Origin of the sequence: Fulvimarina endophytica (genome assembly GCF_003403015.1) — a bacterium.
Classification (GTDB): Bacteria; Pseudomonadota; Alphaproteobacteria; order Rhizobiales; family Rhizobiaceae; genus Fulvimarina; species Fulvimarina endophytica.
Genome location: NZ_QURL01000003.1, coordinates 111,211 through 168,881, shown reverse-complemented (window position 1 = coordinate 168,881; position 57,671 = coordinate 111,211). Strand labels below are relative to the sequence as shown.

Below are 57,671 nucleotides of genomic sequence, written 5' to 3'. Positions count from 1 at the left end.
GAAAACGCGCCGGACACAAGGTCACGCGCATCTGAGCGGAGCATGGACCGGGGTTCCCTGCGCCGCGCCGGTTGGCGAACGGGGTTTCGGATCAATATCTCGGAGCAAGTAACGCCGCACGGGTTCGGGCCGGACCTTCGGGGCGCAGCGGATGGAAGGGCGCAGCGGCATGATCACGGGACTGGCGGTCGTTCCACGCGGCGAGTGGAGCGAGGCGGCCGATACGATCACCCTCGGGGCGGATGTGCGCGACCGCCGCCGCATGGCCATGGTCTCCGATGGCGGCATCGCCTTCCTTCTGGATCTCACCGGCACCCGCCGGCTCGGCGTCGGCGATGCGATCCGTCTCGACGACGGGCGGCTCGTGGAGGTGCGCGCCCGCCCCGAGCCGCTGATCGAGATTTCCGGCCGCGACACGGACCATCTCCTCTCCCTCGCCTGGGCGATCGGAAGCCACCATGTGGCGGCCGAATTTTCCGGCGGGCATATCCGCATCCGCGAGGCGGAGGGGCTTCACGAATTCCTGGAAGGGCTCGGCGCCAGGATCGAGCGGGTGGAGGCCGGGTTCGATCCCGAGGCGGATATCCGCCGGGCGCAGCTTCCCCCGAGAGCCGATGGCCTGCCCGCCGGGTTCCCCGACGGGAGCGCGGACGCGGCTCCCTGAGACCCGCATCTGGTTTCACCGCTCCGGGCGCCGAACCGGCATGGGCGGCCGGGCCGTTTTACCGCGAACCGCCGACTTTCGATGTTTCACGTGAAACATCGCCGCGATGTCATCCGCCTTCGCGCGGCCGAAGCGCCCCGTCGGCGCCGGACGGTCATGATGCCGGGAATGGGCATGACGCCCGATCTTCAGATCTCCTGCGGCCCACGATCATCGGACTCGATTCGTCATGCGAATGCAATATGGGCGGGCTACGACTCCCACGATTCTTGGGGTCCCTGTTCACAACTCTGGAGGGGTGGGGACGGGTTTGTCCGCAGGCTCGCGCCCTGTTCGAAAGCTCCGAGTTTTCCCCACCGCCGGACCGGGCGCGGGGAGTCGACAGGCCTTGCGGGAATTTGTGGAGATCGGTGTTCATCCGCTCTCCTTCCCGACATCTTCTCCCCAGCCGTCGATGAGGCCAGACCCTGCGCCAAAGGCCTGGAAAGCCGGGCGGTTCGGGCGCCCGTCCCCGCACTTCTCGACAGGCCCGCCCATCATCGTTACGAACCGTTCCAGAGTTCTTCGCCCATGGGGGAGGAGACAGGCCGCGATGTGGATTCTCGCTATCCACCGAGTCAAAGAAGAATCAAAAGATTCCTTTCAAAGGGATTCTTTAAGGGGAAGGGATCGCAGATGGCGGAACGCAAGCTCATGAAGGTGCTGGACGGCGAAACCGTCTTCCCGCCGCCGGTCTGGCTGATGCGGCAGGCCGGGCGCTACCTGCCGGAATATCGCGAGACGCGGGCAAAGGCCGGCGGCTTTCTGGATCTCTGCTACAATCCCGATTTCGCAGTCGAAGTGACCCTGCAGCCGATCCGAAGGTTCGGCTTCGACGCCTCGATCCTCTTTTCCGATATCCTCGTCATTCCCGATGCGCTCGATCGCGGCGTGCACTTCATCAAGGGCGAGGGACCCAAGATGACGCCGATCCGCGCCGACGAGATTGAGCGTCTCGATCCGAGCCGGGCCGAGACGCATCTCGCACCGGTCATCGCGACGGTCGCGCGGCTGAGGGAGGAGCTTCCCTCGGAAACGACGCTGATCGGCTTCTGCGGGGCGCCCTGGACCGTGGCGACCTATATGATCGCGGGACACGGCACGCCCGATCAGGCGCCGGCCCGCATGTTCGCCTATTGGAACCCGGAAGCGATGACGAAGCTTCTGACGCTGCTCGCCGAGATGAGCGCCGACTATCTGGTGCGCCAGCTGCGCGCCGGCGCCGACTGCGTGCAGATCTTCGACAGCTGGGCCGGCGTTCTCGACGATCAGGCCTTCCGGGACTACGCGGTCGCACCGGTCAAGCTGATCGTCGAGCGGGTGCGGGCGGCGGTGCCGGATGCCAAAATCATCGGCTTTGCCAAGGGCGCGGCCGCGCGCCTTGCCACCTATCGCCAGGAGACCGGCGTCGACGCACTCGGGCTCGACTGGCAGGTGCCGCTCGATTTCGGCCGCACCCTCCAGAAGGACGGCGCCGTCCAGGGCAATCTCGACCCCTTGCGCCTGATCGCCGGCGGCAAGGCGCTGGACGAGGGCGTGGACCGGATCATGGAAGCCCTGTCGAACGGCCCCTTCGTCTTCAATCTCGGCCACGGCATCACGCCCGACGCCCCGATCGAGCACGTGGAACGGCTCCTGAAGCGCATCAGGGGCTGACCCCGAGACCTGAGACTCGAGAACGGACGCCGGAGGAGGCGAGGGGGCGGACACGGCATCCCGCACCGCCGGTCTCTCCCTCTCGCTTCGGTGGGCCCCGGCGCGGGCCGGATCGGCGCGGCCCGATGGCACGGTGCTCCAAGCTGGACGTTGCGGCGGCGAACCGCGATATAGGCGAAAACGGACGGTCCCCGCCGCCCGAAAAGTTCGAAGTCCCGCCTCGCATCGCCCGCGCCGAGGCCCACCGCGTCACGCCAGGAAAGCCGACCCCATGAGCCAGACCAGCCGCACCAAGCCCTCGCCCGCCAAGATGATCGTGCCGGTCGTCGGCCTCCTCGCCATCGTCGCGGTGCTCTGGTTCATTCCGGTGGAGGCTCAGCTCTGGATCAAGTCGCTGCACATCTTCGCGGTGATCTCCTGGATGGCGGTGCTCCTCTATCTGCCGCGCCTCTTCGTCTATCACACCGAGGCCGGGCCGAAGACGCCCCAGTCGGAGACCTTCAAGGTGATGGAGCGCCGGCTCCTGAGGGGCATCGGCACGCCGTCGATGATCGTCACCTGGGCCGCAGGCCTCTGGCTCGCCGCCAAGGTGTTCGAGTTCCAGGGCGCCTGGCTCCACGCCAAGATCGCCTTCGTGGTGGTCCTCACCGCCATGCACATGTTCCTCGCCGCCTCCATGCGCCGCTTCGCGAACGACGCCAACACCCGCTCCTCGCGCTTCTGGCGCATCATGAACGAGGTGCCGGCGGTTCTCCTTGTGATCATCATCGTCCTCGTGGTGGTGAAGCCCTTCTGAGGGCAACGGGATCATGACGAGCGGGGACGGTCTGCCTATACTGTCGCGGCAACCGACCAAGCATGGAGCCCAGCCGATGAAGCGCAGTTTCAGGGTCAAGGCGTTCTGGGACGCCGAAGCCGGCGTCTATGTGAGCGAAAGCGATATCGACGGTCTACATATCGAAGCCGAGACGATCGAGGGTTTCGAGGCCGTCATGGTCGAGAGTGCTCTCGATCTGATTCTCGCCAATCACCTGACACCGGAGGATCTGGCGACGACGCCTCTGCGCGATCTCATTCCGGCGATCTTCTGGGAGAGGCCCGAGGCAAACGTGCCCCGGGCGGCATGAGAGAATGCCGGAGGGTTACTATGCCGAGGTCTCGCGCCTCTTGCGCGAGGCGGGATATCGCTATGAGACCAATGCCAAGGGATCGCATGAGAAATGGCGCGATGAAGAGACCCGCCGCCTCGTTCTCGTGCCGCGAAACTTGAAAAGCAGGCACACCGCCAATGCGATCCTGCGCTCGGCAGGCATCGATCTGAAACTCTGACGGGCCCGGGCGCTTCGGTCCGGACCCCCGTCATCCGCCGGTGCGCGAACCCGGGCGCCCTCCCGGTTTTCGCCTTCGAACGAACAGGACCCGCCATGTCATCCCTGAAATTCGGAACCAGCGGCCTGCGCGGCCTCGTCGCCGATCTCGACGGACCGCCGGCCTATGCCTGGACGCGCGGCTTCGTGAGCCATCTGGAGCGCTCCGACCAGACCGGAACGCGCACCGTGATGATCGGCCGGGACCTGCGCGCCTCGAGCCCGGCCATCGCCGCGCGGGTCGCAGCCGGCGTGAAGGATGCCGGCTGGACGCCGGTCTCCTGCGGCGCGCTGCCGACGCCGGCTCTCGCCATGGCGGCGATGGCGCGAGGAGCGGCCGCTGTGATGGTGACCGGCAGCCATATCCCCGACGACCGCAACGGGCTGAAATTCTATTCGCCCGCCGGCGAGATCGACAAGGCGGACGAGGGCGGCATCCGGCTCGCTCATGACGATCTGGTGCCGCAGGTGCGCGAGGCCTCCCATGCTCTTTCGGAGGGCGAGATCGAGGATATCTCGGCCGAGGCGATCGAGGCCTATGTGGCGCGCTCGGTCGATTTCTTCGGGCCGCAGGCGCTGATGGGCCTTCGGATCGGCGTCTACGAGCAGAGTTCCGTCGCCCGCGATGTTTTGACGGCGATCCTTGCGGGTCTCGGCGCCGAGACCGCCGGGCTCGGGCGCGCCGACCGGTTCATCCCGGTCGATACCGAGGCGCACCGACCCGAGGATATGGAGCTGATCGCGGCCTGGGCCGAGGAATACGGCTTCGACGCGATCGTCTCCACCGATGGCGATGCGGACCGGCCGCTGGTCGCCGACGAGACCGGCGCGATCCTGCGCGGCGACGTTCTCGGAATGCTGACGGCACGGCATCTCGGCCTTCCGACGATCGTCACCCCGGTCACCTCCTCCTCGGCGATCGAGCGGTCCGACTTCGCCCGCAAGGTGGTTCGCACGAAGGTCGGCTCGCCCTTCGTCATCGCCGGCATGGCCGAGGCCTTGCGGGCCGGTCACAAGAGGATCGTCGGCTTCGAGGCGAATGGCGGCGTTCTCCTCGGCTCGGACGTTTCGCGCGATGGCCGTCGTCTCGCCGCGCTCGCGACGCGGGACGCAGCTCTCCCGATTCTCTCGGCGCTCGCCGAGGCGGCGGCGGCGAACGCCCCGCTCTCCTCCGTCACCGCCTCGCTGAATGCGGGCTTTGCGGCGGCCGACCGGCTGAAGGACATTCCGGCCGAGGCGAGCGGGCCGTTCCTTGAAAGGCTCGCCGGCGACGAGGCCTATGCGAGCGAGCTCTTCTCGCCGGTGGGGGCCATCGCCGAGATCGACAGGACGGACGGGGTGCGCACCCTCTTTGAAAACGGTGCCGTGATCCACTACCGGGCCTCGGGTAACGCGCCGGAGCTGCGCTGCTACGTGGAGGCGCCAAGCGCCGAGGAAGCCGCCCAGCGCCTCGCCTGGGGCCTGGAGACGGCAAAGCGGGCCGTCGCCTGATCGCAGGCGATTTCCTGCAGCTTCGGTCCCGAGACGTCGACGAGCGCCTCGGGCCGAAACGGGGACGAGGGTCTTCGGGCCATCCGATGTGTCGGCAGGAGCCACGAGCCTCGGGCCCGATTTGAGAATCGGGGTCTCGCGAAACGAAAACGGGCTCGCCATCGCGAGGATGGGAGCCCGTTCGTTCGAGAGATCGGTAAAACGGCCCTGAGGCCGTCCTTCGATCAGCGATAGAGGCTGATCGCCTGGCCGCCGGTGGTCTGGCCGTCATAGCGGGCTTCGCCCGAGGAGGCGAGGCTCGCGACATTGGTGCCGGTCGAGGTCTTCAGGACGACATTGTTGCCCGAGACGTCCCAGGCCGACACGTCGGCGACGGCGCCGGGGCAGCCGCGCGAGGCCGCGCGATAGCCGCCGCTCCACTTGGTGAGCGAGAGGATGATCTGGCAGTTGCCGCCGGCGGTCGTCACCTTGTAGGCGCCCAGAACCTTGTTGCGCGACAGGCTGCCGCCGCCCGAAGCGGAGGCGGATGCGGAGGCGTTGACGCCGACATTCGGATCGAGCGCGGCGGTCTGCGTACCGCCGTCGGTCTGGCCGTTCATGCTGCCGGCCATGGAGGAATTGTTGGTCGAGGGCGGCGGCGGCGGCGGGGGAGGCGGCAGCTGGCCCGAGGCGACCTGGGGGGTCGGCGAGGCCATCAGCGGCGAAACGCCGACATTGGCGTTCGCATTGGTGTTCGCGTTGAACTGCGGGATCGATTGCGAGCAACCGGCCGCGAGCAGTACGGCTGCGAGGGCGGCGCCCGTTGTCATCAGTCTGGTCATCAGTCGAAGGCTTTCCTGGTCGTTCGTTCGGCTGCTGCCGGGCACCGTTTCAGGGTTCTCATGGTCCCTGCCGGCGGGCTCTCCCGCATCTGCGCCACTCAAGCGGCCAATCCAGAGCGAAGCAAGGGCGAGCGCCGCAAAACCTGTGCCAAACTGCAACGCAGACACTTTATTGCAACAGATCGTCGATCAAACCCCGGGCGATCGCGTCAGGGCCGTCCCGTCGAGCGCCCTCAGGCGCTCTCGCCGGGTCCGATCGCGAGGCGATCGAAATCGCCGCTTTCGGGGTCCATGCCCCAGAGATCGCCGGTGCCGATATCGACCCAGGCCCCGTGAAGCGTGATCTTGCCCGCATCCTCGAGGTCCCGGATCATCGGGAAGGTGCGCAGATTGCCGATCGAGTGGCGGATCGCGGTGCGCTCGAGGGCGGCATGGCGCTCGCGCGAGGTCATGTGGTCGTTGCTGTTGAAGGAGGCGGCAACCGGATCGAGAAGGCTCATCCACTTGCCGATGAAGTCGCCTGGAGAGAGGGGATCTGCGCCCGGCGACAGGGCGGCGTGGATGCCGCCGCATCCGCTGTGGCCGAGGATGAGGATATGCTCGACCTTCAGCGCCTGGACGGCGAATTCGAGGGCGGCGGAGGTGGAGTGGTATTCGCCGTCGGGCTCGTAGGGGGGAACCAGATTGGCGACGTTGCGCACGACGAAGATCTCGCCGGGCGCCGAGTTGAAGATGGTCTCGGGAACCGCCCGTGAATCGCAGCAGGCGATGACCATGGTGGGCGGATGCTGGCCTTCGTCGGCGAGCGTGCGCAGGCGATCGCGATCGCCGGGAAGCCTCTTCTCGACGAAGGTTCGGTAACCGGTCAGAAGATGGTCGGGAAGATGCTGCTTGGTCATGAAGCCATCCAATAGATCGCGCGCGAGACGACGGCAACGCTATTTTGCGCCGTTGCCCTCACCCCTTACCCCTCAGCGCCGGCGCGGCGCGGCGAGCCGGCGCATCTGGACCATGGCCATCGGGGTGACGAGCGCCGCGGCATCGGTCTGGAGCGTCATCTCGTTCGCCCCGCGCTTGGCCGTGCGCGCCAGGATCTCGAAGACCGAGGCGGTGGCGAGCTTCAGTGCCTGGTCCGGCGAAAGCCCTTGAAGCGTGCGGGCGAGAAAGAGCGCCGCCGTCAGGTCGCCGCCGCCATGGGGGCCGTTCTCGATCAGCCGGTGTTCGGCGAGATCGCTGCCGCGCTCGGTGACGAGGAGATTGCCGATGCTGCCCGACAGCATGGCGTAGGCGGAGGTGACGAGGACGGTGGCCGGGCCCAGAACCCGGGCCGCTTCCGTGAGATCGGCATTGGTTTCGAGGACGAGTTCGCTCAGGACCTCGAGTTCGAACCGGTTGGGCGTGGCGATGTCGGCGATGGGCAGAAGCGCCTCGCGCACCGCCTCGACGATCTCCTGCGGCCGGTAGAGCCGGCCATCGTCGCCGAGCACGGGATCGAGGCAGTAGATGAGGTCCGGCCGCGTCTCGCGCAGGCGCTTCACGAGGCGCGCTGCCGCCCGCACCTGCCGCCCGGTCGCGAAATAGCCGGTGATGACCGCGTCGATCTCGCAGGAAAAGGGCGAGGCCGCGAGATCCTCGCACAGGGCCTCGAACGCGTCGTCGTCCGCCACGATGCGCGTCGAGGGACCGTGGCCGGGATGCCAGGGCAGGGTGATGGTGGGCAGCGACCAGACCGTGAAGCCGAGGCTTTCCAGCGCGAAGACGACGGCGCGGTTGCCGACGGCGCCGCGCACCACCTGGCTCGAGATCGCAAGGACGCTCATGGAGCCCGCCACGCCCTCCGCCGCCCCGCCTTCGCCGCGCAAGGTCCCGTCCGGCTTCCTCGCGCCGTCGATACCCGCCGGGATTCTCCTCGAGGGCGGCCGGTTCATGCGGCGAACTCGATGAGGAAGAGGGCGGCGAAGACGAGGAGACCTGCGACGCCCAGAAGGCGCCCGATGCGCATGCCGATCACCTCGATCCGGTCGTCCTGATCGGCGTCTTCGGCCTTGAAGAAGGCCCGGGGGCGCAGGAGCCAGGACTGGACATGGGTTCCCGTCTGCGGATCGGTCTCCTCGCCGATCCGCTTCAGGATGTGGCCGGCCTCGCGTCTGCGTGCCGCGTCTTCGTCTTCGCGGTATGCCATGGCGACAGATGTCTCCCATTAGAGAGCCGCGTGCAAGCCGTCCGCGTGGACTGCGGGCGCGAGCCCGCGACGGCTGGCAGAGCGGCGATCGCAAGGAGCCGGGCGAGGTGTCGCCCGCACGCGGTTCGTCCCTGCGGCGGGAGAAAAGAAGCACCTGCCCGCGCTTTTCACGATTGCAACTTCGGCGCCGTGACCAACTTCGTCCGCAAGGCCGCCCGAAGATCGCGGGCGCATTCGACGCGATCGGTGCTAGGCTCGGCCCCGCATCCGGATGCTTGCGACCCGATCCGCGGGCAGAACGGGCGGCTAGCTGCGACCGGATGGATGCGACGGAAGACGGCAGACCTGATGAGGAATGGGAGAGGCGAGATGGGCAGACCGGATCATTCGACGAAGGCCGAGGTCTTGAAGGCGGTCACCGAGGCGCTCGGCGAGGGTGGGGCTGCCCGAAGTCTTGCGCCGCTGCTTCTCGCACGGCCGCCGGTGGAGGATCTCGCGGCTTTCGAGACCGGGGCTCTCGCCCTTGCCGTGCGGGCCGCGACCGATGCCCTCCACACCCATCGCGGCAGCGAGCCGATCGTGCGAGTCGAGGCGCCGGAGGGCTTCACGCGCGACGGCCAGGGCATGCAGCTCGTCACCGTGGTCAATCCGGACATGCCGTTCCTGTTCGATTCCCTTGCCGGCGAGCTCGCGGCACGCTCCTCGACCACCCACTACATCTCCCATCCGATCCTCGACGTGATCCGCGGGTCGAACGGGGAGGTGACCAGCTTCTCGGCCTCCACCCATGCGACGGCCAGGGACGCGGCGGTGGAGCGCGTCAGCATCATCCAGTTCGCGATCGACCGCTTCGCCGATCTCGATGGCGGCGAGAAGCTCGCCGAGGCGCTGACGCGGATCCTCGGCCATGTGCGCCTCGCCAACAAGGATTTCGCCGCCATGCGCGAGCGGGCCGATCAGGTGATCGCCTCCCTGCGCGAGGTTGAGCGCAAGGCCGACGAGACGCGCCGGCCCCTGATCTCGGAATCGGCCGAGCTCCTGCAATGGCTGCGCGACGACAACTTCATCTTCCTCGGCAGCCGGCGCTATGACTTCGACGGCGATGCGGAGGGCGAGAGCCTGTCGCGGCGCGAGGACGGCAATCTCGGCATCCTCGCCGATCCCTCGGTCTCCATTCTCGGGCGCCAGGGCGGGCCGACGGCGACGACGCCGGAGATCCGCGCTTTCCTCGACGCGCCCCAGCCGATGATCGTGACCAAGGCGAACGCCAAGACGGATGTGCACCGGCGCGCCTATATGGACTATATCGGGGTCAAGCAGTATGACGAGGCGGGAAACTTAGCCGGCGAAGTCCGGTTCGTGGGCCTCTTCACCTCCACGGCCTACACGCGCTCGATCCTCTCCATTCCTTATCTGCGCCTCAAGGCCGAGACGGTGATCGCCCGCTCGGGCTACCGCTCCGATTCCCATTCGGGCAAGGCGCTGCTCAACGTCCTCGAATCCTATCCGCGCGACGAGATCTTCCAGATCGACGTCGACACGCTGGAGACCTTCGCGGCGACGACCGTCGACCTCAACGAGCGGCCGCGCATCAAGGTCATGCCGCGCCACGACCGGTTCGACCGGTTCGTCTCCATCATGGTCTACGTGCCGCGCGAGCGCTACGATTCGAGGCTTCGCGAGCGCATGGGCGCGCTTCTCGCCGATGCTTATGAGGGCCGCGTCTCGGCCTTCTATCCGGCCTTTCCCGAAGGGCCGCTCGCGCGCATCCACTTCATCATCGGCCGGCGCTCGGAGACGCTGCCCGAGGTCGACACCGCCGATCTCGAGGAGGAGATCCGCCAGATCGCGCGCAATTGGGGCGACACCTTCCACGCCGTTCTCGCCCGCGAGGGCCGCTTCGGCGAATTTTCGGACTATGCGCCGGGGCTTCCCGAAACCTATCGCGACGTGATCACGCCGGAGGAGGCGGTGGCCGATGTCGCGGTGATTGCGGGCCTCGATGCGGGCGCGCCCCTCTTCATGGACTTCTACCGAAGGCCGGGGGACGGAACGGATCTCGTGCGCCTCAAGATCTACCATCTCGGCGAGGCGGTCTCCCTGTCGACGCGCGTTCCGATCCTCGAGAACATGGGTTTTTCCGTCACCTCGGAACGCACCTTCGAACTGCGCCGGCCCGACGGGGCAGGGGTCCATATCCACGACATGGACCTGGAGCGCCGGGCGGGCGGGGAGATCCTGCTGAAGGACGAGGGCAAGTCGCTGGAGGAGACCTTCGCCAGCGTCTGGGCGCGGCGGATCGAGAACGATCCGTTCAACGCCCTCGTCCTCGAAGCCGGTCTCAGCCACCGGCAGGCGAACGTCCTGCGCGCCTATGGCCGCTATCTGCGCCAGGCGGGTCTTACCTATTCGCCGGGCTATCTCGCCCAGACGCTGAACCGGCGCCCCGATTTCGCGACCCGCCTCTTCGAGATGTTCAGCCGGGCCCTCGATCCGAAGACTGAGGGGGCCGGCGAGATCGTCGACGGGGAGGCTGCGGCCGAGGGCGTTCCGGGCATGGACCCGGATCTCTGCCGCCGGGCGGCCGCGCGGGGCGTTGCCGACCTGTTCTCCCAGTTCATCGAGAAGCTGGAGGAGGTCGACGCGATCGACGACGATCGCATCCTGCGCCATTACGCGGCCGCGATCCTCGCCACCCTGCGCACCAACTACTTCGCCGTCGACGGCACCAGCAACGATCTCGACAACAGGCCCGGCGACGTGTTGCCGGCGCTCGCCTTCAAGTTCGACAGCGCCGGCGTCGAGGGCCTGCCCCGGCCGGTGCCCTTCCGCGAGATCTTCGTCTTCGACGCCCGGGTGGAGGGCGTCCATCTGCGCTTCGGCAAGGTGGCGCGCGGCGGTCTGCGCTGGTCCGACCGGGCGCAGGACTATCGCACCGAGGTTCTGGGTCTCGTGAAGGCCCAGCAGGTGAAGAACGCCGTCATCGTGCCGGTCGGCGCTAAAGGCGGCTTCTATCCCAAGCGCCTCCCCGACCCGGCCGCCGATCGCGATGCGTGGTTCGCCGCCGGCAAGTCCGCCTATGTGGTGTTCATCGCCTCGCTCCTGTCGGTCACCGACAACATCGTCGGCTCGGACGTCGTCGCGCCGGAACTCGTCAAGCGCATCGACGGCGACGATCCTTATTTCGTGGTCGCGGCCGACAAGGGCACGGCGACCTTCTCCGACACGGCCAACGCCATCGCCCAGTCGGAGGACTTCTGGCTCGACGACGCGTTCGCCTCGGGCGGCTCGGCCGGCTACGACCACAAGGCCATGGGCATCACCGCGCGCGGGGCCTGGGAGACGGTGAAGCGCCATTTCCGCGAGATGAACCACGACATCCAGTCCGAGCCCTTCACGGTGGCGGGCTGCGGCGACATGTCGGGCGACGTCTTCGGCAACGGCATGCTGCTTTCGCGCAAGACGAGGCTCCTCGCCGCCTTCGACCATCGCGACATCTTCATCGATCCGAATCCCGATCCCGAGACGAGCTTTGCCGAGCGCGAACGCCTGTTCGCCAAGGACCGCTCCTCCTGGGCCGATTACGACGCGGAGAAGATCTCGAAGGGCGGCGGCGTCTTCTCGCGCCGGCACAAGCGCATCTCGCTGTCGCCGGAGGCGCGCGAGGCGATCGGCTTCGACAAGGAGAGCGGAACCCCCGCCGAGATCATCAGCGCGATCCTGAAGAGCCCGGTGGATCTTCTCTGGTTCGGCGGCATCGGCACCTATATCCGCGCCTCGAACGAGAGCAATGCGGATGTGGGCGACCGGGCGAACGACGCGCTGCGCATTCCGGCGGCCGAGATCCGTGCCAAGGTGGTGGGCGAGGGCGCCAATCTCGGCGCGACCCAGCGCGGCCGTATCGAATTCGCCCGGCGCGGCGGCAGGATCAATTCCGACGCGATCGACAATTCGGCCGGCGTCAACACCTCCGACGTGGAGGTGAACATCAAGATCGCCCTGAAGAGCGCCATGGAGGACGGGCGGCTGGAGCGCGAGGCGCGCAACGAACTCCTCGCCTCCATGACCGAGGACGTCTCGCGCCTCGTCCTCGTCAACAATTACGAGCAGTCGCTCGCGATCTCCCTCGACGTGCGCAAGGGCAATGTCATCCTGCCGCTCCAGGCCCGGTTCATGAGCGCGCTGGAGGAGACGGGCGATCTCGACCGGGTGGTGGAGGTGCTGCCGGGCGAGGGGGCGATCGGCGATCTGAAGGGTTCGGGGACAGGTCTCACCCGGCCGGAGGTCGCGGTTCTCCTCGCCTATGCCAAGCTGACGTTGTTCGACCAGCTGGTCGATAGCGACCTGCCGGACGATCCCTATCTCGCAGCCCGGCTGCATGCCTATTTCCCGAAGGCCATGCGCGAGAACTTCGCCCGCGACATCGACGGCCACCGGCTGAAGCGGGAGATCGTGGCGACGGTTCTCGCCAACGACTTCGTCAACCGCTGCGGCCCGACCTTCCTGACCGTGGTGCGCGAGGCGACGGGCGCCTCGCCGTCGGAAATCGTGCGCGCCTATGTGGCCGCCCATGACGGGCTCGAAGCGGAAGGCCTGTTCGAGCGCATCGACGGGCTCGACAATAAGGTCGACGGCACGCTCCAGAACGACCTCTACGAGGCAGTGGCCCATTTCCTGCGCCGCACAACACGCTGGTTCGTGCGCAACGAGAAGTTCACGAGCGGCCTCGAACAGGTCGTCGCCGACTGCCGGGAGGCGCTGGCGGGCCTGAAGCCGAAGCTCGCCGATCTCGCCTCGGACGCCTCGCGCTCGCAGATCGAGGAGACGAAGCGGGGGCTCGCCGAGAAGGGCGCGCCGGAGGACCTCGCACGCGATCTCGCGATCCTGCCGCTCGTCGCGCTCCTGCCGGACATCGCCTCTGTTTCACGTGAAACATCGGCCGATGCGCGGCAGGTCATGGCCACCTATTTCGCCCTTACCGACCGGTTCGAGATCGGCCGGCTGGAGCGGGCGATCTTCACCCTCGAGGCTGAGGACTATTACGAGATCCTCGCCCTCGACCGCTCGGGCAGCCAGATCGCCGAGGCGCGGCGCAAGCTGACGGCCGGCGCGCTGAAGCGGTTCGGGGAGAAGGAAGACCCAGCCGGCGCCTGGATCGAGGAGAACGCCGACAGCGCCCGCCGCATCGGAAAGCAGATTCAGACCCTGACGGGAAGCGGCGAGACCTCGGTTCCGCGCATCACGGTGGCGGCGGGCCTCCTCGCCGATCTCGCGGGATAGGCGAAGGCCGAACGGGTCGAAGGAGAGGGCCGCGACACGAAGACCGGACCCGGTTCATGGATCGGGTCCGATAGCGTTCGGTGAGTGATTGCCGGGAGAGTTCGTGGAGGATCGAAGAGGGGGAACGGCGCGCCGGGGGCGCTGCCGTTCCGAGGGGCCCTCAAGCCCGGTGCTTACTTCTTCTTGCCCTTGTCGTCGTCCTGCGCCTTGGCGAAGCGGGCCGGCGTTCCGGCGGCGGGGGCCGTGGCGGGCTTGGCGGCCTTCTTGTCGGCCTTGGGTTTGCGAACTTCCTTGTTCGAGCGCATTTGGCCTTTGGCCATGGTCCACATCCTTCGGGGGGCGATTTCGAACCGACCGCCGAGCGCTTCGTCCGAAATCGCGTAAAGGACGAAGGCGCATCTCATCCGGCGCTCCGGAGGCGATCATATCACCGGGCAGGACACCGCGCCAGATGAGGCGGGCTTAGCCCTTGCGCCAAAGGGGCCTGCGGGGCGAGAAGACGGGCGAAGGCGAAGAGAGGACGAGGCGTTTGATGCAGCTCGGATCGATCCATGTCCATCCGGTCAAGGGTGGACGTTCGGTGTCGCTGGAGGCCGCGGAGCTTTCACGCGAGGGCCTTCTCGGCGACCGGCGCTGGATGCTGGTCGATGCGGACGGCAAGTTCGTGACCCAGAGGCAGATGCCGGCGCTGGCAAGGCTCGAAGCCGAGATGACCGAGGACGGGCTGATCCTCGTCTTCGGCGAGACGGGCGAGCGCTTCGTGCCCTTTCCGGACGGCTCCGAGCGCCTCACCGCCCGCATCTGGCGCGACGCGGTGGACGTGGCGCTGGCCGATCCCGAGACGCAAGGGGCGATCGCGCGCTGGTTCGGGCGCGATCTCCGGCTCGTCTATCAGGACCGGGTGGAGCGCCTCGCCGATCCCGATTTCGCGCCGGACGAGAGCCCGGTCTCGCTCGCCGACGGCTATCCGATCCTGATCGCGACCACGGCCTCCCTGAGGGACCTCAATTCGCGGCTCGTCTATGACGGTCTCGATCCTGTTCCCATGAGCCGCTTCCGCCCGAACCTCGTGATCGACGAGGCCGAGGCCTGGCGCGAGGACGGGTGGAGCGCGATCCGCATCGGCGGCGTGGTGCTCGATCTCGTCAAGCCCTGCGCCCGCTGCACGGTGACGACCGTCGACCAGATGGACGGGGCTTTTGCCGGCGAGGAGCCGCTGCGCATCCTGCGCGAGACCCGCATGTCGGCCGACCGGAGGGTTCCGGGCGTCCTGTTCGGCTGGAACGCGGTCCCGCGCGGGGAAGGCCGGCTGGATGTCGGCGACCGGGTCGAGGTCCTGGCGACCCATGAGCGGGACATCGTGCGCGGCTGACGCACCGGCGGCCCGCCGGGTGATCCTCGCCGCCGCAACCATCATCGCGGCAACCCGGCCTATCTGATTGCGACGAGCGCGGGCACTCGGCGAGCCGGGTTCCGCCCGCTCCGTGTTCGATCCCGTCACGGCGCTTCAGTAGCCATCAAGCGGCCACCGAGCGGTCATCGAGCGGCCCTGCCGGAGCGTTCGATTCAGGATTTGCAAACCCTGTCGCGCGAATTTATCTCAAGTTCTCACAATATTATCAGTCGTGACGCAGATTTACCATGCGGAACGACTTTCCTTGCCTCGGGCCGGTCCTTGCCGTCAAAAGAATAACCGACCCAAAGACATGTCTCGTCGCGCTCTTCGTCGTCCGGACTTGTCGATTGAACGTAAGGGAACCTTCATGTCGATGTCCGCTGTCTTCGCCAAAGCTCCGTTCGCATCGGGTGCGATCGGCCTCGGCGCCCTTGCGACGCTTGCCGGCCTGTCGCAGATCGCCGCCTCGGCCATGGCCGGCCTGGATGTCTGCGGCGACATCGCCTCGCTTCCTCTCCTTGCCGCTCATCTTGCCGGCGGCGCCCATTGCACCGGTTGTCCCCTCGCGCTTCTCGGCCTGACGGTGATGCTCGCGGGCACGCTCCTCCATCCGGCCTCGAAGTCCGGTTCGCGGACGGGCGCCGCACTTGAGGCCGCTGCCGCCTGATCGCGCCTGCGATCCCTCATCCGCCATCGCCGGGGCGCTCGCGCCCCTGACCATCGCCGACCGCCCCTTTCAGCCGCGTCCGTCATTTCAGAAAGTCCTTGATCATGGCCAATGTCATTCAGTCCACCATCGACCAGGAGCAGATCACCGGCGCCTTCGCGCTCGCGGTCGATGCCCGGTTCGACGATCTGAGCGCGGGCCCCGGCCAGACGCTGTTCGACTTCAACAACGGCAACGGCGTCGACAATATCCGTCTCTCCCAGGTGGGCGACACGAACGCCATCGAATTCGTCATCATGCGCGCCGGCGCCGAGTACCGGGTGGTCGCCGAAAACGCGATCGTGGAGGGCGAGACGGCGACCTGGCGCGTCGGCATCGATCCGACCGGCGTGATGCGCATCGCCAAGAACCAGCAGCTTCTCGTGGAGGGCGCGAAGGGCGACGCCGTGCTTCCGGCGGACGTGGTGCGCGAGAGCCATCTCGTCGGCCAGTCGAGCGATCCGGCGAATGCCGACCTCTCCGGTCTCGTCCTCAACCTGAAGATCGCCAATTACGGCAATGTCACCGAACTCGATCCGGCCTATCAGGGAAGCCCCTGCGCGACGACCGGCGAGGTTCGCTGCTTCTGCGACACCCTGACCGCGACGGGCGAGAAGATCGCCGGGGAGAATTCGGAGACGCGGTTCTCGCCCAAGGATGCCGAGGGCGACGGCGAATGGAGCCAGGTCCAGTCCCTCGGCGTCATCCCGATCCACGCCATGGTGCTGCCGGACGGAAAGGTCCTGAGCTTCGGAAGCAACGAGGCGGGCGCCCAGACCGGCCAGTTCGTCTACAGCCTCTACGACCCCACCACCGGCGTCGACAAGATCCTGCCGAACACGACCGGCGTCGACATCTTCTGCTCCAACATGTCGCTCGATCCGGTGACCGGAAACGTCATCATCCTGGGCGGCGATGCGCGCGGCGAGGGCGGGTGGGTCAACACCGCCGTCAACGACGTCGTGATCTTCGACTACCAGACCCAGACGCTGCGCAATGCCGAAGCCGGCGACATGCATTTCGACCGGTGGTACGGCTCCTCCGTGACGCTGCCGAACGGTGAGATCTTCATCGTCGGCGGGGCCGGCGGCGGAGACGACATCCCGGAGATTTACAATCCGGTGACCGGGCCCCGCGTCCTGTGGGACGCCAAGGTCGAGATCGACTTCTGGTATCCGAAGATCTTCGTCAGGAGCGATGGCAAGGTCATCGTCATGTCCAAGGAAGGCGGCGTCTTCGCGATCGGCACCGAGGGCACCGGCTCCAGCGAACGGGTCGGACAGGTCGAGTTCGACCTCGGCATCGACAGTGCGGCCATCATGTACCGGGAAGACAAGGTCCTCGTCCTCAAGGAGGACGGCGATCTCTACACCATGGACCTCAACGCCTCCTGGCTGGGCTTCACCAAGGTCGTGGACCTGAACACCCCGCGTCACGATGCCGGCATGGTCATGCTGCCCGACGGCCGCGTCCTCATCGCGGGCGGCTCGGCACGACCCAACGATCTTGCGACCGCCGACGATTCCATCAAGATCTGGGACCCGGAGACCAACGAGATCGAGAGCGGCCCTGGCTCGGCCGTCGCCCATCTCTACCATTCGAGCTATGCGATGCTGCCGAACGGGACGGTCTGGGTCGGCGGCGGCGGCGCGCCCGGCCCGCTCATCAACACCAATGTCGAGTTCTACGCGCCGAGCTATTTCTACGGCGAGGACGGGGAACTCGCCAGGCGGCCCGAGATCACGGATGCGCCGCGCAATATCGAGGCGGCCGCGAGCTTCACGATCACCGTCGACGACACCTCCGACATCGCGCGCATCACGGCCCAGCGCACCGGCGCCTCGACCCATGCGACGAATTCCGACACGCGCTTCCTGGAGCTCGACTTCCGGGTCGTCGACGCGACGACGATCGAGGTCCAGCCCGCCGGCGCGAGCATGCTGCCGGGCTCCTGGATGATGTTCGTCCTCGACGACAAGAACGTCCCCTCCATGGCGGCGATGCTCGGCGTCGACATGGCGCCGGTGGTCGCGACCGATCCGATCCTGCCGGGGGATGCGCGGCTCGAAGTCTACGGCATCGACAAGGATCCGATCGACGGCCCCTTCGACCTGACGGTGGAAGCCCGGTTCGACGATCTGGACGCCGGACCCTGGCAGCGCGTCTTCGACTTCGGCAACGGCGCGGCGCAGGACAACGTCCTCCTGTCGCAGGTCGGCGTCTCCCGCGATATGCAGTTCGAGATCTTCGTCGGCAATGAGGGCCACCGGATCGTCGCGCCGAACGCGCTCGTCGAGGGCGAGACCGCGAAATGGTCGGTCTCCGTCAGCGACAGCGGCTACATGAAGATGTGGAAGAACGACGTTCTCGTCGCCGAAGGCCAGGGCGCCGTGCCGCGCGACGTCGACCGCGTCTCCAATCTCATCGGCCAGTCCAACTGGACCCAGGACACCCCCCTTCACGGCATGGTCCGCTTCCTCGAGACCGTGAACGAGGGCGACCTGCCCGAATACGTCCATATCGGCCTGCCGAAGATCTCGATCGCGGCGACGGGCAATGCGCAGGCCGGCGACGGCGAGAGCGTCGACCTCGTCTTCCGCGTCGCCCTCGACCAGGCCGCGCCGAGCGTCGTGACCGCGAAGATCGCGATCGCCGGCGGCACGGGTCCGTCCGAGCTGATCATTCCGGCGGGCGGGCGCGGGGCCGAGATCGTCGTGAGCGTCGCCGCTGCCGACGTGAAGAGCGCGATGGAGAAGGTCTCCGTCTCCCTCACCGATCTGACCCAGGCCCGGGCCGGCGACACGCTCGAAGCTTCCGCCCTCGTCTTCGGCGAGGAGAGCATCCGGTTCGGCGACAAGATCTATGCGGAGGGTACGCCGGGGCTCGGCTATTTCGAGGCCAAGGCCGAGGCCGAACGGATGGGCGGCAAGCTGGTGGAGATCGGCAGCGCCGAGGAGAACGCCTTCGTCCACAAGACCTTCGGCGGCGAGGACCGGATCTGGCTCGGCCTCAGCGATGCGGTGACCGAGGGCGTTTGGCAGAACGGCTCGGGCAAGGCCGCGGGCTATCTGAACTTCGCACCGGGCGAGCCGAACGATTATGGTGGCAGCGAGGACTTCGCCGAGATGCGGCCGGACGGGTTGTGGAACGATGTGGACGACGCGCCCGCCGCGCGCGGCCGCACCGTGATCGAATTCGCGGTCGCGGACGGGGCCAAGGAGCCGCCGGTGACCCCGCCGGTCTCCCCGCCCGTGACCGAACCGGAGCCGGGACCCGAGCCGACGGCCTATGCGATCGACGGTGTCTTCACCGCGACGGTCGTCGCGCGCTTCGACGATGTCGCCGGCGGCGAGTTCCAGCGCCTGTTCGACTTCGGCAACGGCGTGGGCGCGGACAATGTCTGGATGGGCCAGCTCGGCCGCACCAATGACATTGCCTTCGAGATCTGGAAGGACGGCGTCCCCCATCAGGTGGTGGCGAAGAACGCCATCGTCGAAGGCGAGACCGCCGTCTGGGCGGCCACCGTCGATGCCGGCGGCGTGATGCGGATCTACAAGGACTTCGCTCAGATCGCCATGGGCGAGGGGGTCGTGCCCGCCGATGTCGACCGCACGAGCGAGCTCGTCGGCCGCTCGAACTGGGGTGCCGACACGCCGCTCATCGGCGAGGTGCTGGATATCGACGTCGATGCCGGGCTCCACACCTTCTTCGGCAGCGGAAGCCGCAAGACCGGCGAGTTTTTCTTCGGCTCGCCCAAGGACGAGAGTCTCACCGGGACGGCGGGCCACGACCGCTTCGGCGAGACCAAAGGCGTCGACCGGATCGACGGGCGGGCCGGTTTCGACACCGTCATGGTCTCGGGCTCTCCCGACGACTACCGGGTCAGCGTCGGGACCGATGGAAGCGTCGTCCTGCGCAACGTGACCTCGCCGGCTGCCGAGACCAAGATCATGCTGAATGTGGAAGCGGTCTACTTCTCAGGGCCGAAATTCCAGATGACCATGGACACGGTCCTCTCGGTGGTCTCGCGCGACGGGGGCGGCACGCCCGACCCCGAACCGCCGGTGGCCGGGAACGCCGCGCCGGTGGCCAAGGGTGATGCGCTCTGGTTCTCCCTGAGCGCGGGAGAGGCCGTTACCGGCGAGACCGCCTTCATGCTCTTCAACGACACCGATCCCGACGGCGACCCGCTTCAGGTCGTCTCCGTCTCGGCCTTCAGCGCGCGGGGCGCGGCGGTCAAGCTGCGCGATACCAATGGCGACGGCGTCTTCGATGCCATCGACTACGATCCGACCGTCTCGGCCGAGCTTTCGGCCCTGTCGCGCGGCAGTCAGATCGACGACGTCGTCGAATACACGATCTCGGACGGCAAGGGCGGCACGGCGACGGCCCGCGTCGACCTCACGATCGACGGCGTGGCGGAGCCGGGTGCGGACGTGGCGAACGAGGCGCCGGTCGCAAACGACGACCACCTGTGGTTCTCGCTCGCCGCAGACGAGGCGGTGACCGGCGAAACGGGCTTCATGCTCTACAATGACACCGATCCCGACGGCGATCCGATCCAGGTCGTCTCCATCGACGCCTTCAGCGCGCGCGGTGCCGCGGTTCGCCTGCGCGATACGACGGGCGACGGGGTGTTCGACAGCGTCGACTACGATCCGACGGTCTCGGTGGAACTGAAGTCCCTCGAACGGGGCTCCCAGGTGGACGACCAGATCTCCTACACGATCTCGGACGGCGAGGGCGGGACCGCGTCGGCGACGATCCACCTGACGATCGACGGGACGGCCCTGCCGCTCGACACCTCGGCCGGAAGCCTCGACGCGGTGGCCTTCGCCGATCTGAACTTTGCGGACGAGGGCTCGGTCGATGCCGATACCGGCGACGCCGCGCCGTTCGATCTCGCTCCTGCCCACGACCACGTCGCCGCCTGACGGCTGGATCTCTCCCAAGGAATGCGGGCGGAACCGGTTTCGCCCGCATTTCGATTCATGGAATTGGTTCGGCGAACGGGTGGCGCGCCGCGCCAAACCGCGCCGGGGGCCGGCGGCGTCTGGCGGAAGGAAGCCTCGGGCCTCTGCCCTTGTGTCGCCCGTTCAGGCGGACGGGGCGATGCGCGGTCCCGGCCCCGGCCCCGGCCCTCGTCCCGGTCCCTTGCGCCCGCGCCGCCGGTGGCGCTCCAGGACCGCCATGGCGAGCCAGGCGAGGAGGAAGGCGGCCATCGTCGAAAGGGCCCAGAGGGACAGCAGCGTCTGCGCCGGCACCCGGCCGTTGAACTCCCGCGCGAGCCCGAGGCCGAAGGCCGCGTACCACGAGACGGCCGAGATGGTCGCGACCGCGATCATGGAGGTTCGCAGCCCGGCCGGCATGGACAGGAGCGGCTCTTCCGACAACCGTTCCTCGAAGCGCGGCAGGCAATAGGCGTGGAGAAGGATGCCGTTGATCGTCAGGACGGCGACGATGACCACCTTTGCGAGGATCTTCGGATTGTCGAGAAGGGCCGGCTGGTCGAACCAGTAGAGCGCCAGGAATCCGAGACCCGAGACCCACAGCGCCAGAAGGCCCGCCCCCGTCACCCGCGCGAGGATGACGAGCATGTTGGCGTTGCGCATCTCGAAGCGGCCGCGCAGCACCGCGCGCGCGAGCAGGACGTCGAGAACGATCACGCTGCCGAGACCGGCGCAGAGGCCGAGGAGATGTAGCGCGCGCAGGATCGTCCGCGCCTCCAGCGGCGGCAGGCCGAAGGGGAGGGCGAGGGCGAGCGCGCTCGCGGCACCCGCGCCCGCGCCGGCTTCGAGGCCGAGGCGCAGCTCGAAATGCGCGAAGGCATCGCTCGCATGGGCGCCCGCGCTCACGGCCGAGGCGAGAAGCGCTGCGGCGCAGGCGAGCGTGACGATGCCCGGATGATGGCGGCTCATGACGATCCCCGATCCCTCGATGGTTTTTGCGACCTGCCGATGCCCGGCCCGCGATCTGCAACGAAAGATGAGATTGCGCATGCAGGGCGCGCTGCGCGCGGGCTTTCCCGATCATGGCCCGTCCGGGCTTTCAGAGAGGTGAACGGAGGGTGAATCGCTACCGGAGGGGCCGGAAATCGCCGCCGGACCGCCTCTCTTTGCCGGGCGTTAACCAACGCGTCCTAACCTTCGGGAAGGACGGAGTGCATGATGTCGGCAATTCTGAAACTCTTGGGCGAGATCCCCAAACCCCATCGGCGGGCGCTCGTGCTGTTCACGATCCTCGCCAATGTCGCGGTTCTGGCGCCCTCCCTGCACATGCTGCAGATCTACGACCGGGTGCTCTCCTCGGGCAGCGTCGCGACGCTCGTGGGCGTGACGCTCGCCGCCCTCGTCGTCCTCGCGCTCTACGGTCTGTGCGAATTCGTGCGAAGCCGCGTCGCCAGCCGGCTCGCCGCCGACTACACCATGCGCCGCAGCCAGCTGCTGTTCGCCGAACTCGCCCAGGCCAATCGCGGCTCGGCCGTGCGCGTCTCGGCGATCCGGGACTTTGCGACCGTGCGGCAGTTCATCGGATCGAAGATCCTCACCGCCTGCTTCGATCTTCCCTTCGTGCCGGTCTATCTCGTGCTCCTTGCCATGGTTCACTGGTCGATTGGGCTTCTGGGCGCCGTCGGCATCCTTGCGATCGTGTTTCTCGCCTGGCTGAATTCGCTCGCCACCAGCAAGACCCGTCTCGCCTCCCAGAAGGCGGAAGGCGACGCCACGGGATTTGCCCAGTCGGTCTTCCAGCGCGCCGAGGACGTGCGCGCCATGGGCCTCATCCACACGCTGATGGATGCCTGGACGAAGAAGACCGCCGCGAGCCTTAACGCCGCCGAGGAGGCGAACGAGGTCGCATCGCCCTTCGCCGCCGCGAGCCGGACCCTGCGGCTCGCGATCCAGGTTCTGGTGATGGCGCTCGGCGGATGGCTCGTTCTCCAAGGCTCGATGAGCGGCGGCCTGATCTTCCTCGCCTCCATGGTGTCGGGCCGCGCGCTCGCACCGATCGACGCGATCATCGGCGGATGGGACCAGCTGGTGCGCGCGGGCGCGGCTTATGGAAACGTCGAGGCCCTCGTCGCCAAGCGCGAGACGCCGCGAACACTGCCCGATCTCGCCGATCCGAAGGGCGTCCTGCATCTGACCCAGATCCGGGTCGACCACCGCACGAGCGGCCATCATCCGGTTCTCGACGCGGTCGATATCGAACTCGCGCCCGGCAAGCTGCTCGTCCTCATCGGCCCGTCGGGGGGCGGCAAGAGCCTTCTCGCCCGCATCGCCGCCGGTGCGACCGAAGCCGATGCGGGCCGGGTGACGATGGATGGCATCCCGCTGATGCGCTATCCGCGCCACCAGTGGGCCTCGATCTCCGGATACCAGCCGCAGATCCCGAACCTCTTCCAGGGGACGATCGCAGCCAATATCGCGCGTTTCAGAAGCGATATCGACATGCCAACGATCTATGAGGCCGCGGGCCGGGCCAATGCTCATCAGGCGATCCTGTCCCTGCCGCGCGGCTATCAGGAGATCGTCGGCGGCGCCGAGAGCGAGATCCCCTGCGGCCTCCTGCAACGCATCGCGCTGGCGCGAGCCCTCATCGGAAAGCCCCGCCTCGTGGTCCTCGACGAGCCCTTCAACCATCTCGACACCAATCTCCAGGTCCAGCTTCTCAAGGAGATCGAGACCATGCGCGCGGGCGGCACCTCCTTCGTGGTCGTCTCCGAGAAGCAGGCGATCGTGCGCATGGCCGACCAGGTGCTGATGGTTCGCGGCGGGCGGGCGCGGCCGGTCGCGGTCGAGGAACCGGCGGGCGCCGCCGCGCCGCAGGCAAGGACGCTCGCGCCGAATGCCGCTACCAATGCCGCGCCGAGGACAGGGCCCGTCGGCCAGCCCGTGTTCCGGCCCCGCCTGCCGACCGACAACCCGGCGCCTCGCGAGAGGATCGCGGATATGGGGCCGAGAGGGCAGCTTCCCCTCGACAAGGCGGTGGGGCAGGACCGATGACAGGCGGCGTTCCCTCCCTTCTGAGATCGATCATCGCGCGCGTGGATGCGCCCGGCGAGGAGCCCGGCGCAAAGACCGAGGCCTCAGCACGCGATGCCGCGCCCGATACCGCGGCCGCCTCCGGTGCGGATCACGTCGCGACCGGAACCTCGGATATCCTCGGCGGCGTCGCCAAGGCGATCCTCGTCTGCGTCGGCCTGTTCACGCTCTGGGGCGCGACCTTCCCGCTCTCCTCCTCGGTGGTCGCCGGCGGCACGCTGATCTCCGAGGGCTACAACCAGCTGGTCCAGCATCCGAGCGGGGGGATCGTCGTCGAGATCCTCGCCAGGAACGGCGACCGGGTGGAGGCGGGCGACGTCATCGCGCGTCTCGACCCCGCACCGGTGCGCGCCGACCTCACGCGGCTGAAGGCCCGAAGGGCGACCCTCATTGCCATCGACGAGCGGCTGCGCGCCGAACTTCGCGGCGATGCGGACGCGCCCCTGGCGATTCGAGGCACCGACGGGGAGGAAACGCAGGCCGTCCTCGCATCCTCCTCGCTTGCCGACGAGCTTCGCCTCGAACAGTCGCGGGCGCGCCGGGAAGGGGAGGTGAGCCTCAAGGCGAGCCTCGAGGCGATCGATCGCCAGTCGGCTGCGACCGAGGCGCAGAGCGAAGGGCTCGACCAGCGGATCGAGGGCCTTGAAAGCCAGATCGCGATCTATGCCGACCAGGCCGAACGGGTGCGCCGCCTCGCCGATGCGGGCCATATCGCGCGCCGGGAGGTCTGGCAGAGCGAGGACCAGCTCATCGATGCGCGCTCGCGCCTGTCGGGGCTCGTCGCCGAGCGCGGCATGGCGCAGGAGCGGCTCGGCGAGCTCGTTGCCGAGCGCCGCCGGCTCGTCGGCGAGACGGCCCGCGAGGATGCCGAGCAGCTGACCGAGGTCATCGGCGAACTCGGCCAGATCGAGGACCAGATCACCGCCGCCGAGCGGGCGCTGGAACTCGGCCGGCTGACCGCGCCGGTCTCCGGCACGCTCGTCAATTCGCACCTGACGACGACGGGCGGCGTGGCGCGCGGCGGCGAGACGCTGGCCGAGATCGTGCGCGACGACGACCGGATGATGTTCGAGGCGCGCCTTCTCCCCAAGGATATCGACCATGTGCGGGTGGGCCAGCCGGCGAAGATCGAGCTCACGGCGTTCAACACGCGCCTCGTCGACCGGTTGCGTGGCACGGTGGCCTATGTGTCGGCCGACACCACCGAGGACGAGCGGACCGGCGAGCATTTCTACACGGCGAGGATCGAGATCGAGCCGGGCTCGGCGCCCGAGACGCTCCGGTCCGGCATGGCGGGCACCGCCTTCATCAGCGGACCGTCCCGCACCTTCTTCGTCTATCTCTTCCAGCCCCTGATTGACGGCTATCGGCACGCCTTCCAGGAGCTGAAATGACGCCGAGGCTGATCCCCGCTCTGGCTGGCGCCCTCATCGTCGCCCTCTCGGCATGCCCGTCCGTGGCCGGAAACGGCGCTCGCATGGAACCCGGCGCGGCCTCCGATGCGCCGTCAGCCGCAACGCCCGGTGAGACGTCGGCGCCGGCCCCGGACCTCTGGCCACTGCGCGGCTCGGGCACCGGGACCGCAGGTGAGGGTTCGCCTTCGGTCGATGGGCTCGCGACCGGCGGAATCCGGGGCGGCCCGCAAGGACCTCTCGCGGGGGCAGGCGATGTTTCCGCGAGCGATCTCGACGCCCTCGACGCCTATGCCCTGCGGCTCGCCCCGGCGCCCGCCGATCCCGCCCCGGCCCCCGTGGGCGCGGCGGTCGCGCCGGCCCCCGTCACCGCATCCTCGGTTCCCTTGAGCGAAGTCCTGCGGGATGCGGCGTTCCGGGCCCCGGTGGTCGCGGCCGCCAAGGCCGAGATCGACGCGGCCGGTGCCTCGGTGCGCGAGGCCTGGGGCGCCTATACGCCGAGGCTCGAGGTCTCGCTCGGCTACGACGCCTTCGGCCACGACCGCAACGGTCTCGACCGGCCGCGGGAATTCGTCGGCGGGGTCTCGGTCTCGGTCGGCCTCATCGACGCGGCGCGGCGGTGGCGGCTCGACGCGGCCCGCGAGCGCCTCGGCTCGTCGCGATGGGCGGCATCGGCCGTGCGCGACCGCCTCGTCCTCGACATCATGCAGGCCTGGATCGAGACTGTGTCCGCGCGCCAGACCGCCGAGGCCTTGAACCGGACCGCGTCCGCCATGCGGGCGATGCGCGTCTCGGTGGTCTCGCGCCAGCGCGAGGGCTATGCCTCCGACACCGATATCGCCCGTCTCGATGCCGATATCGCCGCGATCGAGCAGGAGGTCGTCTTCGCGCGCCTCGAAGCGAACAACGCGGCCTCCACCCTTTCGAGCCTTGCCGGACGCAGGCTGAACCCGGCCGGCTATCCGAAGGTCGGCCCCTTCATCGCCAGGGGCAGGGCCTGGCTTTCGCAGCGGGCCCAGACGGCCAATTCCCAGCTCAACGCCTCGCGGGCCGAGACCCGGGCGCTTACGGCGGACGCCTCGGCGGCGCGCGGCGATCTCCTGCCCGGCGTCGACCTCACCGGGCGCTACGACCGCGCCCTCAACCCCTCCGGCATCCACCGGTCGGACGACGCCTATACGATCGGCGTGACCGTCTCCATGCCGATCTTCGACGTCGCGCGCCATGCGCGGGCCGATCGCCTGAAGAGCGAGGCGGAGGCGGCGGGCTGGCGGGCGAGCGACCAGGCGCGGCAGGTGGCGCTTCAGGTGGAAACGCTCTGGCAGACCCATGTCGCCTCGACGGGCGCGGTGTCGATCGCCGCAAGGGCGGTGGCCGAGAACCGGCGGGTCCTCGCCTCGCTCCAGGCCCAGTACGACGAGGGCCGCGTCGATCTCGCGGACGTCTTGGAGCGCCAGCGCCTTCTGGTGGATGCCGAGTTCGAGCATCGCCGCGCCGTGCTGCGCCAGGCGGAAGCCGCGATCCGGCTCGTCTCCGTCGCCGGCCTGTCGCAAGCGCTCGTTCCGAACTGACCGGATCTGCGCCGGCCCGCTTTTAGGGAATGGACCGAAAGCCCGTATCCACGGCTTTTGAGCCACGGTCCCGGTTTGGGAATTGGGTCCGTGGCCGGGGTTTCCTGCCGATGCATCGGATGGTCCGACGCCCGGGCCGACGGTTCGGCCAAATGCCGAAAGGGCAGCCGCTCGGATGCGGCTGCCCTCATGGCTTCGGTGCTTGCGCGCGGTGACGCCTCAGCGAACGACGCGTTCGGAGGCGATGTCGCCGTTGCCGTCGATGCGCAGGACGACCGTCTCGTCAAAGGGGTTTTCGGCGCGCACCGTGCCTCCGGCGCGCAGATTGGCCGTCTCGCCCTCGTCCAGCCGGTAGCCGGCCTCCTCGATCATGCGCTCCAGACCCTCGGCGCGGCCCTGGCGCTCTTCGTCGCGATCGCCCTTGCGCCCGTCATGGCGCTCGTCATGACGCTCGCCCTTGCGTTCCTTGTGGCGCTCGCCCCGGCGCTCATCGGTCGCAAGGCGCAGATCGACCTTGCTTCCGTCGGTCCGGTAGCCTTCCACCTCGATTCCGCGCCTGCCGATCTCGAGCTCCTCGATGCGCTCCAGGTTTTCCGCGCGCAGCTTTTCGAGGACGTCGGCCGAAAGAACCGTCTGGAAGGCCGAAAGGGCGATCTCGCCGTCGTCGATATCGATCTTGTGGAGGCGTCCGTTGCGCCGCGTCTCGAATTCGACGGCCTTGCCATCGGCGCTCTGCGCCTTGAATTCGAGATAAGGGCCGTCGCTCTCCTCGAAGCGGACGCTGGTGAAGCCGTCGCCCTCGAAGCGCTGGACGACCTCGTCGACCGTCTTCCTGTCGACGTCGCGGCGTTCGGCCCGATCCCGGCCGCCGGCCCAGGGCGGACGCTGGCCGCGCTCGCGGATGGTGATCGTCTCGCCGCCGGGCCGCTCGATCGTGTAGGCGTCGAACTCGTTGTCGTCGTCCGGCTCGCCGGTCACGGTCAGCGTTTCGCCGACCTTGAAGTCGTAGCTGCGATACCAGGAGGGCCCGGTCTCCACGAGGACGCGGCCGCTGTCGTCGGCGAGGACGAACTCGTTGCCGAAGACGTCCGTCACCTCGCCGCGAATGGTTGTGCCGGCGTTTTCGGCAAGGGAGCCGATCGCGGTCTGGGCGGCGAGGGGCGACGTCGCGGCGAGGGCGAGGACTGCCGCGGTGGAGGTCGTCAGAAGGCGTTTCATCGGTTTTCCTTATGTCTCGTCGGTCTGCGCCATCCGGTCCGAAGGTTCGCTTCGTCCCGGACGACGTGATGACGCCCTTCTAGCGGGGCGCTGCCAAACCCTCCTCGAACGATCCGTTTGGTTTCGGTTTGGGTCGCCCGTCCTATCTATGCCGGCATGATCTCTCGCTTGTCCCACTCCTGTCTTCTCGGCCTCGTCTGCGCCGTCGCATCCCCCGGACTCCTCCTCGCGGCCCCGCCGGCGTCCTCTCCGGCAGCGCCACGGGTGGGCGAGGCGCAGGCTCAGGATCATGCCGCCCCGCGATCGATCACCGCGGCGGAGGCGATCCGGCTCACGGAGGAACGCTGGCGCGGCGAGATCGTCTCGATCGAGCTCGTTCCGGCCCGCGCCTTCGAGCGCGGGGACGTCGTCTGGTCCGTCCGTCTTCTCTCCGAAGCCGGCGCCCTGATCCTGATCCGCCTCGATGCCGAGACCGGCGACTATCTCTCGGCGACCGGCGTCGGCTTTGTCGATGCCCGCCGGCTGCCCGGGGGCAAGTGAGCGGCCATGCGCAGCCTGATCGTCGAGGATGACGCGGCGCTCGCCGCCCAGCTGTCGCAGGCCATGGCCGAAAGCGGGTTCGCGGTCGACATCGCCGCGGATGGCGGGGAGGGCGAATTCCTCGGCGCGACCAACCCCTACGACGTCGCGATCCTCGATCTCGGCCTTCCCGGCGTGGACGGCGTCGAGATCCTGCGCCGCTGGCGCTCGGAGGGCCGGGACTTCGCGGTCCTCGTCCTGACGGCGCGGGCGAGCTGGTCCGACAAGGCGAAGGCGTTCAAGGCCGGTGCCGACGACTACGTGACGAAGCCGTTCCAGATGGAGGAGGTCGTCGTGCGCTGCCGCTCCATCCTGCGGCGCGCCGCCGGCCATGCGACGCCCGCGATCGAGATCGGCGCGCTGCGCCTCGACAGCCAGATGGGCCTCTTCACGCTCGACGAGATGCCGCTGCGCCTGACCGCCTTCGAGGCGCGCATCCTCGGCTACATGATGCATCACGGCGGACGCGTGGTGTCGCGCTCGGAACTCAGCGACCATGTCTACGACGATCGCACCGAGCGCGACTTCGCCTCCCTCGAGGTCGTGATCGGCCGCTTGCGCAAGAAGATCGGCCGCGACCGGATCGAGACGATCCGCAACGAGGGCTATCGGTTGAGCGCGCCGTGACGGAACGCGAACCCGGCGCATCTCCGCTTCGGGCGCGGCGCGCCGGCCGCTCCCTGAAGCTGCGCCTCGTCGCCATCGCCGCCGGGCTGATCCTCGCGACCCTCGCGGGCGCGGGATCTGTCCTGACGCGCGGCCTCTCCGACTTCGTGACCGAGCGCTACCGGACGGAGCTCCGGGAAGACCTCCTCTCCCTCGTCGGCTCCGTCCGCGTCTCGCCGACCGGCGCCCTGACCCTTCCCGATCCGCCGAGCGATGCGCGCTTCCTGCGGCCCTTGTCCGGCTGGTACTGGCAGGTCGGCTTCGCCGGCTCACCAGTCCTCTCCTCGCCCTCCCTCGCCGGCGCGCGCCTCGACGCCGAAGGGGGGACCGGCCCGAACGGGGAGGCGCTGCTGGTCCTGTCCCGCTCGGTGCCGACGCCAGAATTCGGCGAACCGCTCGAGGTTCTGGTGACGGCTCCGCAAGCCGAGATCGACGGGGCGGTCGGCGAGGCGATCCGTCCCCTGACGATCGCCTTCCTCTTCCTCGGCATCGGCCTTACCGCGATGATCGCTTTGCAGGTGCATCTCGGGCTGAAGCCCCTCAGCCGCCTCACCGCCGACCTGCGCCGGGTGCGGGCGGGCGAGCGGGCGGACCTGCCGCCCCAGTCCTATCGCGAGATCGCGCCGCTCGCCGAGGAGATCAACGCGCTCCTTATCGCCAATCGCAGCGTCGTCGGCCGGGCCCGCGACCATCTCGCCGATCTGTCCCATGCGCTGAAAACCCCGCTCTCGGTGGTCCGCAACGCGCTGGAGCGCCACGAGCCGGCAGGTGGCTCGGGCCTGCCCGCCGCCCGGCTGATGGAGCGCGTCATCGAGAGGCGGCTCGGCCGGGCAAGGGCCGAGGCGCGCCGGCGCAACGGCGCGGCGCCGGTGGGGCCGGTGGTCGACGACATCCTCCTCGTCCTTCGCCCGATCATCGAGGCCCGGCGGTTGCAGCTGGAGACCATGGTCTCGCCCAATGCGCGCTTTGCCGGCGATCCGGACGATCTGGCCGAGATGATCGGGCCGCTCGGCGAGAACGCCTGCACCCATGCGCGGGGCCGTCTGCGCCTCGAGGCGAGCGTCTACGACGGCGTCCTCGCCATCACCGTCGACGACGACGGCCCCGGAATGAGCGCGGAGGATGCCGCAAGGGCGCTGAAGCGCGGCGAGCGCCTCGACGAGACCCTGTCGGGCTCCGGCCTCGGCCTTGCCATCGCCCAGGATCTCGCCCGGCTCTATGGCGGCTCCCTGTCGCTCGGACCGTCCCCCGCCGGTGGTCTTCGCGCCCGGCTCGACCTGCCGGCGGCGTGACCGGCCTGCCGGTAGCGTTCCGGCTCTGGTACGGAAGCGAGGATGGAACCCGGCCTTCGGATCATTCGAGGGTCCGGACGGGCCGATCGCCGGACTCGGCAAGCCGATCGGTAGCCGGGACTGAAGATCATTCGGCCCTATTGTTCACTTTTTCGTAATTATTCCTGTTGCCGATTTCCTTCACGCGAGCGCACTATAACCTGAAACGAAACGGCAGCGGACGCACGCGAAGCGATCATAAGGCACGCAAAGGTTTGAGACAGGACACCAGACGGCACGCGGTTTCGCTCGGGCGATGGCTGATCGCCGCCTATCGGATTCTCACCTCTCCCTCCCGCGACGACACCCCGGAAAAGCGGGCGTGGATGCTGACCAATACGAATCTCCAGTCGGCCCCCCTGCTCATGGGCTCGCTCACCGTGCTGTTCACGGCCGGCATGACGACGGCCATGACGGGCTCCACATGGCCGATCGCATGGGTGCTGGTCGATCTCGCCATCACCGGCTACCGGCTGCGCGGCATCGGCCGCATCAATGCCGGACGGGTGGCGCCCGACGATCTGGAATTCGAGCACGCCATCGTCCTCCTCGGCGGTCTCCTGTGGATCCTCGTCTACGGCATCGGGACCGCGCTCACTTTGTCGAGCGGCCTGATGCCCCTCGCCATGCTTGCGGCGTTCAACGTGGCGGGCACGGTGAGCATCGTCTCGACGCGCAATGCGGCGACGCCCCGATTCGGGGTTCTCTGCATGCTTCTGTGCTACCTCCCCTTCGGCCTTGCGGCGGCCGGCATGCCCCAGCCGGGAATGGGGCTCCTCGCGGTCTTCTCGCTCGCTTTGGTGATCGGCCTGTGCGCCGTCACCCTGCAGAACAACGCGCTTCTGATGCGCAAGTTCGAAGCCGAGCGCAAGCTGATCGACATCGCCCATTCCGATCCCCTGACGGGGCTTGCGAACCGGAAGCGTCTCGACAGGCTCCTCGCGCAGGGGCCCGGCCAGGCGGACGATCCCGACCCCTACGACACGACGCTGCTGTGCCTCGACCTCGACCGGTTCAAGGCGGTCAACGACGAGCATGGCCATGCCGCCGGAGACCATGTCCTGAAGATCGTCGCCGAACGCATCAGCGGCGAGGTGCGTAAGGGGGACGAGACGTTCCGGATCGGCGGGGACGAATTCGTCTGCCTCCTGCACAAGACCGACAGCCGGGCGGCCGCGGCGATCGCGGATCGGATCATCCGGGCCAATGCCCGTCCGATCGCCATCGGTGCCGCGACGAGCGTGCTCGTCGGCGTCAGCATCGGCGGGGCGACGGCGGGACCGGGCCACGATCTCGCGACCCTTCTCAAGGATGCCGACGGCGCGCTCTATGTCGCCAAGCGGGCGGGCCGGAACCGCTACCATCAGGCGGCCGTTTCCAGGGCCGGTTCCGAGGCCGGCGGCGAAGAGGCGGAAGGGCGCGGCGAACACGCCGTTCAGGGCGCCTGAGAAACGGCCCCCTCGGGCGTCGCGAAGACCGCCCGTCGCGAGGCCCGGGAGAGGCAGGATCCGTCTTCGATCCTTCAGGCTCTTCAGGCGGAGACCGGGGAGAGGCGCAGGCCGTCCCCCGGCGGGTCCCCGGCCGCTCGCGGCTCCTGAAGGCGTGCCAGCGCTGAAAGATCGGCCTCGCGCGCGGTGCGGTTGCGCCCTCCGGCCTTGGCGAGATAGAGGGCGCGATCGGCGGCCGCGTAGGTTTCGATGGCGGGGCGCGCCGGCCGGCAGGCGGCGACGCCGAGGCTGACCGTGACCGGTCCCTCGACGCCCGCAACGACCATTGCGGCGACAGCCGCGCGGGCCGCTTCCGCATGATCCGCCCGGCTGCCGGCGATGGCGGGAAGGAACACCGCGAATTCCTCGCCGCCGACCCGCCCGATGATGGCGGGAAGCCCGGCGAAGACGGCGGTGAGCGTGTGCCCGACCCCCTCGATGACCGCGTCACCCGCCGGATGGCCATAGGTGTCGTTGATCGCCTTGAAGCGGTCGATATCGATCAGGATCAACGCGCCGTCCTGGGTCGCGCCCTCGAATTCCTCGAAGAAGGCGCGCCGGTTGCGCACGCCCGAAAGCGCGTCGGTCGAGCTCAGATGCTCGAAGGCATTGCGCTGGATCGCGAGCTTGCGGATCGCCTGGCCGATGGTCAGCGTCAGGAAGAGCGTGACCGCGACGGTGATCTTCGCCGTCGTCACGAAGCCGACGACGAGGGCCTCGCCGAGAGGATAGGGCAGGAGGCCGGCGGCTTCGAGCGCGCAGTGAGCGAGCGCATTGATGGTGCATGCGAGGACGAGGGCCTTCGCCGTGACGCTGAGGGCGAAGCGGGCGAGGTTGAAATCCCGGTGGAGATCCATCTGGATCTGCCGGTCCAACCATGCTGTCATCGCCCGCTGCATTACTGCCATCTCCGTTGTACACGGCACGATCGCAGACCGGAATGAAGATCTTGTTGATGTGGGAAAGCAAGGAAACCTGAATATTTGCTTGATCGATACTTTTGTCCGCAGATTTCCTTGCGTGATCCGAAGGCCCCCGGCCGAGAAGACGCGGTCGCGGCGGGGCATGGGAGGCACATCAAGTGCAGACTGCTCCTTTCCCGATTGGTGCCATTCGGGTTCGTCGTAGCCTGCGGCGCCCTTGGCATCATCCGCCGTCTGGGCCATGTTAACAGGATGAAGTTTGCAGATCGAACCACCCGCATCGCGCTTCCCCGTCCCTGACGCTGGAAGCTGGGGCAACGATCCAACGGATCGTCAGCCGTCCCTCACCCCAAGGATTTCGGGTGAGCCATAGCCGCATGCGCAGATTGCGAACAAACGGTACACATTCATGCACAACGTCTTCGAGAGCCCCTTCAAGGGCATCACGCTCGATCGCCTCGTCACCAATCCCAATATCCGGGTGGGGCGCTACAGCTATTATTCCGGCTACTATCACGGTCACGGCTTCGATGACTGCGCCCGGTTCCTCCTCCCGCACGAGGGCGTCGACAAGCTCGTCATCGGGTCTTTCTGCTCCATCGGTTCGGGCGCGGCCTTCATCATGGCCGGCAACCAAGGGCACCGGTACGACTGGATCAGCACGTTTCCTTTCCACTGGATGCCGGAGGTCGCAGCCTTCGAAGGCGCGCGAAACGGCTTCGAACCCGCCGGAGACACGGTGATCGGCAATGATGTCTGGATTGGATCGGAGGCGATCATCATGCCAGGGGTCAAAGTCGGGGACGGAGCGGTCATCGGCACGCGGGCTCTGGTCGCCCGGGACGTCGAGCCTTACGCCATTGTCGGCGGCAATCCCGCCAGGACGATCCGCAAGCGGTTCGACGAGGCCGATATCGAGAGGCTTCTGGAACTTGCCTGGTGGAACTGGAGCGATGACCATCTGAAAGGGGCCATGTCGCTCCTTACCAGTGGCGATATCTCGGCACTCCATCGCCACTGGCGGATGGTCGTCGAGCCTTGCACTCGGCTTCAGACCTGAGCGTCAGCGTCTGCCCGGCCCGTTTCCCAGGCCTTCCGGGCAGACGTCTCCTTGATGTCGCCGGCCTCGTCCCACCCCGGTTCGCGAGGTCGATCCCCGCGCCCCCGTCTAACGGGTATCGGACATCAGCACGGGCTCGGCTGCGCGCAGCACCCGATCCCTCGCTTCGGGGGCGAGGGGGCGCAGCGGCAGCGGCAGGGCGGCCGGTTCCATTCCGAGGGCGTCGCGCAGGACATAGATCACCCGCAGGCTGCCATAAGCCCTGAACGTCTCCCAGAGCGGCCGCAGCTCCTCGTCGAGGCGCCGCGCCTCGCGCTCGTCGCCGGCCTTGCCCGCGCGAAGGAGGGCGAGCACCGGTCGCGGCAGGAGACCGCCGAGGACGCTGAAGAAGGCGTCGGCCCCCGCCAGCATCGCGTCGGCCGTGCCCCAGTCGCCGCTATAGCCGACGGACATGTCCGTGCGGGCCCTGAGGAGCGCCAGCTCCCCGGCCACGTCCCCCGAGGCCGGAAGCGGCATCTTCACGGCCCGGATGGTGGGCAGGGCCGAGAGGCGTTCCAGAAGCTCGATGCCGAAGGTGAAATGGGTGGTGCCGGGATTGTTGTAGATGCAGAAGGGCAGGGCCGAGGCCGCCGCCACGATCCTGTAGTGCTCGAACGCCTCGTCCTGGGTGAGGGGCGTATAGGAGACCGGCGCCATGAGGAGCGCGTCCGCGCCCGCCGCCTCCGCATCGCGCGCGAGATCGAGGGCCTCGTCGGTCCGCAGCGCGCCGACGCCGACGATAAGGGGCACGCGCCCCTTCGCGCATTCGGCCGCAGCCTCGACGGCGCGCCGCCGCTCCGTTCGCGAAAGATAGGCATAGATGCCCGTCGAGCCGAGGAGGCCGATCGAATCCACCTTCACCTCGACGAGGCGCTCGACCGTGCGCGCCAGCGCGTCGGCATCGACGCGGCCGTCTTGATCGGCGGGCGTGACGGGAAAAGCGGAGAGGCCGGAAAACGGGTGGGACGACGTGGCGATGGTCAACGGGCGAACCTTTTTGCTGCGAAGACGCAGAGGGTGACGAGCCCCGCGACGAGGACCATCTGCGGGGCGACGGGCTCGGCCAGAAGCAGCCCGGCCAGCGCCAGGCCGAAAAAGGGCTGGAGGAGCTGGAGCTGGCCGACCCCGGCAATGCCCCCGAGCGCGAGGCCATGATACCAGAACACGAAGCCGACCAGCATCGAAAAGACCGAGACATAGGCAAGGCCCAGCCATTCCGGCAGGGTGACGAGGCCGAAGTTCCCCGGCGAGGTCGCGAGCGCGACGACGGCCATGGCCGGAGCCGAGAGGAGGAGCGACCAGGAGATGACCTGCCAGCCGCCGAGCCGGCGCGACAGGGTCGCCCCTTCGGCATAGCCGAGCGCGCAAAGGAGGATGGCGGCGAGCATCAGGAGGTCGCCCGTGGAGGAGGCCGCGCCGCCCTCGGCGAGGGCAAAGCCCGCCACCGCCGCGGATCCGAGGATCGAGAACACCCAGAAGGCGCGCCTCGGCCGCTCGCCGCCCCGCACCACGCCGAAGACGGCGGTGGCGAGGGGAAGGAGCCCGATGAAGACGATCGAATGGGCCGCGGTGACGTGCTGGAGCGCGAGTGCCGTCAGCAGCGGGAAACCGGCGACGACGCCGAGCGAGACGAGGAGGAGGGGCACGAGATCGCCCGCCCGGGGCCGCGCCTGGCGCATGGCGGCAAGGAGCGCGGCCGCCAGTACGGCCGCGATGACCGCGCGCGTCGAGGTGAGGAACAGGGGCGGGAACCCGCCGACGGCAATGCGCGTGGCGGGAAGCGAGCCGCTGAAGATGACGACGCCGAGAAGGCCGCTGCCCCATCCTGACGCTGTCCGGTCCATCCCCGCCTCCCATCACTGCCGGTCTCTTCGATAGCCCGGCAGGCGCAGGGTCCGACAGCGACAGTTGCATACGGTTGCGCCGAACTGTATGGGTCCTTCGATCGGTACGGTCGAGGCCGCATGGTTCGAGCCGCATGGTTCGGGCCGAAGGGTGGGAGGGGCGATGGAACCGGAGGCCGCATCGGGCAAGGGCACGCGCACGGGCGCCGTCATGGACGCGATCCGGCGCAAGGTCTCGACGCGGGAACTCGCCCCGGCCGAGAAGCTTCCCTCGATCCGGGGCCTTGCGCGGTCCATGCAGCTTTCGCCCTCGACGGTCGCCGAGGCCTATGACCGGCTCGTGGCGGAAGGCCTGATCCATTCGCGGCCGGGCTCCGGCTTCTACGTCGCCGGCAGCCTGCCCCTTGCGCTCTCGGAGGTCGAGCCCCGGTCGAACCGGGCCGTCGATCCGTTCTGGGTCTCGCGCCAGTCCCTCGACGGGGGCGCGGACATGCTGCGGCCGGGATGCGGCTGGCTGCCCGCCGACTGGATGGCGAACCCGGCGATCCGGCGGGCGATGCGGCGGCTCACCCGCTCGCACGACGCGCTCCTGTCCGATTACGGCCCGGTGCGGGGCTCCCTCGCCCTGCGCGGCCTGCTCGCCCGGCAGTTCGCGGCCGAGGGCATCGAGGCGGGGCCCGACCAGATCCTCCTCACCGCCTCGGGCACCCAGGCGATCGACCTCGTCTGCCGCCTCCTCCTGCAGCCGGGCGATACGGTGCTTCTGGACGATCCCTGCTACTTCAACTTCCAGGCTCTCATGCGCGCCCACCGGGTGAAGATCGTCGGCGTCGCGATGACACCCACCGGACCCGATCCTTCGGCCTTCGCACAGGCGGTGAAGGAGCACCGCCCGCGCCTCTACGTGACGAACTCCGCCATCCACAATCCGACCGGGGCATCGCTGTCGCCGCAGACCGCGCACCGCATCCTCTCTCTTGCCGCGGACCACGAGGTGACGATCGTCGAGGACGACATCTTCGCCGATTTCGAGCCCGAGCCCTCGCCCCGCCTCGCCGTTCTCGACGGCCTGTCCCGGGTCGTGCGGATCGGCAGCTTCTCCAAGACCCTCTCGGCCTCGATCCGCTGCGGTTACATCGCGGCGCGGGCGGACTGGATCGAGGGCCTGATCGACCTGCAGATCGCGACGAATTTCGGCGGGCCGAGCCCCGTTGCCGCCGAGATCGTCCACGGCGCCCTGGCCGATGGCAGCTATCGCAAGCATCTGGCGGGGCTGCGCAGCCGGCTCGCCCGGCGCCGCCGGGAGGTGGCGCGATCGCTGGAGGAACTCGGCATCCGGCCCTTTCTGGAGCCGAGGGGCGGGTTCTATCTGTGGTGCCGACTGCCGGACGGGCGCGATGCCGGATCGCTCGCGCGTTTCGCCATGGCGGACGGGATCGTCCTTGCGCCCGGCAACGTCTTCAGCCTCGGCGAGACGGCGCCGGACCGGATGCGGTTCAACGTCGCCCAGATGGCCGATCCGAGGATCGGTTCCTGGCTGCGGCAGGCGCTGGAATCGTGAGGCAGGGGGCGGTGCGAACTGGCAGGGGGCAGGCGTCGTGCGTCAGCCGTCGGTCGTCGGCCTCATCGCCCTGAATCGCGCGCCGAAGATCACCCAGATCACGAGGGCCGGGAGCGCGAAGGCGCCGAGGGCGAGGAAGGCCGCCTCGTAGCCATAGGCAGTGGCGATGGCCCCGCCGACCGAGGGGCTGATCGAGGCGCCGAGGCCCTGGACGGTCATCACCGCGCCGAGCGCGACGTTGACGCGTCCGGTGCCGCGCATGATCTGGGCGACGAGGCCGGGGACCGCGACGCCGAGGAGCCCGGCTCCCACGCCGTCGAGGATCTGGACCGGGACGAGGGAATAGAGGTCGCCGTAGAGACCTGCGACGAGGCCGCGAACCGGAAGCGCGACGAGAGCTGCGAGAAACACGATGAAGTAGCCGCGCGCCCGGGCGACCCGCGAGGCGAGAAGCGCGAGCGGGATCATCGTCAGCTGCGCGATGATGATGGTCGCCGCCGTATAGGCCGCGGGATCGAACGAGCCGTCGGCGGCGACGCGCAGGCCGAGCAGCGGCAGCATCGCGCCGTTGCCGAGATGGAAGAGCATCATACAGCCGGCGAGGATGACGAGGCGCGGGTTCTTGAGGAGCGCGCGAAACCCCTCGGGGGCCTTGTCGCCGGCCTCGGACCCGCCGCCGTGCTCGAGGCCGCGCGCGGTCGCGTGATCGATGTCGTTCGGGCGGATCATCGCGAGCGCGACGAGCGATCCGGCCGCCATCAGGGTCATCAGGACGAAGACGGCGGGCAGGCCGTACCAGTAGCCGAAGAGGCCCGACAGGGCGGCCGCGACGACGTTGCCGCCGTGGTTCCAGGCCTCGTTGCGCCCGAGCTGGAATGCGAGGCCCGACTGGCCGACGAGGCCGAGGGTGAGGGCGGCGATGGCCGGCCCGATGGCCGCACCCGCGATCCCCGTCGCGATCTGGGAGGCGGCGACGAAGGGAACGGTGGGCACGAACAGGATGACGAGGGAGGCGACGATCGCAAGGACGGCGCAGACCGCGACCATCATCCGCTTGGCACGGGTCGCGTCCGCCAGGGCACCCAGCGGCGTCGTCGCCAGCATGCCGGCGATGCCGCCGATCGTCATGACATAGCCGATCGTCGCCGCGCTCCAGCCTTCCCCGATGAGGAAGACGCCGAGAAACGGTCCGAGACCGTCCCGGACATCGGCGAGGAAGAAGTTGAGTGCCGAAAGCGCCTTGGCGGAGCTGCGGGACGTGTCCCCGGCCGGCGTCGAATCTGCGGACCCTGCGAGCGTCATGCCGGCGAACCTTCGAGAGGGCCCGTCAGCGACGGCACCGTGTCCTATGGGAAAGTCTTCGGTGGCATCGACCGACCATCATGCGTCCGAATGCGGTTGTATCTGAGTGCGGATTGCAATCGGCAAGGTGGCCTGCGCGAAATATTCGCGGGGGCGTTTCCGTGGCCCTCACTCGCAGATCGGCAGGGGCCTCACGGATCGCTGCGGCCGGGAGGCCTCGTAGCGCCGGATCAGCGGCTCGAGGCTTTCGGCCGACCAGAAGCGCGGCTTGCCGATGGCGGCGAGACACTGGCTGTTCCAGTAGGTGCCGGCATCGGCGGGGGAGCGCCCGGCCGAGACGGCCCGGGACACGGCTTCGATGTCGCCGGCCTCCGGGTAGATGTAGACGGTCGCCGGATCGTTGCGGACCGTCGAGACGATGATCTCGTCATCGGCGGCCGACCAGCTCGTGCATCCGTTGCTGCGCCCGGCGGAATAGTCGACGAGCTTGCCGAAAGCGACGAAGCCGTCCGCGTCGGCATGAGGGTCGCCGGGGCTCGCCCGCCGGCACTGGGCCCGGATCAGGGTCGCCTGATGGCCGCCGATCGCGCGCGGACGGGCGTTCGCGGTCGCGCCCTCTCCCTCGAACTGCACGAAGGAGCGCACGAAGGCGAGGTCCTCGCCGCTCGCCGTGCGGTGATAGCCCTTGAAGCCGTCGCGGATTTCGGCGGTCGTATAGGCGCCGCCGGTGGTGAGCGATGAATTCTCGGCATTGCCGAAATTCCTCGCGCATTGCTGATCGTTGGAGAAATCGGCGATGCCCGGAAGATCGCGTCCGCTTCCATAGCCGGACGACATCGCCCGGAAGAGGCGGCGGTCCTCGCAGATCATGTAGAAGCGGCGGGCGCGCTCGCCGTTCGCAAGAAGGCTCGGCCGGGTCGCGTCCATGGCGAAATAGCAGGCATTGCGGACGGCGCCCGAGGCGAGCTTGGCCTGATGGAGAGCCCGCGCCCGGCCCAGCACCACCGGCGAGATCTGGCCGTCGGCGTCCCCCAGATAGGGCTCGAGCCAGTTCGGCGCGCCCTGCGGCGCATAGGCGATCGCCTCCGGCGAAATGTCCGCCAGGGTGCATCCCGACAGGAGGGAAAGGCAGGCGGCGGCGGCGAGCTTGAAGAGCCGGTCTGCGATCATCTTGGCATTCCCCTGGCATTCGCCCGTCCGAAGGGACGGGAATTTCGATGGCGGCGCCGGTGGCGAAGACCCGCCCGGCCCAACCTTCGGATCATGACGCACAATCCTCACCCGGACGTTGACATGTCCCGCGCCGGGTGCCGAAAATCGGATCTCGATGAGAGCGGGCGCGGAAGGCGCCATGGTGCGGCGGGTCCGATCCATGGTGAGCGAAGCGCCGGTCCGGTGGGTCGGGCTATCGACCGGGCCACCGCCGGACCGTAACCGGTGATAGCGCCTCTTGAATTCTAAAGATCGATAGAATATTTGAAAGCGATGGGAATGAGTGACGACCGCGATCTTCGACGGGCCGCGAAACTGTTCCAGGCGATGGCCGATCCGGAGCGTCTGGCGCTGCTTTTGCGGATGGCCGAGAGCGAGGCGAGCGTCTCCGATCTCGCGGCCTTTTCGGGCGCTGCCATCGGCACGGTGTCGGCGCGGCTGAAGGTTCTGACGGGCGCCGAACTCGTCGTGCGTAGGCGCGAGGGGCAGACGATCATCCATTCCCTGGCAGACCACCATGTGCGCGAGCTCGTCGAGAACGCGCTGGCGCATGCGACGGGGCGGGAATGCGGGCCGGCCTCGCATGTCCCGGGGCACCACACGCAATCAGGGAAAGACGAAATGGCAGACCATCAGCATCATCACGACCATCCCCATGTCCATGGCCCCGATTGCGGCCATACGGCGATCAAGCACAACGGCCATGTGGACTACGTCCATGACGGTCACCTGCACCACCAGGACGGCGACACGGTCGAGGAACACGTCATTCCGGTGACGGACAAGAATCCGGCAGAATGCACGGCCGAAAATCCGCCCAAGCACGAAGCCGGCCATGTCCACGGCCCCGGTTGCGGGCACGAGGCGGTGCCCCATGGCGACCATATCGACTACATCGTCGACGGCCGCCTCCACCATCCCCATGGCGATCATTGCGACGATCACGGTCCGGTCGAGATCGTCCAGGAGGCCGCGGCCTGATACGGGGCTCGTGACCTGACGACCCGAAGCGCGACCATGTCCGCTTCTGCTGCGCGGCTGTTCCTTCAAGGGACGGCCGCGTTTTCATGTCGGTGCCCGCGCATGGGCCGGACATGTCATCGGCTCGGGGCCATCGCGGCCGGAGGGCACCGTCCCCGTCCCGGCGCGTGCCGTTCTCTACGCCCCCGCACGTCTCTCGCTCTTGTGACCCGCAGCGGCCGATCGGACGCCCTATGTGACCCGTGACCACAGGCGGCCGGCCTCCGGCGCCGAGGGCGCGGGAATGAGCGGCCCCTTGCTGGAACGGTTGCGGCAACGAAGGACGATGCGTGAAGAATCCCTATTATCGTGGCCCCGAGAGCGACCACTTCGACGGCACGCGCTTCTTCAATCCGGGCCATGGCGGGACCGACAAATCGCTCTCCGACCTCGCCCGCTGGCGGTTCCGTGAGAGCTCGGCCGACTGGCCGGACAACGTTCTCGTCGAGCCCGCCCGGCCCGAGGCGAGCATTGCGGGCGTGCGCGCGACGCTGATCGGCCATGCGAGCGTGCTGGTGCAGGTGGACGGGCTGAACATCCTCACCGATCCGGTCTATTCGGAGCGCGTGAGCCCGTTCTCCTTCGCAGGGCCCAAGCGCGTGACGCCGCCGGGCATCCGCTTCGACGATCTGCCGAAGATCGATCTCGTCCTCCTCTCCCACAATCACTACGACCATTGCGACGTCGAGACCCTGAAACGGCTCGACGACCGGTTTCGCCCGCGCATCCTGACGCCCCTCGGCAACGACCGCTTCCTGCGCGAAGCCGTGCCGGGCGTGGATGTGACGGCCGGCGACTGGGACGAGACGATCCCGATCGACGCCTCCCGCTCGGTGACGCTCACGCGCGCCCACCACTGGTCGAGCCGCTGGCTGCGCGACCGGCGCATGGCGCTCTGGTGCGGCTTCGTCGTGAAGACGGGGAAGGCGCAGGTCTATTTCGCAGGCGACAGCGGCTATGGCGACGGCGAGATCTTCCGGGCGATCGGGCGGGACCATGGCGAGATGGACCTCGCCCTCATTCCGATCGGCGCCTATGATCCGCGCTGGTTCATGCGCGCCCAGCACATGGACCCGGAAGAGGCGGTCGAGGTGTTCGAGGCGGTGAAGGCACGCCATGCGCTGGCCATTCACTGGGGCACGTTCAAATTGACCAACGAGCCGCGCGCCGAGCCGCCGCAGCGCCTGTCTGCGGCCATGCGCGCCAAGGGTCTCGATCCCGATCGGTTCGCGGCATTCGAGCCCGGCGGCGTTCTCGACGTGCCGGGTCTCTGATCGGGCCGGGTCTCCGACGGGCTGGGCCTCTGATCGGGGTGGGTCTCTGATCGGGGCGGGTATCGGCGGCGTCGGGAATCTTCTCTCAGAAGGTCGCAAATCCGATGGACAGGACGCGGCGGCTCGTGTCTGACACCGGCATGTCCGAAAGGACGGGGAACGGCCCCGTCCAACGATCGGACCAACGGATCATCGGCCCCGCGATCGGACGCGCGATGGTCCGGTCCATGCGAAAAGGGAGACCAGCATGAGCGAGATCATCATGAAGACCGGCGAGGCGACGGTTCTGGCGGCGGAAGGCCAGGCGACCGACGCGATGCCGGAGATCGTCATCGGGTCGAAGTCCGGCCCCGTCGGCCATGCCTTTGCCGGCATGCTCGGCCAGACGGTGGGCCATACCCGCATGTTCGTGGTGCGCGACCTCAACCAGATGGTGCGCCCGGCCACGATGATGACCACCAAGGCGACGATCCATTCGGAGGCCTATGTAGAGCTTCTGGGCGGCGTCGTTCAGGCGGCCACGGGCGATGCGATCGTCGACTGCGTGATCGAGGGCACGATTCCCGAGGCGATCGTCGACGAGATCTGCATGATCGTCACCATCTGGCTCGACCCGCGCTGCGCCGAGGACGAGAACCTCGACAAGGCCGATCTCTACCGCACGAATTACGAGGCGACCAAGCTCGCCATCGCCCGCGCGATGAAGGACGAGCCGACGATGAAGACCCTCATCGAGAACCGCAAAAGCGTGAAGCACTACGCCCTTGACGGCGTGATCGACTACTGAGCGCGCGTTTCACGTGAAACATCCGATCCCGGCCGCTCGGTGGTCGGGGTGCCCTGGTGGCGGCAGAGCGGTGAGCCGGTCTGCCGCCAACCTTCCCGCACTTGGTATGATCCGAGGAGCGGGAGCGAAAGTCTGATCCGGCTTTTCGACGATTCCTCAGGCCGGCAGGCGGATGAGGGCGCGCAGGCCGCCGAGGGCGCTGTTGGTGAGGAGGATGTCGCCGCCATGGCCGCGGGCGATGTCGCGGGCAATCGCAAGGCCGAGGCCGGTGCCGCCGGCATCGATATTGCGGGCATCGTCGAGGCGCACGAAGGGCTTGAACACCTCCTCGCGCTTGTCGGGCGCGATGCCCGGCCCGTCGTCCTCCACTTCGAGGGTGAGCCAGCGGCCCTCGTGATTGGCGGTCACCGCGATCCGGTTCGCATAGCGGATGGCGTTGCCGACGACATTGGTGACCATGCGCTGGAAGCTGTCCGGCCGCACGGTGAGGCGCGGATCGCCGGCGACGCGCACGGTGAGCACCTTGCCCTTCATCTTCGCCTCGCTCTCGAAGCGGTCCAGCACGTCCTCGATATCGACCTCGCCGACCGCCTCGTTCGCCTCGTCCTTGGCGAAGGCGAGATAGCCCTCCAGCATGCGCTGCATCTCGTCGATATCCGCATTGAGCTCGTCCACGTCCTCGCCCTCTCCGAGGAACTGGAGCTGCAGGCGAAAGCGGGTGAGGATGGTGCGCAGATCGTGGCTGACGCCGTTCAGCATCTGGGTGCGCTGTTCGAGCTGGCGCTCGATCCGGTCGCGCATCTGGATGAAGGCGATGGAGGCGCGCCGCACCTCCGAGGCGCCGCGCGGGCGGAAATCGGGCGGCATGGGCTGGCCCCGCCCGAAGCCCTCGGCCGCCGTCGCCAGCGTCTGGATCGGACGGATCTGGTTGCGCAGGAAGAGGATCGCGATGAGGAGCAGCACCAGGGAGGTGGTGACCATCCAGACGATGAAGATATGGGTGTTGGAGGCATAGGCCGAATTGCGCGGCGCGAAGATGCGCAGGATCGCGCCCTGAAGCTGGATCCGGATCTCCACGATGCGCGAATCCCCGACCGTATCGATCCAGAAGGGCCGGGCGACCTTGTCGCCGATCTCCTGGCTGAGAATGCCGTCGAGAATGTTGAAGAAGGGCTTGGGCGCCGGCGGCGGCAGGGGCTCGAGCGGCTGCAGCGAGGCGTTGAGGTCGAGATCGTCGCGGGCGATCTCAAGCGCAATGGCGTGATTGGCATCGCCCGGCATCCGCTCGATCATCTCGACCAGCGCCGCGACGTCGCGCGCGACCGCTTCCGACAGGCGCCGGGTGACGAGGGCCCAGTGCCGCTCCATGAAGACGACGGTGACCACGCATTGCAGGATCACCATGGGTGTGATGATGATGATGAGCGAGCGGGCGAACAGGCTCTTCGGGGTGTAGCGGGCGAAGAAGTGGGGGATCGGCCGCAGCGGCCCGCGCCAGATATCGATGCGCGAGGGCCAGGGAATGCGCCGCACCCAGCGCCAGCCGAAGACGTCCGGCCAGCGGGCGAGCCAGTCGCGAGCGGCAGCGCCGGCGCGCCGGACCGGGCCGCCGGTGCCCTGGCCGGCCTGTCCGGACCTGCCGAGGGTCAGGCGCGGCTTTCCAAGGCGCGGCTTCGGCAGGCGCGGCTTCATCGCGGCGCCCGTCCTTTGCCCGTGCGAAGCGCCTGAGGCCTTGCCGGCGCGATGTCCATCGCGGCTCTCAATCCACGTTCAGCCGGTAGCCGACGCCGCGCACGGTCTGCAGCCAGAGCGGATTGCCGGGATCGGTCTCGATCTTGCGGCGCAGGCGGTTGATCTGCACGTCGATCGTGCGCTCGCCGATCTCGTTCTCCTCGCCCAGAAGGTCGAGACGGGGGACCGTCTCCCCGGCTTTGCCGGCAAACTGCGCCATGATGTCCTGCTCGCGCTCGGTGAGACGGATGATCTCGCCGCCCTTCTTCAGCTCGCGGCGCGGCAGATTGAAGGCGAAGGGTCCGAAGCAGACCGTCTCGATGGCGACGGGGGCGGGCGAGGCCCCGCGCTTGAGGATGTTGTTGAGGCGCAGGAGCAGCTCTCGCGGATCGAAGGGCTTTGCGAGATAGTCGTCGACGCCGGCTTCCAGCCCCTCGATGCGCGCATCGATCTCCGAGCGGGCGGTGAGCATCAGGATCGGGCAGTCGCGGGTCTCGCGTAAGGAGCGCACGAGATCGATGCCGTTCTCGCCGGGCATCATCACGTCGACCACGAGAAGATCGAAGTCGAGGCCGGCGAGAATGCGCCGGGCGCCCGCCGCATCGCTCGCGGTCGAGACCCGGAACCGCTTTTCGGACAGGAAGCGCGACAGGAGCGAGCGGATGCGGCGGTCGTCGTCGACGATGAGGATGTGCGGGGCGTCGTCCACGGGACGGCGATCCTCCGCCTCTTGCGGATCGGTCATGGCAGGGAGCCTTGGTTCAGGACCTTCGTGTCGAGCCAGGAGAGGGCGGAGCGCTCGTCGCCGCCCATCCGGCGCAGGAACTCGGCGACGACGCCCGGCCCTTCGGGGCCGATGCCGGCGATCGCCGCATCGATGCGCCGGGCCTGCTGGCGCGAGAGCTCGAGGGTGAGGCTGCGGCCCTTGCCCGTGGGATAGAGCCGCCTCTGCCGGCGATCCTCGGTGCCTGGCACCTGGGCGACGAAGCCCTCGTCGATGAGCTGGCGCAGGACCCGGCTCAGCGACTGCTTGGTGATGGCCAGGAGGTCGAGGAGCTCGGCGATGGTGATGCCCGGCGAGCGGTTGACGAAATGCAGGATGCGGTGATGGGCGCGCCCGAAGCCGTAGGAGGCGAGGATCGCGTCGGCATCGGCCGTGAACTGCCGATAGGCGAAGAACATCAGCTCGATGAAGCGAAAGTCGATCGCGCCGACGGTTTCGAGCGGCGTCGTGACGATCGGGTCGGCCTGCTCGATTTCTGCGCGCGATGCGATCGTTTTACTCATGGAATAGGTCAGCACTATTGACGCATTTTCGGGACCACGTTACACAACTGTCGGAGTGTTGAAAACTGCGGGCCCGCAGTGTCGAGGACGGCGCGTTCCGCTTGAGGCGGAGAGGCCGGGCGACCGGAGGCGGGACGCCCGGACACGCGCCCGGCGGGCGCCGACCGGCCCTTCGGCTTTCGGCCCCTTCGGCTTTCGGCCGAGGCCACTTCACGATGAACACGCGATCGCGTTCGCCACGGGCGAATGCCGGAGGTTTGAGACCATGAGCGTTCCTTTCGACCAGCTGGACGGCGAAATCTGGATGAACGGCAGCTTCGTGCCGTGGAAGGACGCCAAAATCCACGTCCTCACCCACGGCCTGCATTATGCAAGCTCGGTGTTCGAGGGCGAGCGGGCCTATGGCGGCGAGGTGTTCAAGCTGCGCGAGCACACCGACCGGCTGATCGAATCGGGCCGGATCCTCGGCTTCGAGATCCCCTACAGCGCCGACGAGATCGATGCGGCGACGACCGAGCTCCTGAAACGCCAGGGCTTCGCCGATGCCTATATCCGGCCGATCGCCTGGCGCGGCTCGGAGATGATGGGCGTCTCGGCCCAGAAGAACCGCATCAACGTGGCCATCGCGGCCTGGGTGTGGCCGAGCTATTTCGACCCCGAACAGCGCATGAAGGGCATCCGCCTCGATCTGGCGCAGTATCGCCGGCCCGATCCGATGACCGCGCCCTCGCGCGCCAAGGCCGCCGGCCTCTACATGATCTGCACGATCTCCAAGCACGCGGCGGAAGCCAAGGGCTATGCCGATGCGATGATGCTGGACTGGCGCGGGCGCGTGGCCGAGGCGACCGGGGCCAACATCTTCTTCGTCAAGGACGGCGCGATCCACACGCCGGACCCGGACTGCTTCCTCAACGGCATCACGCGCCAGACGGTGATCGGGCTCGCCCGGCGCCGGGGCATCGAGGTGATCGAGCGGGCGATCATGCCCGAGGAACTGTCGGGCTTCTCCGAATGCTTCATCTGCGGCACCGCCGCCGAGGTGACGCCCGTGGCCGAGATCGCCGACTGGCGCTTCACGCCGGGCGACATCACCCGCCGTCTGGTGGAGGACTACGCCGCCGAGGTGCAGCCCAAACGCGCGGCGGCCGAGTAAGGCCGCGATAGCCCGGCCCGACCGGTCCGGCCTGGAGGATCGGTCGGCTCGGGCGGCCCCGGTGGATCGTCCGGCTTGACGGATCGGGCCGGGCGGCGGACCCTTGGCGAGAGACTACCACTGTTCTTTCGCGATGAGGACCACCCATGACGCCGTCCCCCGCCTCGCCGTCCGGCCCTTCGAAGCGGGGCCGCCGGCACTCGCGCCGCGTGACCGCCGCAGTCTTCGCGCCGGTTCTCGCGCTTGCGCTTCTCACCGCTTCGCCCCTGGCGCTTCAGGCGCCGGCCCGCGCGCAGGACCAGGCCGCCGACCGGTTCCAGCCGGAACGCGGCACAAGCGGGGCGGACGGCGCGGCAAGCGGGGCGGAGGCCCGGAACGCCGTCCGGGCCGAGCGGCAGATGGTGGCCGCCGCCCATCCGCTGGCGGCCGAGGCGGGCCTCGACATGCTGCGGGCGGGCGGCAATGCGATCGATGCCATGGTCGCCGTCCAGTTCGTGCTCGGCCTCGTCGAGCCCCAGTCCTCGGGGGTCGGCGGCGGGGCGTTTCTCGTCTATTTCGATGCCGAGACCGGCAAACTCACGAGTTTCGACGGGCGCGAGACCGCGCCGATGCTCGCCGGGCCGACGCTGTTTCTCGACGAAGCCGGCGATCCGCTCGAATTCTACGACGCGGTGGTCGGCGGGCGATCGGTCGGAACGCCCGGCACCGTCGCCCTGATGGCGACGACCCACGAGCGCTTCGGCGCGCTCTCCTGGGCGGATGTGCTCGCCCCCGCGATCGAGCTTGCCGAGAAGGGTTTCACCGTCTCGCCGCGCCTTGCCGGCGCGATCGCCGAGGACGGGGTTCGGCTGGCGCGCTTTGCCTCCACCCGGAACTATTTCTTCGACGACGACGGACGCCCGCTCGCCGCCGGGACGACGATGACGAACCCGGCTTATGCGCAGACCCTGCGGGCGATCTCCGACAAGGGACCGGCCGCGTTCTACGAAGGGGACCTCGCCGAGCGGATCGTGCGCACGGTGCGCGAGGCGAAGGACAATCCGGGCCTCCTCTCGGCCGAGGATCTCAGCAACTACCGGGTGATCGAGCGCGAGCCGGTCTGCGTGACCTACCGGGCGCACGAGGTCTGCGGCATGGGGCCGCCGTCCTCGGGCGCGCTCACCATCGGCCAGATCCTCGGGCTTCTGACGCCCTTCGACCTTGCGGCGCTCGGGCCCGGCAGCGCGGAAAGCTGGCGGCTGATCGGGGAGGCCTCGCGCCTCGCCTTCGCCGATCGCGGCCGCTACATGGCCGACAGCGACTACGTGCCGGTGCCGGTCGCGGGGCTGGTCGACCCGGCCTATCTCGCCGAGCGCGCGAAGCTGATCGGCAAGGAGGGGGTGCTCGCGCCCGAGGACGTCGCGCCCGGCTCGCCGCCCTGGGACCATGCCCGGCGCCAGGGCGACGACCGGTCGATCGAACTGCCGTCCACGAGCCATGTCTCGATCGCCGACGAGGCGGGCAACGTGGTCTCCCTGACGACGACCATCGAGAACGGGTTCGGCTCGCGCCTGATGGTGGGCGGCTTCCTCCTCAACAACGAACTCACCGACTTCTCCTTCGCCACCCATCAGGACGGATTGCCGATCGCCAACGCGGTCTCGCCGGGCAAGCGGCCGCGCTCCTCCATGGCGCCGACGATCGTGATGGCGGAGGGAAAGCCGGTCTTCGCCCTCGGCTCGCCGGGGGGCAGCCGCATCATCGGCTATGTGGCGGGGGCGCTGATCGCGCTTCTCGACTGGGATCTCGATCCCCAGGAGGCGGCGAGCCTGCCCCATCTCGTCAACCGCTTCGGGCCCTATGACGTGGAGGCGGGAACGCAGGCTGCGGGCGCGCTCGCGCGGGAGCTTTCCGATATGGGCTACGAGGTCGAGCCGGGCGATCTCAATTCGGGCCTGCACATCATCGCGCTGACGGCGGACGGGCTTCTCGGCGGGGCCGATCCGCGCCGCGAGGGCGTCGCCATCGGCGACTGAGCCCTGAGCCCTCGGCCCTGAGACCGGGGCTCACGCGGGGAGCGGGCGGGGCGCCGGCGGATCGCCGATCAGACGCTGAGAACCTGCGGGCGCGTGCGCGAGGAGCTGGGCGGGGCGCCGTATTCCCCGTCGCCGCACAGGTTCTCGCTCATCGTGTTGAGAAGGGCGAGGAGCGTCTTCTGCTGCTCCTCGTCGAGCCCGGAGAGGGCCTGTTTCAGGACGGCCTGGCTGCGCTGCTCGATATCGTCGCGCAGGATGCGCGAATGCCGGGTGAGATAGAGACGGCGCAGGCGCCGATCGTCGGTTCCCACCCGCCGTTCCACGAAGCCGAGTTCCACCAGCTTGTCGACCTGACGGGAGATCGTCATGGAGTCCATTTCGATCTGGGCGCCGACCTCGACCTGACCGATGCCTTCCTGGGCGTAGAGACGCCCGAGGATCCGGGTCTGCGCCCAGGTGATCTTCATGTCGCGATGGGCATGCTCGAACGCTTCGCGAAGCAGCCGTGAGGCGTCGAACAGGGCGAGAGTGATCTTCTGATTCGTCAAAAGGTCCATAAGGGGCAGTGGCAACCATCAGGGAGAATACGGTGGCATGGCAGGGAGAGGGCTTGCCGGCCATCGCCCGATATTCGGGACGGGAATTTATCCCTCTTATTTAAAATATGATAGTGTTCCAATTTCCAATCACGGTTTGTTCCCTCATTTTTTCAACCGAAGGTCGCGTGATCTGCGATGGGAGCGGGTGCCGCGCGTTCGAAAGGTTGTTCTCTTCGCGGCTCGAGCCGCTGGCCTCGGCCTTCTGCGAGCCGGTTCGGCCTGGAGATTGCATCGCGGCCCGTGACGACGGCAGCGGCCCGATAGGGCGACGACCGGGGACTGCGGCCGGCGAGGCGGATGCGGCGCCGCGAGGGGTTCAGCCTCGCGGCGTCCCGGTATCGGACGACCGGGCCGAAGGATCGCTCCCGCCCGGTCGCGAGGCCCTCGTTACTGGCCGCGCTGGGCCGGCAGCTGGCCCTGCTTCTGCTTGTTCTGCATGAACTGGGCGAAGGTCGATTCGGCGACCTGCTGCCACAGGAAGTGCTCGGCCTGGAAGGCCATCATGCTGTCGTAGATCTTGCCCCAGGACGGATCGGAGCCCTTGAGGTCCGAATAGAGCTGGAGCGTCGCGTCGTAGGTGGCGTTGAGAACGTCTTCAGGGAAGGCCCGCAGCTGGGCGCCGTTGGTGACGAGCGAGCGCAGGGCCGTCGGGTTCTTGAAGTCGTATTCGGCCATCATCTCGGTATTGGCCGCCCGGCAGGCGGTTTCGAGAACATAGCGGTTGGTGTCGGAGAGGCCGTCCCAGGCCTGCTTGTTGATGAAGCAGTTGAGGGCGAGATTGCCCTCCCAGAAGCCCGGATAATAGTAGTAGGGGGCGACCTGGTAGAAGCCGAGCTTCTCGTCGTCATAGGGGCCGATCCATTCGGCCGCATCGATGGTGCCGCGCTCGAGCGCCGGATAGATGTCGCCGCCGGCGATCTGCTGGGGCACGACGCCGATCTGCTCCATCACGCGGCCGGCAAGGCCCGCGATGCGCATCTGCAGGCCCTTCATGTCCTCAAGGCTGCCGATCTCGCGGCGGAACCAGCCGCCCATCTGGGTGCCGGTATTGCCGGCGGGCAGGTAGTGCAGGCCGTTCTCGTTGTAGAAGGCGTTGAGGAGGTCCATCCCGCCGCCATAGTAGAGCCAGGCGTTCATGCCGCGATTGTCGAGGCCGTAGGGAATGACCGCGCCGAGCGCCCAGGTCGGCGACTTGCCGACATAGTAATAGGCGGCCGTGTGGCACATCTCGACGGTGCCGTTCTGGACCGCGTCGGCGGCCTGGAGGCCGGGGACGATCTCACCCGCCGAGAAGACCTGGATGTCGAAGGCGCCGTTGGTCGCCTCACGCACGTATTTCGCGACGTCCTGGCCGCCGCCGAAGATCGTGTCGAGGGAGGGCGGGAAGGAGGAGGTCATCCGCCACTGCACCTTCTCGTTGCCTTGCGCGATCGCGGGCATTGCGAGTGTCGCGCTCGCGCCGGCGAGGCCGGCCGTTCCCAGAAAACGACGACGGTCCATGAATTCCTCCCTGTTGGACGACCGGGCGGGCACCTCTGCGAACCCGGCTTTTGACTTGCGCGGACGGGTATAGCAAAACCGATCGTCGAATCCTATGGACCGGCCCGCGAGCAGGGGGCCGAGGGGTTCGTCCGGCCGCCGGGCGTCACCCGGCGATGCCATCTTTGGGAGATGAAGACCGATGGGTGCGCTTCTGGGGGTCGCGCGGGCGATCGACCGTGTCAACGGATGGATCGGGCGCCTCTTCGCCTGGCTCATCCTCGTCGCCGTCCTCGTCTCGGCGGGCAATGCGGTGGTCCGCAAGAGCTTCAACCTGTCCTCCAATGCCTGGCTGGAAGCCCAGTGGTACCTGTTCGGCGCCGTCTTCATGATGTGCGCGGCCTGGACCCTGCGCGAGAACGAGCATGTGCGCGTCGACGTTCTGAGCCAGATCCTGTCGCCGCGGGCACGGGTGCGGATCGACCTCATCTGCCATATCCTCTTCCTCCTGCCCTTCGCCGGAATGATGGTCTGGCTCGGCTGGCCGTTCTTCATCAATTCCTTCCTGTCGGGCGAGCAGTCCTCCAATGCGAGCGGTCTCATCCGCTGGCCGGCCAAGATCTGGGTGCTCGCCGGCTTCGTCTCGTTCCTGGCGCAGGGCGTCTCCGAGATCATCAAGAGCGGCGCGATCCTGAAGGGCGACCTGCCGATGCCCGGAGAGGCGGCCGAAGACCACGGCTCCGCCCCCATCGCCCAGAACGCCGCCGACAGGACCTGACGACCATGCTCGAGCTGATCGCCCACAATCTCGCGCCCATCATGTTCGTCTCGGTGATGGGGCTCCTGCTGCTCGGCTATCCGGTGGCGCTCACCCTTTCGGCCGGCGGCCTGTTCTTCTTCGTCATCGGCGTCGCGCTGTCGGACTATTCCAGCGAGATCAACCTGTTCTGGCCGCTGCTCCAGGCCATGCCCGAACGGGTCTTCGGCATCATGTCGAACGACACGCTGCTCGCCATTCCCTTCTTCACCTTCATGGGCATCATCCTGGAGCGCTCGGGGATGGCCGAGGATCTCCTCGACACGATCGGCCAGCTCTTCGGCCCCTTGCGCGGCGGCGTCGCCTTCGCCGTCATCTTCGTCGGCGCGCTGCTTGCCGCAACGACCGGCGTCGTCGCCGCCTCGGTGATCGCCATGGGGCTCATCTCGCTGCCGGTGATGCAGCGCTATTCCTACAACCGGCCGGTCGCGACCGGCACGATCGCGGCCGCCGGAACGCTCGCCCAGATCGTGCCGCCGAGCCTCGTCCTCATCGTCATGGCCGACCAGCTCGGCGTCTCGGTGGGCGACATGTATCTCGGCGCGATCTGGCCGGCGCTGATCATCATCGCCTCCTATTGCGCCTATATCCTCGTCCTCACCATCATCCGGCCCGACGCCGTGCCGGCGCTGCCGATGTCCGAGCGGCGCCTCGGCACCGGCGTCTGGTCCCTGGTGGCGATGGCGGTGCTCGCGGTCGCCCTCTATCTCCTCGGCTCGCGGGTCGTGTTCGCCGATTCCGTTCCCGCCACCGCGACGGTCTTCTCGGCGACCCTTGCGACCGTCGTCTGCTACGCCGTCGCGCTTGCCAACCGGACCTTCAAGCTCGGCCTCCTGTCGCGGCTCGCCGAGACGGTGGTGATCGTGATGATCCCGCCGCTGGCGCTGATCTTCCTCGTTCTCGGCACGATCTTCCTCGGCATCGCCACCCCGACCGAGGGCGGGGCGATGGGCGCGGTCGGCGCGCTGGCGCTCGCCTTCGGCAAGCGGCGGCTCGACTTTCCGCTGCTGCGCTCGGCGATCGAATCGACCGCGAAGCTCTCGGCCTTCGTGCTCTTCATCCTGATCGGCGCCCGGGTCTTCGGCCTCACCTTCTACGGCGTCAACGGCCAGGTCTGGCTTGAGGAACTGCTGCTCGCCCTTCCCGGCGGTCAGATCGGCTTCCTCATCGTCGTCACGATCGTCATCTTCATCCTCGGCTGCTTCCTCGACTTCTTCGAGATCGCCTTCATCCTGGTTCCCCTTCTGGCACCGGTGGCCCAGACGCTGGGGATCGACCTCATCTGGTTCGGCGTGATCCTGTCGATGAACCTCCAGACGAGCTTCCTGACGCCGCCCTTCGGCTTCGCCCTGTTCTATCTGAGATCCGTCGCGCCCAGCCGCGAATGGACCGACAAGCAGACCGGACGGCGCATGGAGGCGATCCGCACCTACGACATCTACAAGGGCGTGGTGCCGTTCATCGTCATCCAGTTCGTGCTGATCCTCCTCGTCATCGCGGTGCCGAGCCTCGTGACCCATTATCGCGGCGACAGGCAGCCGATTCAGGTGGAGACGCCGGGCTCGGCGACCGGGGGGCTGAATTTCGGCCTCGGGGGCGGGGCTGCGACGGGCGGGGCGGCCCCGGGCGGGGCAGTGCCGGGCGGCGGCGATGCCGGCTTCAACTTCGGGCCGGCCTCCTCCGGCGGCGCGTCCGGCACCTCGGGCACGTCCGGCGGCGGGGCAGCGACGGGGGGCACGGGCGGCTTCAACTTCGGTGCCCCGGCGGGCGGAACGCAGCCTTCGCAGGGACAGGGCTCGGCCGCACCGGGCACGGGCGAGGCTCCGGCAGCGGGTGCCGGCGGCGCGACGGGCGGCTTCAACTTCGGTACGCCCACCGCTCCGGCGCAGCCGGCTCAGCCGGGATCGGGATCGGGATCGGGCGCGAACGCCGGCGGCGGCGCGGGGGCGACGAACGATGGTACGACGGGCGATGCTTCGACCGGCGGCGGCTCCGGCAGCGGCAACGGGGCGACGGGCGGCTTCAATTTCTGACGTATCGGAGCGCAGCCTTGACCCGGCCTGCGGATCGTCCCTTGCGTGATCGAGGCCCCGAATTTCATCGATGACGGCGATGAGGCCCCGAGCCTTCGCCCCCGGTGACGATCCGGATCGCAGGCCTTTATCGTCGTGCCACGCAGCGGGCCCCGGCCGAGGGGCGATGCCGGTATCCTCCATCGCCAGCCGAAGGGGCGGCATGCCGGCGGACAGACTTCTGCCTTTATCCTTAAAGGGTGCATAACGCCCGCGGCTTGCGGCTCGAACACGGCCCGAATGCCGCTCGATGCCTGTCAGATCAGGCGCATCCCGCCGGTGCGAGGCGGCATGCCGTTGCGGTCGTCACCCTCGACCTGCCGCAGGGGCAGGCATGGTCCGCGCCTCAATTTGAGACAAAGTCTTACCGATTAACGCGGTAGCAACGCTTCTCGCGTCTTACTGCATCGAGGCGAGCGGCCGCAGGCTGCAAGCATCGCAGCGACGAACCATCTTGTTTCCCCCGGTCTTCGAAGCAGGACCGGTTCCCAAAGCAGAGCCGCTCACCGGAGCTTCGGTCCCGCAGTTCATCGGCCGATCCGTCACCCACGTCGTCTCACGGCGCGGGTGCGGGGACAGCGATGCGCCAGATCCATCGATCCGATCAGAGACGTTTTTCACTGGAGTTGAGAACCTTGCGTCTGACAGTCAAAACCAAACTCATCGCGTCTTTCGCGACGATCCTCGCGCTGATGGGCGGCAGCGGCTATCTCGCGGTCCAGAGCCTCGGCAATTCCAACGACACCTTCGCCGAGTTCGTCGACGGGCCGTTCACCCAGGTCCAGAACGGCCGCGCCATCCGCCAGCAGGTGACCGATATCGGCCGTATCGCCGGCCGTGCCTATCTGTCGAGCTCGCCCGAGGAGCAGCAGCGCTACATCGCCGAAGCCAAGGAGGCCGGCGTCCGCATTCAGGAGCGGATGGACAACCTGATCGGCTCGTTCGACGAAGCGGAGCGCCAGGCCAATGCCGATCTCCCGCCCCTCTACGACACGTTCCGCGACATCGCCGGACGCACGATCGAGCTCAACGCCGCCGCCAACGGGCAGGCCGCGATGACGGCCCTCGACAGCACGAAGGACGAATACGCCTCCGTCCTCGCCAGCGCCACGAGCCTCAGAGACACGATTCAGAAGGAAATGTCCGCCTCCGCCCTCGCGGCGAGCGCCAATCCCGTCGCCTCGCGGCAGATGGGCGAAGCTCTCGCCCTTGCGAACCGGGTCGTTGCGCAGACGACCGAGGCGCGCCTCGGAGCGGTCGCAGCGGCGGCGCAGGTCGAGCCCGACCTCGTGCGTGAGGCCTCGGCGGAGGCGCGCTCGACGATCGAACAGCTGGCGACGGACATGAAGGCGCTCGCGGCCAATCCCCAGGTCGCATCTCTCACCGGCACGCCCGCAGCCGCTCTCTCGACCGAGATCGCGAGCTTTTCGGCCGCATTGGACGCGGAGATCCAGAACGCTCTGCTGTTCAAGCAGGATAGCGCCATGACGGCGCTGCTCGACGAGTTCTCGCCGATCGCCGCGCAGCTCGACACCAAGCTGCAGCAGATCGCGGCGGCCAGCGACGAAGACGCGGCGGCATCCAAGGCCGCCTCCGACGTCGCCTATGCCAGCATGCGGATGACGCTGATCGGCCTCATCATCGGTGCGATCGTTCTCGGCGCTGCCGCCGCGATGTGGATGGCTCTCTCGATCTCGCGTTCGCTGAACCGTGCCGTCGAGGTCGCCAAGGCCATCGGAAGCGGCGACCTGACCCAGGACATCAAGGTGCGCGGCAATGACGAGCTAGCCGATCTGCAGCACGCCATGGCCGACATGAACGAGAACCTGCGCCGGATCGTCAGCGACGTGACGAGCTCTGCCAACCAGGTCGCCTCGGGCTCCCAGCAGTCCTCGTCCACGGCCGAGCAGCTGAGCCAGGGCTCCACCGAGCAGGCGGCTGCCACCGAACAGGCCTCGGCCGCGATGGAAGAGATGGCGGCCAATATCCGCCAGACCTCCCAGAACGCCGCCCAGACCGAGAAGATCGCCTCCCAGGCCCGCATCAATGCCGACAAGAGCGGCACGGCGGTCACCAACTCGGTCGGCGCCATGCGCACCATCGCCGACCGCATCCAGATCGTTCAGGAGATCGCCCGCCAGACCGACCTCCTCGCCCTCAACGCGGCGATCGAGGCGGCACGGGCCGGCGAGCACGGCAAGGGCTTCGCGGTGGTCGCGGCCGAAGTTCGCAAGCTCGCCGAGCGCTCCCAGCAGGCAGCCGCCGAGATCGGCGAACTGTCGACCTCGACGCTGAACATCTCGGAAGAAGCCGGCCGGATGCTCCAGGAGCTGATCCCGGACATCCAGAAGACCTCCGACCTCGTCAGCGAGATCTCGGCGGCCTGCCGCGAGCAGAACTCCGGCGCCGAGCAGATCAACCAGGCGATCCAGCAGCTCGACCAGGTGACCCAGCAGAACGCCTCTGCGGCCAACGAGATGTCGGCGACCGCCGAGCAGCTCTCGGCCCAGGCCGCGACCCTCAACGAGCGGGCGTCCTTCTTCACGATCGACGGCACCGCGACCCGTGTCGCCGCCCCGGTCAGTGCGCCGAAGGCCGATATCCGGGGTCTCCACGCCAAGGTCGAGACCTATGCCAAGAGCCGCCATCAGGTTTCCGTGAAGCCTGCCAAGCCCGCAAAGGGTCAGAGCGAGGCCAAGGCGTCAAAGTCCGGTGGCTTCGACCTCGACATGGGCGGCGAGGACGGCGATTTCGATCGCATGAGCGCCTGAAGCCCCACGGCCTCCACCGATCAACCGATCCCTGTCTTCGGCCGCTGACGCGGCCGAAGGTGTCTCAAGACGTCATCGACCTTCCCACGGACTTGGTCCGGAAAGATCAGAGATGCCATCTCAAGCCGCCTCCCGACCGCCGGCCTCCGCAGCTCCCCCCGAGGGGTCCCGCCTTCCCGACGGGCGGGCGGTGCTGGGCCCTAGGACCACGGCACGGCTCGTGGACATGGTGCGCGAAAGCTGCGGCGTCTCGATGGACGCCTCCAAGCGGGTGCTGCTCCAGACGCGGCTCGACAAGCGCCTGAAGGCGCTCGGGCTCGACGACTTCGAGAGCTATTGCGACTATCTGTCGACGCCCGTGGGACGCGAGGCCGAGCTTCAGGCCTTCGTCGACAGCGTCGTCACCAACGAGACCTCCTTCTTCCGCGAACAGCCCCATTTCGACTATCTGACGGCCGAACGGCTCGATGCGCTGGCCGCCGGCGGCAAGCCCGGCAGCATCGCCGTCTGGTCGGCCGCCGGCTCGACGGGCCAGGAGGCCTATTCGGCGGCGATGCATCTGGCCGCCGCCAATGGCGGGCGGCTTCTCTCGTCGAAATGGGACTGGTCGGTGCTGTGCACCGATATCTCGATCCGCGCGCTCTCCCATGCCCGGCGCGGGGTCTACGACCACGCCGACCTCGACCGGCTGCCGGAGGGCTACGCCTCGGCCTTCTTCGAGCGGACGGGCGCTGCCTCCGCCGCCGGAGCCGGCACGCAGGTCCGGATCTCGCAGCCGATCCGCGAGCGCGTCTCCTTCGGCCAGATCAACCTGATG

45 protein-coding genes (1 of these 45 running past the window's edge) are annotated in these 57,671 nt (G+C 68.1%); 28 read left to right on the top strand and 17 right to left on the bottom strand.

What is annotated here, in order from left to right; translation table 11 throughout:
- Positions 1–169 precede the first annotated feature (169 nt).
- The 6 genes from DYI37_RS07305 to DYI37_RS07280 all read left to right on the top strand — a co-directional run bounded on the left by DYI37_RS07305 (position 170) and on the right by DYI37_RS07280 (position 5,217).
- Positions 170–664: an urease accessory protein UreE gene (locus tag DYI37_RS07305; RefSeq protein ID WP_116682574.1), complete on the top strand. Its 495-nt coding sequence runs from the start codon at positions 170–172 to the stop codon at positions 662–664.
- A gap of 675 nt (positions 665–1,339) precedes the next feature.
- The gene (gene hemE, locus DYI37_RS07300) at positions 1,340–2,359 is read left to right on the top strand and encodes a uroporphyrinogen decarboxylase (protein ID WP_116682573.1); all 1,020 of its coding nucleotides are present in this window, start codon (positions 1,340–1,342) and stop codon (positions 2,357–2,359) included.
- Between the two features lie 271 nt (positions 2,360–2,630).
- Complete coding sequence (gene hemJ, locus DYI37_RS07295) at positions 2,631–3,155, top strand: protoporphyrinogen oxidase HemJ (RefSeq protein ID WP_425365028.1); 525 nt, start codon at positions 2,631–2,633, stop codon at positions 3,153–3,155.
- A 76-nt stretch (positions 3,156–3,231) separates the two neighbouring features.
- Positions 3,232–3,486 (top strand): DUF1902 domain-containing protein, encoded by a 255-nt coding sequence (locus DYI37_RS07290; RefSeq protein WP_158555105.1) that lies wholly within the window; start codon positions 3,232–3,234, stop codon positions 3,484–3,486.
- A gap of 4 nt (positions 3,487–3,490) precedes the next feature.
- The gene (locus DYI37_RS07285; RefSeq protein WP_116682571.1) at positions 3,491–3,688 is read left to right on the top strand and encodes a type II toxin-antitoxin system HicA family toxin; all 198 of its coding nucleotides are present in this window, start codon (positions 3,491–3,493) and stop codon (positions 3,686–3,688) included.
- Positions 3,689–3,783: 95 nt separating this feature from the next.
- Positions 3,784–5,217: a phosphomannomutase gene (locus DYI37_RS07280; RefSeq protein WP_116682570.1), complete on the top strand. Its 1,434-nt coding sequence runs from the start codon at positions 3,784–3,786 to the stop codon at positions 5,215–5,217.
- 224 nt (positions 5,218–5,441) lie between these two features.
- On the opposite strand, the gene DYI37_RS07275 is transcribed toward DYI37_RS07280, so the two are convergent.
- The 4 genes from DYI37_RS07275 to DYI37_RS07260 all read right to left on the bottom strand — a co-directional run bounded on the left by DYI37_RS07275 (position 5,442) and on the right by DYI37_RS07260 (position 8,220).
- Positions 5,442–6,038 carry a protease inhibitor Inh/omp19 family protein gene (locus DYI37_RS07275; RefSeq protein ID WP_116682569.1) on the bottom strand — a complete coding sequence of 199 codons (597 nt, stop codon included), beginning with the start codon at positions 6,036–6,038 and terminating at the stop codon, positions 5,442–5,444.
- 233 nt (positions 6,039–6,271) lie between these two features.
- On the bottom strand, positions 6,272–6,937 hold the full coding sequence (locus tag DYI37_RS07270; RefSeq protein ID WP_116682947.1) for a carbonic anhydrase: 666 nt from the start codon (positions 6,935–6,937) through the stop codon (positions 6,272–6,274).
- Between the two features lie 72 nt (positions 6,938–7,009).
- Entirely contained in the window at positions 7,010–7,858 is an 849-nt protein-coding gene (gene pdxY / locus DYI37_RS07265; RefSeq protein ID WP_116682946.1) for a pyridoxal kinase, read from the bottom strand.
- Positions 7,859–7,962: 104 nt separating this feature from the next.
- Positions 7,963–8,220, bottom strand: a complete 258-nt coding sequence (locus DYI37_RS07260) for a hypothetical protein (protein WP_116682568.1) — start codon at positions 8,218–8,220, stop codon at positions 7,963–7,965.
- Positions 8,221–8,589: 369 nt separating this feature from the next.
- Between DYI37_RS07260 and DYI37_RS07255 the strand changes: the two genes are divergently transcribed.
- Positions 8,590–13,500 (top strand): NAD-glutamate dehydrogenase, encoded by a 4,911-nt coding sequence (locus DYI37_RS07255; protein ID WP_199520105.1) that lies wholly within the window; start codon positions 8,590–8,592, stop codon positions 13,498–13,500.
- Positions 13,501–13,673: 173 nt separating this feature from the next.
- Here DYI37_RS07255 and DYI37_RS20130 read toward each other — a convergent pair whose 3' ends face one another.
- Positions 13,674–13,820, bottom strand: a complete 147-nt coding sequence (locus DYI37_RS20130; protein WP_199520104.1) for a hypothetical protein — start codon at positions 13,818–13,820, stop codon at positions 13,674–13,676.
- Between the two features lie 212 nt (positions 13,821–14,032).
- Between DYI37_RS20130 and DYI37_RS07245 the strand changes: the two genes are divergently transcribed.
- From DYI37_RS07245 to DYI37_RS07235, 3 genes are all read left to right on the top strand, one after another.
- On the top strand, positions 14,033–14,872 hold the full coding sequence (locus DYI37_RS07245; RefSeq protein ID WP_116682565.1) for an MOSC domain-containing protein: 840 nt from the start codon (positions 14,033–14,035) through the stop codon (positions 14,870–14,872).
- A 391-nt stretch (positions 14,873–15,263) separates the two neighbouring features.
- On the top strand, positions 15,264–15,563 hold the full coding sequence (locus DYI37_RS07240; protein WP_116682564.1) for a hypothetical protein: 300 nt from the start codon (positions 15,264–15,266) through the stop codon (positions 15,561–15,563).
- A gap of 104 nt (positions 15,564–15,667) precedes the next feature.
- Positions 15,668–20,536, top strand: a complete 4,869-nt coding sequence (locus DYI37_RS07235; RefSeq protein WP_116682563.1) for an Ig-like domain-containing protein — start codon at positions 15,668–15,670, stop codon at positions 20,534–20,536.
- Between the two features lie 162 nt (positions 20,537–20,698).
- Here the strand turns inward: DYI37_RS07235 and DYI37_RS07230 are convergent, their stop codons facing one another.
- Positions 20,699–21,520: a hypothetical protein gene (locus DYI37_RS07230; protein ID WP_147307893.1), complete on the bottom strand. Its 822-nt coding sequence runs from the start codon at positions 21,518–21,520 to the stop codon at positions 20,699–20,701.
- Between the two features lie 246 nt (positions 21,521–21,766).
- On the opposite strand from DYI37_RS07230, the gene DYI37_RS07225 reads away from it, so the two are divergent.
- Genes DYI37_RS07225 through DYI37_RS07215 form a run of 3 tightly spaced genes read left to right on the top strand, consistent with a single transcriptional unit; the run spans position 21,767 to position 26,627 of the window.
- Positions 21,767–23,605 carry a type I secretion system permease/ATPase gene (locus tag DYI37_RS07225; protein WP_116682561.1) on the top strand — a complete coding sequence of 613 codons (1,839 nt, stop codon included), beginning with the start codon at positions 21,767–21,769 and terminating at the stop codon, positions 23,603–23,605.
- Positions 23,602–25,038 (top strand): HlyD family type I secretion periplasmic adaptor subunit, encoded by a 1,437-nt coding sequence (locus tag DYI37_RS07220; protein ID WP_116682560.1) that lies wholly within the window; start codon positions 23,602–23,604, stop codon positions 25,036–25,038. Before DYI37_RS07225 ends, DYI37_RS07220 begins: the two co-directional genes overlap by 4 nt.
- Complete coding sequence (locus tag DYI37_RS07215; RefSeq protein WP_116682559.1) at positions 25,035–26,627, top strand: TolC family protein; 1,593 nt, start codon at positions 25,035–25,037, stop codon at positions 26,625–26,627. Before DYI37_RS07220 ends, DYI37_RS07215 begins: the two co-directional genes overlap by 4 nt.
- A gap of 219 nt (positions 26,628–26,846) precedes the next feature.
- On the opposite strand, the gene DYI37_RS20125 is transcribed toward DYI37_RS07215, so the two are convergent.
- Positions 26,847–27,845: a hypothetical protein gene (locus DYI37_RS20125; protein WP_199520103.1), complete on the bottom strand. Its 999-nt coding sequence runs from the start codon at positions 27,843–27,845 to the stop codon at positions 26,847–26,849.
- Positions 27,846–28,013: 168 nt separating this feature from the next.
- Here DYI37_RS20125 and DYI37_RS07205 point away from each other — a divergent pair, with 168 nt between their 5' ends.
- The 4 genes from DYI37_RS07205 to DYI37_RS07190 all read left to right on the top strand — a co-directional run bounded on the left by DYI37_RS07205 (position 28,014) and on the right by DYI37_RS07190 (position 31,869).
- Entirely contained in the window at positions 28,014–28,385 is a 372-nt protein-coding gene (locus DYI37_RS07205; protein ID WP_147307892.1) for a PepSY domain-containing protein, read from the top strand.
- A 6-nt stretch (positions 28,386–28,391) separates the two neighbouring features.
- A complete protein-coding gene (locus DYI37_RS07200; protein WP_116682557.1) occupies positions 28,392–29,051 on the top strand; it encodes a response regulator transcription factor in 660 nt (219 codons plus the stop codon).
- The gene (locus DYI37_RS07195) at positions 29,048–30,382 is read left to right on the top strand and encodes a sensor histidine kinase (protein WP_116682556.1); all 1,335 of its coding nucleotides are present in this window, start codon (positions 29,048–29,050) and stop codon (positions 30,380–30,382) included. The genes DYI37_RS07200 and DYI37_RS07195 overlap by 4 nt, the downstream gene beginning before the upstream one ends.
- 365 nt (positions 30,383–30,747) lie before the next feature.
- Positions 30,748–31,869: a GGDEF domain-containing protein gene (locus DYI37_RS07190; RefSeq protein ID WP_116682555.1), complete on the top strand. Its 1,122-nt coding sequence runs from the start codon at positions 30,748–30,750 to the stop codon at positions 31,867–31,869.
- Between the two features lie 83 nt (positions 31,870–31,952).
- Here the strand turns inward: DYI37_RS07190 and DYI37_RS07185 are convergent, their stop codons facing one another.
- Complete coding sequence (locus DYI37_RS07185) at positions 31,953–32,795, bottom strand: GGDEF domain-containing protein (protein WP_158555104.1); 843 nt, start codon at positions 32,793–32,795, stop codon at positions 31,953–31,955.
- A gap of 445 nt (positions 32,796–33,240) precedes the next feature.
- Here DYI37_RS07185 and catB point away from each other — a divergent pair, with 445 nt between their 5' ends.
- The gene (catB, locus tag DYI37_RS07180; protein WP_116682553.1) at positions 33,241–33,891 is read left to right on the top strand and encodes a type B chloramphenicol O-acetyltransferase; all 651 of its coding nucleotides are present in this window, start codon (positions 33,241–33,243) and stop codon (positions 33,889–33,891) included.
- A gap of 108 nt (positions 33,892–33,999) precedes the next feature.
- Here catB and DYI37_RS07175 read toward each other — a convergent pair whose 3' ends face one another.
- Together DYI37_RS07175 and DYI37_RS20265 are read right to left on the bottom strand one after the other, a co-directional pair.
- Positions 34,000–34,914, bottom strand: a complete 915-nt coding sequence (locus DYI37_RS07175; RefSeq protein ID WP_245413818.1) for a dihydrodipicolinate synthase family protein — start codon at positions 34,912–34,914, stop codon at positions 34,000–34,002.
- Positions 34,911–35,774 carry a DMT family transporter gene (locus DYI37_RS20265; protein ID WP_116682551.1) on the bottom strand — a complete coding sequence of 288 codons (864 nt, stop codon included), beginning with the start codon at positions 35,772–35,774 and terminating at the stop codon, positions 34,911–34,913. Before DYI37_RS20265 ends, DYI37_RS07175 begins: the two co-directional genes overlap by 4 nt.
- A gap of 163 nt (positions 35,775–35,937) precedes the next feature.
- Between DYI37_RS20265 and DYI37_RS07165 the strand changes: the two genes are divergently transcribed.
- Positions 35,938–37,335 (top strand): aminotransferase-like domain-containing protein, encoded by a 1,398-nt coding sequence (locus DYI37_RS07165; protein WP_245413817.1) that lies wholly within the window; start codon positions 35,938–35,940, stop codon positions 37,333–37,335.
- 42 nt (positions 37,336–37,377) lie between these two features.
- Here DYI37_RS07165 and DYI37_RS07160 read toward each other — a convergent pair whose 3' ends face one another.
- Together DYI37_RS07160 and DYI37_RS07155 are read right to left on the bottom strand one after the other, a co-directional pair.
- On the bottom strand, positions 37,378–38,637 hold the full coding sequence (locus DYI37_RS07160; RefSeq protein WP_116682550.1) for an MFS transporter: 1,260 nt from the start codon (positions 38,635–38,637) through the stop codon (positions 37,378–37,380).
- Positions 38,638–38,805: 168 nt separating this feature from the next.
- The gene (locus DYI37_RS07155) at positions 38,806–39,807 is read right to left on the bottom strand and encodes a hypothetical protein (RefSeq protein WP_116682944.1); all 1,002 of its coding nucleotides are present in this window, start codon (positions 39,805–39,807) and stop codon (positions 38,806–38,808) included.
- Positions 39,808–40,128: 321 nt separating this feature from the next.
- Between DYI37_RS07155 and DYI37_RS07150 the strand changes: the two genes are divergently transcribed.
- The 3 genes from DYI37_RS07150 to fae all read left to right on the top strand — a co-directional run bounded on the left by DYI37_RS07150 (position 40,129) and on the right by fae (position 42,930).
- On the top strand, positions 40,129–40,830 hold the full coding sequence (locus DYI37_RS07150) for an ArsR/SmtB family transcription factor (RefSeq protein ID WP_199520102.1): 702 nt from the start codon (positions 40,129–40,131) through the stop codon (positions 40,828–40,830).
- A 329-nt stretch (positions 40,831–41,159) separates the two neighbouring features.
- On the top strand, positions 41,160–42,143 hold the full coding sequence (locus tag DYI37_RS07145) for an MBL fold metallo-hydrolase (protein WP_116682548.1): 984 nt from the start codon (positions 41,160–41,162) through the stop codon (positions 42,141–42,143).
- Between the two features lie 247 nt (positions 42,144–42,390).
- Positions 42,391–42,930 (top strand): formaldehyde-activating enzyme, encoded by a 540-nt coding sequence (gene fae / locus DYI37_RS07140; protein ID WP_116682547.1) that lies wholly within the window; start codon positions 42,391–42,393, stop codon positions 42,928–42,930.
- Positions 42,931–43,086: 156 nt separating this feature from the next.
- On the opposite strand, the gene DYI37_RS07135 is transcribed toward fae, so the two are convergent.
- The 3 genes from DYI37_RS07135 to DYI37_RS07125 form a co-directional block, all read right to left on the bottom strand.
- On the bottom strand, positions 43,087–44,622 hold the full coding sequence (locus tag DYI37_RS07135; protein WP_116682546.1) for an ATP-binding protein: 1,536 nt from the start codon (positions 44,620–44,622) through the stop codon (positions 43,087–43,089).
- A 67-nt stretch (positions 44,623–44,689) separates the two neighbouring features.
- The gene (locus DYI37_RS07130; RefSeq protein ID WP_116682545.1) at positions 44,690–45,406 is read right to left on the bottom strand and encodes a response regulator; all 717 of its coding nucleotides are present in this window, start codon (positions 45,404–45,406) and stop codon (positions 44,690–44,692) included.
- Positions 45,403–45,948, bottom strand: a complete 546-nt coding sequence (locus tag DYI37_RS07125) for a MarR family winged helix-turn-helix transcriptional regulator (protein WP_116682943.1) — start codon at positions 45,946–45,948, stop codon at positions 45,403–45,405. Before DYI37_RS07125 ends, DYI37_RS07130 begins: the two co-directional genes overlap by 4 nt.
- Before the next feature lie 265 nt (positions 45,949–46,213).
- On the opposite strand from DYI37_RS07125, the gene DYI37_RS07120 reads away from it, so the two are divergent.
- Both DYI37_RS07120 and ggt read left to right on the top strand, forming a co-directional pair.
- Positions 46,214–47,101, top strand: a complete 888-nt coding sequence (locus DYI37_RS07120; protein ID WP_116682544.1) for a branched-chain amino acid aminotransferase — start codon at positions 46,214–46,216, stop codon at positions 47,099–47,101.
- Positions 47,102–47,247: 146 nt separating this feature from the next.
- On the top strand, positions 47,248–49,116 hold the full coding sequence (gene ggt / locus DYI37_RS07115) for a gamma-glutamyltransferase (protein ID WP_116682543.1): 1,869 nt from the start codon (positions 47,248–47,250) through the stop codon (positions 49,114–49,116).
- A 68-nt stretch (positions 49,117–49,184) separates the two neighbouring features.
- Here the strand turns inward: ggt and DYI37_RS07110 are convergent, their stop codons facing one another.
- Together DYI37_RS07110 and DYI37_RS07105 are read right to left on the bottom strand one after the other, a co-directional pair.
- Positions 49,185–49,664: a MarR family winged helix-turn-helix transcriptional regulator gene (locus tag DYI37_RS07110; RefSeq protein WP_158555103.1), complete on the bottom strand. Its 480-nt coding sequence runs from the start codon at positions 49,662–49,664 to the stop codon at positions 49,185–49,187.
- Positions 49,665–50,102: 438 nt separating this feature from the next.
- Positions 50,103–51,215, bottom strand: coding sequence for a TRAP transporter substrate-binding protein (locus DYI37_RS07105; protein ID WP_116682541.1), 1,113 nt, complete (start codon positions 51,213–51,215; stop codon positions 50,103–50,105).
- 181 nt (positions 51,216–51,396) lie between these two features.
- Here DYI37_RS07105 and DYI37_RS07100 point away from each other — a divergent pair, with 181 nt between their 5' ends.
- From DYI37_RS07100 to DYI37_RS07085, 4 genes are all read left to right on the top strand, one after another.
- Positions 51,397–51,972, top strand: coding sequence for a TRAP transporter small permease subunit (locus DYI37_RS07100; RefSeq protein ID WP_116682540.1), 576 nt, complete (start codon positions 51,397–51,399; stop codon positions 51,970–51,972).
- 5 nt (positions 51,973–51,977) lie between these two features.
- Entirely contained in the window at positions 51,978–54,044 is a 2,067-nt protein-coding gene (locus DYI37_RS07095; protein ID WP_116682539.1) for a TRAP transporter large permease, read from the top strand.
- Positions 54,045–54,718: 674 nt separating this feature from the next.
- On the top strand, positions 54,719–56,854 hold the full coding sequence (locus DYI37_RS07090) for a methyl-accepting chemotaxis protein (protein ID WP_158555102.1): 2,136 nt from the start codon (positions 54,719–54,721) through the stop codon (positions 56,852–56,854).
- A 112-nt stretch (positions 56,855–56,966) separates the two neighbouring features.
- Positions 56,967–57,671 carry the 5' portion of a CheR family methyltransferase gene (locus DYI37_RS07085; protein ID WP_116682537.1) on the top strand. It continues 219 nt past the right edge of the window, so only the first 705 of its 924 coding nucleotides appear in the window; its start codon is at positions 56,967–56,969; its stop codon lies off the right edge, out of view.

What these genes read in the sequence shown, in the direction of transcription:
- DYI37_RS07305 (WP_116682574.1), top strand. Translation starts at nt 170, where the DNA reads ATGATCACGGGACTGGCGGTCGTTCCACGCGGCGAGTGGAGCGAGGCG.
- hemE (WP_116682573.1), top strand. Translation starts at nt 1,340, where the DNA reads ATGGCGGAACGCAAGCTCATGAAGGTGCTGGACGGCGAAACCGTCTTC.
- hemJ (WP_425365028.1), top strand. Translation starts at nt 2,631, where the DNA reads ATGAGCCAGACCAGCCGCACCAAGCCCTCGCCCGCCAAGATGATCGTG.
- DYI37_RS07290 (WP_158555105.1), top strand. Translation starts at nt 3,232, where the DNA reads ATGAAGCGCAGTTTCAGGGTCAAGGCGTTCTGGGACGCCGAAGCCGGC.
- DYI37_RS07285 (WP_116682571.1), top strand. Translation starts at nt 3,491, where the DNA reads ATGCCGGAGGGTTACTATGCCGAGGTCTCGCGCCTCTTGCGCGAGGCG.
- DYI37_RS07280 (WP_116682570.1), top strand. Translation starts at nt 3,784, where the DNA reads ATGTCATCCCTGAAATTCGGAACCAGCGGCCTGCGCGGCCTCGTCGCC.
- DYI37_RS07275 (WP_116682569.1), bottom strand. Translation starts at nt 6,038, where the DNA reads ATGACCAGACTGATGACAACGGGCGCCGCCCTCGCAGCCGTACTGCTC.
- DYI37_RS07270 (WP_116682947.1), bottom strand. Translation starts at nt 6,937, where the DNA reads ATGACCAAGCAGCATCTTCCCGACCATCTTCTGACCGGTTACCGAACC.
- pdxY (WP_116682946.1), bottom strand. Translation starts at nt 7,858, where the DNA reads ATGAGCGTCCTTGCGATCTCGAGCCAGGTGGTGCGCGGCGCCGTCGGC.
- DYI37_RS07260 (WP_116682568.1), bottom strand. Translation starts at nt 8,220, where the DNA reads ATGGCATACCGCGAAGACGAAGACGCGGCACGCAGACGCGAGGCCGGC.
- DYI37_RS07255 (WP_199520105.1), top strand. Translation starts at nt 8,590, where the DNA reads ATGGGCAGACCGGATCATTCGACGAAGGCCGAGGTCTTGAAGGCGGTC.
- DYI37_RS20130 (WP_199520104.1), bottom strand. Translation starts at nt 13,820, where the DNA reads ATGGCCAAAGGCCAAATGCGCTCGAACAAGGAAGTTCGCAAACCCAAG.
- DYI37_RS07245 (WP_116682565.1), top strand. Translation starts at nt 14,033, where the DNA reads ATGCAGCTCGGATCGATCCATGTCCATCCGGTCAAGGGTGGACGTTCG.
- DYI37_RS07240 (WP_116682564.1), top strand. Translation starts at nt 15,264, where the DNA reads ATGTCGATGTCCGCTGTCTTCGCCAAAGCTCCGTTCGCATCGGGTGCG.
- DYI37_RS07235 (WP_116682563.1), top strand. Translation starts at nt 15,668, where the DNA reads ATGGCCAATGTCATTCAGTCCACCATCGACCAGGAGCAGATCACCGGC.
- DYI37_RS07230 (WP_147307893.1), bottom strand. Translation starts at nt 21,520, where the DNA reads ATGAGCCGCCATCATCCGGGCATCGTCACGCTCGCCTGCGCCGCAGCG.
- DYI37_RS07225 (WP_116682561.1), top strand. Translation starts at nt 21,767, where the DNA reads ATGATGTCGGCAATTCTGAAACTCTTGGGCGAGATCCCCAAACCCCAT.
- DYI37_RS07220 (WP_116682560.1), top strand. Translation starts at nt 23,602, where the DNA reads ATGACAGGCGGCGTTCCCTCCCTTCTGAGATCGATCATCGCGCGCGTG.
- DYI37_RS07215 (WP_116682559.1), top strand. Translation starts at nt 25,035, where the DNA reads ATGACGCCGAGGCTGATCCCCGCTCTGGCTGGCGCCCTCATCGTCGCC.
- DYI37_RS20125 (WP_199520103.1), bottom strand. Translation starts at nt 27,845, where the DNA reads ATGAAACGCCTTCTGACGACCTCCACCGCGGCAGTCCTCGCCCTCGCC.
- DYI37_RS07200 (WP_116682557.1), top strand. Translation starts at nt 28,392, where the DNA reads ATGCGCAGCCTGATCGTCGAGGATGACGCGGCGCTCGCCGCCCAGCTG.
- DYI37_RS07190 (WP_116682555.1), top strand. Translation starts at nt 30,748, where the DNA reads ATGCTGACCAATACGAATCTCCAGTCGGCCCCCCTGCTCATGGGCTCG.
- DYI37_RS07185 (WP_158555104.1), bottom strand. Translation starts at nt 32,795, where the DNA reads ATGACAGCATGGTTGGACCGGCAGATCCAGATGGATCTCCACCGGGAT.
- catB (WP_116682553.1), top strand. Translation starts at nt 33,241, where the DNA reads ATGCACAACGTCTTCGAGAGCCCCTTCAAGGGCATCACGCTCGATCGC.
- DYI37_RS20265 (WP_116682551.1), bottom strand. Translation starts at nt 35,774, where the DNA reads ATGGACCGGACAGCGTCAGGATGGGGCAGCGGCCTTCTCGGCGTCGTC.
- DYI37_RS07165 (WP_245413817.1), top strand. Translation starts at nt 35,938, where the DNA reads ATGGAACCGGAGGCCGCATCGGGCAAGGGCACGCGCACGGGCGCCGTC.
- DYI37_RS07160 (WP_116682550.1), bottom strand. Translation starts at nt 38,637, where the DNA reads ATGACGCTCGCAGGGTCCGCAGATTCGACGCCGGCCGGGGACACGTCC.
- DYI37_RS07155 (WP_116682944.1), bottom strand. Translation starts at nt 39,807, where the DNA reads ATGATCGCAGACCGGCTCTTCAAGCTCGCCGCCGCCGCCTGCCTTTCC.
- DYI37_RS07150 (WP_199520102.1), top strand. Translation starts at nt 40,129, where the DNA reads ATGAGTGACGACCGCGATCTTCGACGGGCCGCGAAACTGTTCCAGGCG.
- fae (WP_116682547.1), top strand. Translation starts at nt 42,391, where the DNA reads ATGAGCGAGATCATCATGAAGACCGGCGAGGCGACGGTTCTGGCGGCG.
- DYI37_RS07135 (WP_116682546.1), bottom strand. Translation starts at nt 44,622, where the DNA reads ATGAAGCCGCGCCTGCCGAAGCCGCGCCTTGGAAAGCCGCGCCTGACC.
- DYI37_RS07130 (WP_116682545.1), bottom strand. Translation starts at nt 45,406, where the DNA reads ATGACCGATCCGCAAGAGGCGGAGGATCGCCGTCCCGTGGACGACGCC.
- DYI37_RS07125 (WP_116682943.1), bottom strand. Translation starts at nt 45,948, where the DNA reads ATGAGTAAAACGATCGCATCGCGCGCAGAAATCGAGCAGGCCGACCCG.
- DYI37_RS07120 (WP_116682544.1), top strand. Translation starts at nt 46,214, where the DNA reads ATGAGCGTTCCTTTCGACCAGCTGGACGGCGAAATCTGGATGAACGGC.
- ggt (WP_116682543.1), top strand. Translation starts at nt 47,248, where the DNA reads ATGACGCCGTCCCCCGCCTCGCCGTCCGGCCCTTCGAAGCGGGGCCGC.
- DYI37_RS07105 (WP_116682541.1), bottom strand. Translation starts at nt 51,215, where the DNA reads ATGGACCGTCGTCGTTTTCTGGGAACGGCCGGCCTCGCCGGCGCGAGC.
- DYI37_RS07100 (WP_116682540.1), top strand. Translation starts at nt 51,397, where the DNA reads ATGGGTGCGCTTCTGGGGGTCGCGCGGGCGATCGACCGTGTCAACGGA.
- DYI37_RS07095 (WP_116682539.1), top strand. Translation starts at nt 51,978, where the DNA reads ATGCTCGAGCTGATCGCCCACAATCTCGCGCCCATCATGTTCGTCTCG.